This is a genomic window from Arachnia propionica, from assembly GCF_003859805.1.
Lineage (GTDB): Bacteria > Actinomycetota > Actinomycetes > Propionibacteriales > Propionibacteriaceae > Arachnia > Arachnia propionica_C.
The window spans coordinates 57,672-103,658 of sequence record NZ_RQZG01000015.1; the positions used below are offsets into that span (position 1 = coordinate 57,672).

Annotated in this window: 43 protein-coding genes (1 of these 43 cut by a window edge); 10 read left to right on the top strand and 33 right to left on the bottom strand. The window is 67.5% G+C overall.

The annotated features are described in order from the left end of the window. The 6 genes from EII34_RS12115 to EII34_RS12140 all read right to left on the bottom strand — a co-directional run. A protein-coding gene (locus tag EII34_RS12115; protein WP_124845424.1) for a flotillin family protein crosses the window boundary here: on the bottom strand, positions 1-57 show its start. It extends 1,470 nt beyond the left edge of the window; 57 of the gene's 1,527 nt are visible here — the first part of the coding sequence; it begins with the start codon at positions 55-57; its stop codon lies off the left edge, out of view. Positions 58-70: 13 nt separating this feature from the next. Then, the gene (locus EII34_RS12120) at positions 71-580 is read right to left on the bottom strand and encodes an NfeD family protein (RefSeq protein ID WP_124845425.1); all 510 of its coding nucleotides are present in this window, start codon (positions 578-580) and stop codon (positions 71-73) included. Positions 581-679: 99 nt separating this feature from the next. Then, positions 680-1,450, bottom strand: coding sequence for a DeoR/GlpR family DNA-binding transcription regulator (locus EII34_RS12125; protein WP_124845426.1), 771 nt, complete (start codon positions 1,448-1,450; stop codon positions 680-682). Between the two features lie 91 nt (positions 1,451-1,541). Next, a complete protein-coding gene (locus tag EII34_RS12130; protein WP_124845427.1) occupies positions 1,542-2,816 on the bottom strand; it encodes an SLC13 family permease in 1,275 nt (424 codons plus the stop codon). 125 nt (positions 2,817-2,941) lie between these two features. Continuing rightward, positions 2,942-4,105 carry a sialidase family protein gene (locus EII34_RS12135; protein WP_221620292.1) on the bottom strand — a complete coding sequence of 388 codons (1,164 nt, stop codon included), beginning with the start codon at positions 4,103-4,105 and terminating at the stop codon, positions 2,942-2,944. 26 nt (positions 4,106-4,131) lie between these two features. Further along, a complete protein-coding gene (locus tag EII34_RS12140; RefSeq protein ID WP_221620293.1) occupies positions 4,132-5,022 on the bottom strand; it encodes an aldo/keto reductase in 891 nt (296 codons plus the stop codon). A gap of 86 nt (positions 5,023-5,108) precedes the next feature. Here EII34_RS12140 and EII34_RS12145 point away from each other — a divergent pair, with 86 nt between their 5' ends. Genes EII34_RS12145 through EII34_RS12155 form a run of 4 tightly spaced genes read left to right on the top strand, consistent with a single transcriptional unit; the run spans position 5,109 to position 7,511 of the window. Then, entirely contained in the window at positions 5,109-5,453 is a 345-nt protein-coding gene (locus EII34_RS12145) for a hypothetical protein (RefSeq protein WP_124845428.1), read from the top strand. After that, positions 5,450-5,605: a hypothetical protein gene (locus EII34_RS16035; RefSeq protein WP_185711325.1), complete on the top strand. Its 156-nt coding sequence runs from the start codon at positions 5,450-5,452 to the stop codon at positions 5,603-5,605. The genes EII34_RS12145 and EII34_RS16035 overlap by 4 nt, the downstream gene beginning before the upstream one ends. After that, positions 5,602-6,621 (top strand): 4-hydroxythreonine-4-phosphate dehydrogenase PdxA, encoded by a 1,020-nt coding sequence (pdxA, locus tag EII34_RS12150; protein ID WP_124845429.1) that lies wholly within the window; start codon positions 5,602-5,604, stop codon positions 6,619-6,621. Before EII34_RS16035 ends, pdxA begins: the two co-directional genes overlap by 4 nt. Then, on the top strand, positions 6,618-7,511 hold the full coding sequence (locus EII34_RS12155) for a dihydrodipicolinate synthase family protein (RefSeq protein ID WP_124845430.1): 894 nt from the start codon (positions 6,618-6,620) through the stop codon (positions 7,509-7,511). The genes pdxA and EII34_RS12155 overlap by 4 nt, the downstream gene beginning before the upstream one ends. A 47-nt stretch (positions 7,512-7,558) precedes the next feature. Here the strand turns inward: EII34_RS12155 and ilvC are convergent, their stop codons facing one another. Genes ilvC through EII34_RS12170 form a run of 3 tightly spaced genes read right to left on the bottom strand, consistent with a single transcriptional unit; the run spans position 7,559 to position 10,845 of the window. Next, complete coding sequence (gene ilvC, locus EII34_RS12160) at positions 7,559-8,590, bottom strand: ketol-acid reductoisomerase (protein ID WP_124845431.1); 1,032 nt, start codon at positions 8,588-8,590, stop codon at positions 7,559-7,561. 15 nt (positions 8,591-8,605) lie between these two features. After that, positions 8,606-9,112, bottom strand: coding sequence for an acetolactate synthase small subunit (ilvN, locus tag EII34_RS12165; RefSeq protein ID WP_124845432.1), 507 nt, complete (start codon positions 9,110-9,112; stop codon positions 8,606-8,608). Continuing rightward, positions 9,109-10,845: an acetolactate synthase large subunit gene (locus EII34_RS12170; RefSeq protein WP_124845433.1), complete on the bottom strand. Its 1,737-nt coding sequence runs from the start codon at positions 10,843-10,845 to the stop codon at positions 9,109-9,111. Before EII34_RS12170 ends, ilvN begins: the two co-directional genes overlap by 4 nt. 342 nt (positions 10,846-11,187) lie before the next feature. Here EII34_RS12170 and EII34_RS12175 point away from each other — a divergent pair, with 342 nt between their 5' ends. Together EII34_RS12175 and EII34_RS12180 are read left to right on the top strand one after the other, a co-directional pair. Beyond that, on the top strand, positions 11,188-12,246 hold the full coding sequence (locus EII34_RS12175; RefSeq protein WP_124845434.1) for an SH3 domain-containing protein: 1,059 nt from the start codon (positions 11,188-11,190) through the stop codon (positions 12,244-12,246). 59 nt (positions 12,247-12,305) lie between these two features. Beyond that, positions 12,306-15,695, top strand: coding sequence for a hypothetical protein (locus tag EII34_RS12180; RefSeq protein ID WP_124845435.1), 3,390 nt, complete (start codon positions 12,306-12,308; stop codon positions 15,693-15,695). Positions 15,696-16,186: 491 nt separating this feature from the next. Here the strand turns inward: EII34_RS12180 and dprA are convergent, their stop codons facing one another. The 4 genes from dprA to EII34_RS12200 all read right to left on the bottom strand — a co-directional run bounded on the left by dprA (position 16,187) and on the right by EII34_RS12200 (position 20,215). Beyond that, complete coding sequence (gene dprA, locus EII34_RS12185; RefSeq protein WP_124845436.1) at positions 16,187-17,296, bottom strand: DNA-processing protein DprA; 1,110 nt, start codon at positions 17,294-17,296, stop codon at positions 16,187-16,189. Next, a complete protein-coding gene (locus tag EII34_RS12190) occupies positions 17,296-18,828 on the bottom strand; it encodes a YifB family Mg chelatase-like AAA ATPase (RefSeq protein WP_124845437.1) in 1,533 nt (510 codons plus the stop codon). The genes dprA and EII34_RS12190 overlap by 1 nt, the downstream gene beginning before the upstream one ends. Next, the gene (locus tag EII34_RS12195; RefSeq protein ID WP_124845438.1) at positions 18,825-19,199 is read right to left on the bottom strand and encodes a YraN family protein; all 375 of its coding nucleotides are present in this window, start codon (positions 19,197-19,199) and stop codon (positions 18,825-18,827) included. Before EII34_RS12195 ends, EII34_RS12190 begins: the two co-directional genes overlap by 4 nt. A gap of 74 nt (positions 19,200-19,273) precedes the next feature. Beyond that, entirely contained in the window at positions 19,274-20,215 is a 942-nt protein-coding gene (locus EII34_RS12200) for an endonuclease/exonuclease/phosphatase family protein (protein WP_124845439.1), read from the bottom strand. Between the two features lie 69 nt (positions 20,216-20,284). On the opposite strand from EII34_RS12200, the gene EII34_RS12205 reads away from it, so the two are divergent. Continuing rightward, positions 20,285-21,484, top strand: coding sequence for an NAD(P)/FAD-dependent oxidoreductase (locus EII34_RS12205; RefSeq protein WP_124845440.1), 1,200 nt, complete (start codon positions 20,285-20,287; stop codon positions 21,482-21,484). 86 nt (positions 21,485-21,570) lie between these two features. Then, positions 21,571-23,499, top strand: a complete 1,929-nt coding sequence (locus EII34_RS12210) for an alpha/beta hydrolase family protein (protein ID WP_221620294.1) — start codon at positions 21,571-21,573, stop codon at positions 23,497-23,499. 29 nt (positions 23,500-23,528) lie between these two features. Here EII34_RS12210 and EII34_RS12215 read toward each other — a convergent pair whose 3' ends face one another. The 11 genes from EII34_RS12215 to rpsP form a co-directional block, all read right to left on the bottom strand. Continuing rightward, positions 23,529-23,840 carry a DUF2469 domain-containing protein gene (locus tag EII34_RS12215; RefSeq protein WP_124845442.1) on the bottom strand — a complete coding sequence of 104 codons (312 nt, stop codon included), beginning with the start codon at positions 23,838-23,840 and terminating at the stop codon, positions 23,529-23,531. A gap of 36 nt (positions 23,841-23,876) precedes the next feature. Continuing rightward, complete coding sequence (locus EII34_RS12220; protein ID WP_124845465.1) at positions 23,877-24,566, bottom strand: ribonuclease HII; 690 nt, start codon at positions 24,564-24,566, stop codon at positions 23,877-23,879. Next, positions 24,563-25,354, bottom strand: coding sequence for a signal peptidase I (lepB, locus tag EII34_RS12225; protein ID WP_260425146.1), 792 nt, complete (start codon positions 25,352-25,354; stop codon positions 24,563-24,565). Before lepB ends, EII34_RS12220 begins: the two co-directional genes overlap by 4 nt. Positions 25,355-25,430: 76 nt before the next feature. After that, the gene (gene rplS / locus EII34_RS12230; RefSeq protein ID WP_124845443.1) at positions 25,431-25,781 is read right to left on the bottom strand and encodes a 50S ribosomal protein L19; all 351 of its coding nucleotides are present in this window, start codon (positions 25,779-25,781) and stop codon (positions 25,431-25,433) included. A gap of 206 nt (positions 25,782-25,987) precedes the next feature. Then, the gene (locus EII34_RS12235) at positions 25,988-26,737 is read right to left on the bottom strand and encodes a succinate dehydrogenase/fumarate reductase iron-sulfur subunit (RefSeq protein ID WP_124845444.1); all 750 of its coding nucleotides are present in this window, start codon (positions 26,735-26,737) and stop codon (positions 25,988-25,990) included. Then, positions 26,734-28,734, bottom strand: coding sequence for a fumarate reductase/succinate dehydrogenase flavoprotein subunit (locus tag EII34_RS12240; RefSeq protein ID WP_124845445.1), 2,001 nt, complete (start codon positions 28,732-28,734; stop codon positions 26,734-26,736). Before EII34_RS12240 ends, EII34_RS12235 begins: the two co-directional genes overlap by 4 nt. An 8-nt stretch (positions 28,735-28,742) precedes the next feature. Beyond that, the gene (locus EII34_RS12245; RefSeq protein ID WP_260425147.1) at positions 28,743-29,453 is read right to left on the bottom strand and encodes a succinate dehydrogenase cytochrome b subunit; all 711 of its coding nucleotides are present in this window, start codon (positions 29,451-29,453) and stop codon (positions 28,743-28,745) included. A gap of 132 nt (positions 29,454-29,585) precedes the next feature. Next, positions 29,586-30,287 carry a tRNA (guanosine(37)-N1)-methyltransferase TrmD gene (gene trmD, locus EII34_RS12250; protein WP_124845446.1) on the bottom strand — a complete coding sequence of 234 codons (702 nt, stop codon included), beginning with the start codon at positions 30,285-30,287 and terminating at the stop codon, positions 29,586-29,588. Then, positions 30,284-30,799: a ribosome maturation factor RimM gene (gene rimM / locus EII34_RS12255; RefSeq protein WP_124845447.1), complete on the bottom strand. Its 516-nt coding sequence runs from the start codon at positions 30,797-30,799 to the stop codon at positions 30,284-30,286. Before rimM ends, trmD begins: the two co-directional genes overlap by 4 nt. 9 nt (positions 30,800-30,808) lie before the next feature. Next, the gene (locus EII34_RS12260) at positions 30,809-31,057 is read right to left on the bottom strand and encodes an RNA-binding protein (RefSeq protein ID WP_124845468.1); all 249 of its coding nucleotides are present in this window, start codon (positions 31,055-31,057) and stop codon (positions 30,809-30,811) included. 5 nt (positions 31,058-31,062) lie between these two features. After that, positions 31,063-31,515 (bottom strand): 30S ribosomal protein S16, encoded by a 453-nt coding sequence (gene rpsP / locus EII34_RS12265; protein WP_124845448.1) that lies wholly within the window; start codon positions 31,513-31,515, stop codon positions 31,063-31,065. A gap of 194 nt (positions 31,516-31,709) precedes the next feature. Here rpsP and EII34_RS12270 point away from each other — a divergent pair, with 194 nt between their 5' ends. Beyond that, positions 31,710-32,054, top strand: a complete 345-nt coding sequence (locus EII34_RS12270; RefSeq protein WP_221620295.1) for a metallopeptidase family protein — start codon at positions 31,710-31,712, stop codon at positions 32,052-32,054. Between the two features lie 16 nt (positions 32,055-32,070). Here EII34_RS12270 and EII34_RS12275 read toward each other — a convergent pair whose 3' ends face one another. The 8 genes from EII34_RS12275 to EII34_RS12310 form a co-directional block, all read right to left on the bottom strand. Then, entirely contained in the window at positions 32,071-33,237 is a 1,167-nt protein-coding gene (locus EII34_RS12275; protein ID WP_124845450.1) for a S49 family peptidase, read from the bottom strand. Between the two features lie 36 nt (positions 33,238-33,273). Continuing rightward, complete coding sequence (locus tag EII34_RS12280) at positions 33,274-34,854, bottom strand: beta-N-acetylhexosaminidase (RefSeq protein WP_124845451.1); 1,581 nt, start codon at positions 34,852-34,854, stop codon at positions 33,274-33,276. Then, positions 34,851-37,040: an alpha-galactosidase gene (locus EII34_RS12285; RefSeq protein WP_124845452.1), complete on the bottom strand. Its 2,190-nt coding sequence runs from the start codon at positions 37,038-37,040 to the stop codon at positions 34,851-34,853. The genes EII34_RS12280 and EII34_RS12285 overlap by 4 nt, the downstream gene beginning before the upstream one ends. 21 nt (positions 37,041-37,061) lie before the next feature. Further along, positions 37,062-38,102: a LacI family DNA-binding transcriptional regulator gene (locus tag EII34_RS12290; protein ID WP_124845453.1), complete on the bottom strand. Its 1,041-nt coding sequence runs from the start codon at positions 38,100-38,102 to the stop codon at positions 37,062-37,064. Positions 38,103-38,216: 114 nt separating this feature from the next. Continuing rightward, positions 38,217-39,290 (bottom strand): amidohydrolase family protein, encoded by a 1,074-nt coding sequence (locus EII34_RS12295; protein WP_185711326.1) that lies wholly within the window; start codon positions 39,288-39,290, stop codon positions 38,217-38,219. Positions 39,291-39,546: 256 nt separating this feature from the next. Beyond that, positions 39,547-41,067 carry a signal recognition particle protein gene (ffh, locus tag EII34_RS12300; protein WP_124845454.1) on the bottom strand — a complete coding sequence of 507 codons (1,521 nt, stop codon included), beginning with the start codon at positions 41,065-41,067 and terminating at the stop codon, positions 39,547-39,549. 53 nt (positions 41,068-41,120) lie between these two features. Next, on the bottom strand, positions 41,121-43,433 hold the full coding sequence (locus EII34_RS12305) for a sensor histidine kinase (RefSeq protein WP_124845455.1): 2,313 nt from the start codon (positions 43,431-43,433) through the stop codon (positions 41,121-41,123). 39 nt (positions 43,434-43,472) lie between these two features. Beyond that, positions 43,473-43,655, bottom strand: coding sequence for a hypothetical protein (locus EII34_RS12310; protein WP_124845456.1), 183 nt, complete (start codon positions 43,653-43,655; stop codon positions 43,473-43,475). Between the two features lie 116 nt (positions 43,656-43,771). Here EII34_RS12310 and EII34_RS12315 point away from each other — a divergent pair, with 116 nt between their 5' ends. Then, the gene (locus tag EII34_RS12315; RefSeq protein WP_124845457.1) at positions 43,772-44,458 is read left to right on the top strand and encodes a response regulator; all 687 of its coding nucleotides are present in this window, start codon (positions 43,772-43,774) and stop codon (positions 44,456-44,458) included. Positions 44,459-44,539: 81 nt separating this feature from the next. On the opposite strand, the gene ftsY is transcribed toward EII34_RS12315, so the two are convergent. Then, positions 44,540-45,682, bottom strand: coding sequence for a signal recognition particle-docking protein FtsY (gene ftsY / locus EII34_RS12320; protein WP_124845458.1), 1,143 nt, complete (start codon positions 45,680-45,682; stop codon positions 44,540-44,542). Positions 45,683-45,987 lie beyond the last annotated feature (305 nt).

Here is a 45,987-nt window from a genome sequence, read left to right on the forward strand (position 1 = left end):
CACGGCGAGGATGATGACCCCTCCCACACCGGTGAGGAGGGAAGCGAGTTCTGGCATTGATGATCCTTTCTTAGCGGGGAGGCAGTTCGGCGGTCACGGGTCTGACCTCGACGGCCGTCGGGGAGATGATGGCCGAGACCCAGACCTGGGTGCCGGCTGGGATGGAGACCTCGGAGGATGCGGCACGTTTGTCGTGGGAGCCGTGGATGTGGACCTCGCCGAAACCGACCGCGGGGATGTCCGTCACGACCCGGGCCTCGGCCCCGATGAGTGAGTTGTTGCTGACCGCGGCCCCCGTCTCTCCCCGCTTCAGCCAGCGGGTCAGAGCGATGGCTCCCCACGCGGCGACGATGCCGCAGACGATGCCGACCGGCACCATCAGCCACAGTGTCTCGGCGAAGGCCGAGGCGGCCACACCACCGAAGCCGAAGGCTCCGACGAAGGCCGCGAGGGCTGCGAGCGAGAAGATCTCCGAGTCGAAGCCGTCGAAGTGGAATGCCGCCTCGAAGAAGTCACCGAGGATGATGGAGGCCACGAGGAACAAGGAACCAGCAATTCCCAGGATGAGAAAGATGCTCATGGCCAGGATCCTCCCGTTTTTCGTGTCTCACAAGCCTACCAACCGGAGGGGTCACGCCGTCATCCGGTCCTGGCCGTTCCCGGACCACAGGGATCGGGCTCAGTCGTCCCCCACCACGACCACTTCGATGCCCCGTGCCTCGAAGGGGGCGAGCTGGTCCGGCTGCACCGAGGAGTCAGTGACCAGGGTCCACGGACCGGGCAGCTGGACCCACGACTTGAAGGGACGCTGACCGAGCTTCTCCGCGTGCATGAGCAGGAAGACCCTGGCCCCGGCACGGGCCATGAGCTGTTTGAGCCGGGTCTGCACGACCGAGGCCTCGCACACGCCCCGGTCGGCCGTGACCGCATCCGCCCCCAGGAAGACCAGGTCGAAGTACCAGCGCTCCAGCGCCTCCTCGGTGAGCGGACCGACGAAACCTTGACTCAGGTCACGGAACGTGCCTCCCAGCAGCACCCGTTCGATGTCCGGCACACCGGCGAGTTCATGGAAGGGGGTGAGGCCGGTCGTGACGACGGTCAGCGGATGGGTCGTGCGCAGATGACAGGCGACCTGCGCGGTCGTGGTCCCGGCATCCAGCAGGATCGTGTCCCCGGGGCTGACCTGTTCTGCCGCCCAGCGGCCGATCCGTTGTTTCGCGGCTCCCCCTCTCAACGCCCGTTCCTGCAACGTGGCCTCCTGATGGTCACGGGACCGAGGAATCACCCCACCGTAGGTGCGGGCGATGGTCTCGGACTCGACCAGCAGGGCCAGATCACGACGGATCGTCGACGGCGACACCTGGAAGGACGCCGCGAGCTCCTCGACGGTGGCCAGCCCGTTGGCATGCGCCAACATCGCAATCTGTTCACGACGTTCCTCCGCCTTCATCTGACCGCCCCTTCAGGTCCTTCCAGTCCTCCAGAGATGCTACCGCCGTGCGTCACGGACCCGTGACGCACGGCGGTGGGGTTCGAGAGGATCACATCGGGAAGAACAGCACCGCTGCACCGGTCAACGCGATGATGCGGATGAAGTACATCGGGATGGTGAACCTCCAGAAGTCCAGCAACCGGTACTTCCCCATGTCGTGGATCAGCGCGGGCATCCCGTCGATCGGCATGAAACCACCCTGCCATACCGCGATGGCCACCGCTGCCGCAGCCGCGACGGGGCTGAGCCCGAGGCTGGTGCAGGTCGCGATCGCGATCGGCGCGAAGATCATCACCGACCCCATGTTGGACCCCGTCAGGGTGGCCGCGGTGCTGGTCAGCAGTGCGAACACGAGAACCAGCAGGAAGGGCGGCACACTGGCACCCACCCAGCCCGCGACGGCGTCGCCCACCAGTGCGGTGAACCCTGACCTGGCCAACGCGTCGGCCACCCCGATGACGCCGGCCATCATGAGGATGACAGGGGCGAACAGGTTCCCCCGGAACTCCTTGAAATCCACCATCTTGATGAACAGCAGCACGAATGCCGCCAGGCCGGGGGTGACATGGGCGAGATCACCGATCACGTTCATCAGCATCATGGCGATCACACTGACCACGAAGGCGCCGATCGTGACGGCCTCCTTCCACGACGGATACGACTCCCCCTCCGCCAGCGACGAGGTGTCGACCGTCGGCTCGGCGATCGGATGGTCGGGAAGCAACCGGTATGCGAGCAACGCCCAGGCCAGGTAGGCCATCCCCATCACGAAGTTGACCAGGGAGAAGGTGACCATGGAGACGCTGCCCTTGAAGCCCGAGGCCTCCAGCACCGTGACCATGACACCGTAGAGCAACGCAACGTTGATCGGCACCAGCGGGTGGTTGGTGGCGAAGCCGAGCGGCATCATCAGCCTTGATGTGGGCAGTTTCCGGTCATAGGGGATGGTCGAGACCAGCGCGAGGATCAGCACGTAGTACCCGGTTGATCCGGTACCGGCCAGGGAGGCACCGAGCATCACGACGATCAGCAACGCGATGTAGCTCTTGTACCCACCCTTCTCGACGAGGGAGGCCATGGAGTCCTTCACACGGCCGATGAGCTTCGTCTTCTGCAGGGCCGCCAGAGGCACCATGAAGAAGGCGATCATGAGGACGCTGGAGTTCACGAAGCCCGCGAAGGCCTCAGGGACCGTGGACAACCCGAAGACCACCAGCAGCAGACAGGCCACCAACGGCGGCGCCCCGAAGGGCAGCACGTCGAACATGATGAGGCCGATCATGATGACCAGGACCGCGAGGGCCAGGATCATGGACATCGTCATTGAGATTCACACTCCTTTGTGCCTTGCCCCTCACAGGGCGGAGGAGAGCGGCAGCTCAGGTCGTAGCAGCCGCCAGGTCGGGTCCGGCTGAGGTTGGCCGCTCAGCTCGGATCGTGGCCAGCACGTCAGCCCCCAGATGGACGTGCTTGATCGTCCTGCGGTGCCAGGTGTACGCGACGTGCAGGTCGCCGTCGGGCCCCCCCCAGGACCGAGGGATAGGACAGCTCCCGGTTCAGACCGTCACGGCTGTTGTTCGACAGGCAGAAGCCATCACCGTTCTCGATGTCGTGGGCGATCGGCCAGGTGCGACCGTCGTCATCGGAGAGCGCCAGGGTCATCGGTGCACGCGGCGCTCCCCAGAATGCGGTGCGTCTGCTCGGATCCGGTTCGGGTTCCACCTCTGCAGGCCCGTCGGCCTCCTTGAGACCCTGTTCGTCGATCTCGTCGTAGAGCGACGTGCGACGACCGGTTGCGTCGGCCATGCTGGCATGGTTGAGCACCATCGCCATGGTTGCACCGCCGAGGGCACGGGCCTGGATCGAGGAGTTGTTGTTGGGCAGCACGATGGGCCGACACGGCGTCCACGTCATGCCGCCGTCCACCGACTCGCTCTCGTGGACGTGATCGGCCCACCGCGACCGGAAGCAGGCCCACAACGTACCGTCGGTACGCGGGACGATGTTCATGTGGACGCATCCCTGCGAATCAGGCACGGTCACCTCACGCCACGTCATCCCCTGGTCGTCGGAGTACCACACGGATGCGGTGTCATGATCTCCCACCCACTTCTCACCCGGCAGGGCGGTGCAGTTGAAGGCGGGGAGCAGGATTCGCCCGGTCTCGAGCACGACGGGAACCTGACGGACGAAGACCCCGGCGGGTGCATCGTCACCGAGCAGTGCGGTGGGTTCCTCCCAGCTCCGTCCACCGTCCCGGGAGATCCGGCGACGCACGATGGCGGAATCCTGGTTGCCCGCCAGTTGAGCCGTGTAGATCAGCCACACCTCACCGTTCGGAGCCGTGAACAGGATGGGATTCTGCTCGGACCGCGTGGTGTCGAAGCTCAGCTGCACCGGCTCGAGCCACTTCTTGTCTCCCCTCGGCAGTCGCGAGAGGTACACCGAGATGTCGGAGATGCCCTCCTGCGTGCCGCCGAACCAGACGCAGGCCAGGTCCCCGTCGGGCAGGAAGGCCAGGTTGGCGGCATGACACTGGACGGTGGGGGTGGGCAGGAAGGCCTCGTGAGCGCCGTCCGGGCGTGGCCGCAGCAGACCATCGTATGTTGTCATGAGTGAACTCCTTGGGTCGATATCGATCAGCGGTTGTAGGCCGGCATGGCCCCCTTGAGGGGGTCGGTCACCGCGGTGCAGGTGGTGGTGAGATCACTGCTGAGGGGCCCCTTGGCCAAGGTGGCGAGGTTGTCCTGAAGCTGCTCCACCCGGTCGCCCCCCAACAGCAGGGCTCCGGGGCCGGGAACACTGATCATCCACCGCAGGGCGAGCTCGACCAGTGGGATCCCGGCCTCATCGGCGAGATCGGCCAACCTGGTGATGGTCGCGAGGACCTCGGGGCTCCAGTAACGCCTGCGATACATCTCTGCGAGCACCGAGCCAGAGAAACGTGTCGGGGCCTCGTTCGCGGGACGACGCACGAGCAACCCTCCGGCCAGTGGGTTGTAACACATGGTCAACACCTCGTACCGAGCAGCGAACTCGAACCACTCGTCCTCCATGCGCCGAGCGACGAGGTTGTAGACGTTCTGCCCCACCACCGGGGCGGCCAGCCCACGAAGCTCGGCCTCGCGGAGGATCTCGAGGACCTGCCATGCGGAGTGGTTCGAGACCCCGAGGGCCCCGATCTTTCCCTCCTCGTGCAACGTCGCGACGGTGTCCAGGGTCTCCACGACGGGGGTGGCACGATCCGGCTGGTGCAGGTAGAAGAGGTCGATGTGCTCCACACCGAGACGCCGGAGTGATCCCTCGACGCTGGCACGCAGCCCTCGAGCTGACAGTGGCGCGTGGTCCTCGGCGTCAGGATGGGGCATCCCGGCCTTGGTGGCCAGGACGACCTGGTCACGATGACGCCGGACCAGCGGTGCGATCATCCCCTCCGTGGTACCACCTGCGTACCCGTTGGCGGTGTCGATGCCGTTGATCCCTGCGGCGAGAGCGGTCTCCACCATCGCGGCGGCCCGTCGTCGCTGCACTCGGGGACGTCCTCATCCGGAACCTGACCCTTGACATGGTGCGGTCCGGCTGTCCGGGCGAAAGCCTGACACGTGCTCCCGGTGGGGTGGCCAGCTGCGATGCCGAGACCCAGGAGGACCTCACAGCCATCGTCGACGCCGGGTTGCGTGCTGCTCCACGGGTGAGGTTCGCCGGATCCAGTGCACTGGCACGGGCTCTGTCGTCCCGTCTCGCTCTCACCCTGCTGCCTGGAACCGATCGGGTCCACAGCGGATCAGGAGGTGTGCTCCATGTCCTCGGCACGGGTTCCCCGAAGGCCGTGGCCCAGGCTGAACACCTTGCCGGGAGGATCTCCCTCAGCCACCATGTCCTCTCCCCGACGGTGCTGAGCCACTGGGCAGCGCACGGGCCGTCCTGGATCTTCTCGGCCAGCACCACCTGGAAGTGGTGACACAGATCCACCCGGGCGCGGCGCTGCTCGCCACCGATGACGGTGGACGCATCGTCACCCGCCCCGGTTCCCACGGCGACCTGGATTCGCTGTGGTTGATCCAGCAAGCCCTGAGACCATCATCACCCAACGCACCGAAGGAGAAGTCATGACCTCAAGGACACGCCCGACGATCGCCGTCACCATGGGGGACGGGGCCGGTGTCGGCCCCGAGGTGACCGTGGCCGCCGTCGTCGACCCGGACATCACCGCCCTGTGTCGTCCCCTGGTCATCGGTGATGCCCTACGTCTGGAGCAGGCGGCCGATGTCATGGGCCTTGACGTCAACATCGTCACGGTGGGCAGCGTCGACGAGATGACCGAGGCCCCCGGGCGGGTCAATGTCATCGATCTTGCGCTGCTGCCCGAGGACCTCCCCTGGGGACAACTCTCCGCCGTCGCCGGGGATGCCGCCTTCCGCTACGTCGAGAAGGCCGCCCAACTGGCCCTGGACGGGACCGTCCAGGCGATCTGCACCGCACCTCTGAACAAGGAAGCCCTTCACCTCGGTGGCCATCAGTACCCGGGACACACGGAGATGCTCGCCGCACTGACCGGCACCACCGAGGTCTCGATGATGCTCACGGCACCAAAACTGAGGGTGATCCACGTCACCACCCACATCGGATTGATCGACGCCATCGCCAGGATCGACGCGGGCCTGGTGGAGCGCACGGTCCGCAGGGGGTGGGAGGCACTGCGTCGCGCAGGCCTGGAGCATCCCCGCATCGGGGTGTGCGCCATCAATCCTCACGCCGGGGAGGGTGGTCTGTTCGGCCACGGCGAGGAGGAGGAGAAGATCATTCCCGCCATCCAGGCGTTGCGTGCCGATGACATCGACGCGGTGGGTCCACTACCGGCCGACACCGCCTTCTACCTGGCAGGTCGAGGCGACTACGACCTCGTCGTCGCGATGTACCACGACCAGGGCCATGGTCCGATCAAGGTGCTGGGGATCGAGGACGGTGTCAACATCACCGTCGGACTTCCCGTGATCCGGACCTCGGTCGACCACGGCACGGCCTTCGACATCGCGGGCACGGGTGTGGTCAAGGTGGACAGCATGCTGGAGGCCATGCGTCAGGCCGCCTCGCTCACCGCCCGTCCGGCCTCAGGGGCAGCACGATGAGTCCCCGGGTCAGCGGCATCATCCCTGCCCTGATGACCGCCCTCAACGACGACGAAACGATCGACGAGGCCGGTCTGCGCGCCCACTCGTCCCGACTGATCGACGCCGGGGTGGATGGTCTGTTCTGTCTTGGCACCAACGGCGAGTTCTTCGTCATGAGCCGTGCCGAGAAACTCGAGGTGATCCGTGTCGTCGTCGACGAGGTGGCAGGGAGAGTGCCCGTCCATGCGGGAGTCGGGTGCATCGGGACACTCGAGACCATCGAGCTCGCACGTGATGCGGCCGCCGCCGGGGTTGACGCCCTGAGTGTGGTCACCCCCTACTTCGCTGCGGCTTCACAGGATGAGCTGTACACCCACTACGCCGCCGTGGCCGATGCCGTGGACACCCCGGTGGTCGTCTACAACATCCCGATGCGCACCGGGGTCGGCATCTCTCCCGCCCTGATCGAGAAACTGTCCCGGATCCCTGGCATCGTCGGGGTGAAGGACTCCTCCGGGAACTTCGACACCATGCTGCAGTACATCGAGCGCACCCCTGACGACTTCGCCGTGCTCTCGGGGAACGATGGCCTGATCCTGTGGAATCTGCTCGCCGGTGGTCACGGCGCTGTCACCGCGGTTGCGAACGTGCTGCCGGAGACCATCGTGTCGATCCATCGTGAATGGTCGGCGGGCAACCTCGCAGCGGCACGTGCAGCGCAGGACGCGATCCGTCCGCTGCGGCTGGCCCAGCGGCACGGCAACCCGAACACCATCATGAAGCTGGCGGCGAATCTGGCAGGTTTCGGCCTGGGACCCTGCCGTGCCCCCTTCAACCAGGTCTGTGAGGAGGCCGTCCAGGAGGTCGAGCAGGTGCTCGAGGCCTGTCGGACAGCCGGGATCCACTGAATCGAACGAGACGGGCACCCATCTGGCGGGTGCCCGTCTCGGAGTGCTCAGCGAGCAGCCGAGCCCTCGACGTAGTCGTCGGTGCCGTGGTCCTTCACCCAGCTCATCAGGCCGCGCAGTTCCTTGCCCGTGGCCTCGATGGGATGGGCCTCACCGGCGGCGCGGAAGGCCTTGAACTCCGGGGCCCCGGCGTCCTGGTCGTCGATGAATCGCTTGGCGAAGGCACCGGAGCGGATGTCGGCCAGCACCGCCTTCATGTTCTCCTTCACGTGGGCATCGATGACCCGGGGACCGGAGACGTAGTCACCGAACTCGGCGGTGTCGGAGACACTCCAGCGCTGCTTGGCGATGCCACCCTCGTACATGAGGTCGACGATGAGCTTCAGCTCGTGCAGGCACTCGAAGTAGGCCACCTCGGGCTGGTAACCGGCTTCGACGAGGGTCTCGAAACCGGCCTGGACCAGCGCGGAGGCACCACCGCACAGCACGGCCTGCTCGCCGAACAGATCGGTCTCGGTCTCCTCGGTGAAGGTCGTCCTGATGCCGCCGGCACGCAACGCCCCGATCGCCTTCGCGTAGGACAGGGCCAGCGGCCAGGCATTCCCGCTGGCATCGACCTCGACCGCGATGATCGCGGGCACACCACGTCCCTCGGAGTACTCACGACGCACCAGGTGACCGGGTCCCTTGGGGGCGACCATGCAGACGTCGACCCCCTCCGGGGCGGTGATGTAGCCGAACCGGATGTTGAAGCCGTGCGCGAAGAACAGGGCGTCTCCGGCCACCAGGTGGGGGGCGATCTCCTCCGCGTAGAGCTTCCGCTGCACCTGGTCCGGAGCGAGGATCATGATGAGATCCGCCTCCTCCACCGCCTCCGCGACGGGCAGGACCCGCAGCCCCTCGGCCTCGGCCTTCGCGGCCGACTTCGATCCGGGGCGCAGCCCCACCCGCACATCGACGCCGGAGTCACGCAGACTCAGCGCGTGGGCGTGTCCCTGTGAGCCGTAACCGATGACGGCGACGCTCCTGCCCTGGATGATCGAGAGGTCGGCGTCGGAGTCGTAGAACATCTCTGCCATGTGGGTTTTCCTTACTTACTTGGGCTTGTGTTCGGCAAGGGTCCGGGCACCACGCCCGAGTGCGACCTGACCGGACTGGACGAGTTCCTGGATGCCGTGGGGGTTGAGCATCTCCAGCAGCGCGGCGAGTTTCTCCGTGCTCCCGGTGGCCTCGATGGTGATGGACTCGGAACTGACGTCCACCGCCTTCCCGCGGAACAGACTCACCACGTCGATGATCTGGCTGCGGGTGTTCACATCGGCCCGGACCTTGACCAACACCATCTCACGGCACACGGTGTTGGGTCCCAGCTCGAGGACCTTCCGGACCTCGATGAGTTTGTTGAGCTGTTTGACGATCTGTTCCAGCGCGGAGTCGTCCTCGACGGAGGCCACGACCGTCATCCGGGACACATCAGGGCGTTCGGTGGGACCGACGGCCAACGAGTCGATGTTGAACCCACGACGCGAGAACAACGCTGAGATCCTCGTCAGGACGCCTGGTTTGTTGGAGACCAGCACTCCCAGGGTGTGCGTGCTCACAGCTCCTCCTCTTCCCACTCGGGGGCCATGTTACGGGCGACGAGAATCTCGTCGTTGCTGACGCCGGCGGGCACCATCGGCCACACCATCGCGTCCTTGTGGACCACGAACTCCACCACGACCGGGCGGTCGTTGATCTCGAGGGCCCTGGCGATGCACTCCTCCATCTCCTCCTCGTTGGTGGCACGCATCCCGACACAACCCATCGCCTCGGCGAGCATCGGGAAGTTGGGGAGCTGCTCCGTGGCCAGGTCGGTGTTGGAGTACCGGGAGTCGTAGAACAGGGACTGCCACTGCCGGACCATACCGAGGGCGTTGTTGTTGATGATGGCGATCTTGATGGGGATGTTGTTCAGGGCACAGGTGACCAGCTCCTGGTTGGTCATCTGGAAACAGCCGTCGCCGTCGATGCCCCACACCACCTGCTCGGGCCTGGCCACCTTCGCGCCCATCGCGGCCGGGACGCAGAACCCCATGGTGCCCGCACCACCGGAGTTGAGCCAGCTCATCGGGCGCTCGTGCGGCAGGAAATGTGCACTCCACATCTGGTGCTGTCCCACACCGGTGACGTAGACGGTGTCGTCCGGGCTGAGCTGGCCGATGCGTTGGATGACCTCCTGGGGGGAGAGCCTGCCGTCGGGGTCCTCGTCCCATCGAGGCTGGTAGCGCTCCTTGATCCCGGCGAGCTGTGCGCGCCACGCGTCGGCCTCGGGTGCGGTCCCGATCTCTGCCACGAGCAGTTCCAGGGTCTGGCGGCAGTCACCGACGATGGGCACGTCGACCGCCTTGTTCTTGCCGATCTCGGCCGGGTCGATGTCGGCTTGGATCACCTTCGCGTGTGGCGCGAAGGAGTCCAGTCGGCCCGTGACCCGATCGTCGAAACGGGTACCGACGGCGATCAGGAGATCCGCCTTCTGCAGGGCTCCCACGGCCGCGACGGTGCCGTGCATGCCCGGCATCCCCATGTGCAGCTCATGTGAATCAGGGAAGGCTCCGCGGGCCATGAGCGTGGTGACCACGGGGATCCGGGTCTTCTCGACGAGCTGGGCCAGCGCCTCGAAGGCCTGGGCGCGCACCACACCACCACCGATGTAGAGCACCGGACGCCTCGACTGCTCGATCATGCGGGCGGCTGCCTTGACCTGCCTCACGTGCGGTTTGATCGTCGGTTTGTAGCCGGGCAGTTCCAGTTCCCTCGGCCAGTGGAACGGTGCGCTGCCCGCCAGGGCGTCCTTGGCGATGTCGACGAGCACCGGCCCGGGTCGCCCGGTCGAGGCGATGTGGAAGGCCTCCTTGATCGCCAGTGGGATGTCCTCGGTCCGTTTGATGAGGAAGCTGTGCTTGGTGATCGGCATCACGATGCCACGGATGTCGGCCTCCTGGAACGCATCGGTGCCGATGGCCGTCGAGTTGACCTGCCCGGTGATGGCCACCAGCGGGGTCGAGTCCATGTACGCGTTGCCGATGGGTGTCACCAAGTTCGTGGCCCCCGGCCCCGAGGTGGCGATGCACACCCCCACCCGTCCGCTCACCATGGCGTATCCCTCGGCCGCATGCCCGGCTCCCTGCTCGTGACGGACCAGGATGTGCCGGATCGTGGAGTCGTACAACGGGTCGTACGCCGGGAGGATCGCCCCACCGGGGATGCCGAAGGCCACGTCGACCCCGGCCAGCTCCAGCGACGTCACGAGCGCCTGGGCGCCTGTCAGCATCCTGCCCTCTGCCTCCGACATGTCTCTCCCTTCGGTCTCAGCCGACCCGTCGTGCCTGTCCAACAAAAAACCCTCGGCACCTGGGGCGCGCGAGGGAGCGTTTCGGTCAAGGATCCGAAACGCCGTCAAACGATTACGAGCTGGCTGCTGGTCATGGGGCAACAATTGCGCTCCTGTGCCCGGCTGTCAAGCAGTCGACGGACTTCGTCCTGAATACTGAGACGGCTCGGCACGGGCAGACCTCAACCTCGAGGTTCACTCGAGGGTTCTTCCACCCCTTGCCTTGAGCTCTGGCCCATGCGTGTCTAGCGTGACGACGACTCATCCAGGAGGGGGATCCCTGTGCACGTCATCACCCAGATCTTGAGAACCCTGCTTCGTCTGACCTCGGTCGCAGCACTCACCGCGATGCTGGTCGTCGTGGTGCCCGCAGTTCTACCGACCCACTCCGCAGCCGCAGCCGCCGGGGACACCGTCACGGCCCGCGCCAACGTCAACATCAGATCCGGACCGGGCACCCGGCACAGCAGGCTGGGGGTGCTGCGTGCCGGCGCCACGCTGCAGACCCGGGGAGCCGTGACCGATGGCTGGGTGCCGGTGGTCCACCGGGGGCGCTCCGCCTGGGTGTCCGCAGCCCACGTCCAGTTCTCCGGTACGACGGCGGCACCGACGACCGGGGGCACCGCAGGCCAGGCCCACACCACGACCAGACTCAACGTGCGACCCACACCCAGCACCTCGCGGCGTTCCCTCGGGGTCCTGGCCAAGGGTGCCCGCGTGAGCCTGACCGGCACCCGAAGTGGTGCCTGGACCCAGATCGCCTGGTCCGGACGCACCGCCTGGGTGGCGAGCCGCCACCTCAGCACCTCCGAGGGCACGCCAGCACCCGCCCCCTCCCCTGTCACGGCCCCGGCACCGGCCCCTGAACCGACGACCATCGGCACCCGTTGGGCGACGACCGAGTTGAACCTGTGGTTGGCCTCATCCGGTCGTTCGTTCAACGGCACGGTGCCCAAGGGGACTGAACTGAGGATCACCGGAACGGTGCGTCGAGGCCGGGCCGAGATCGTGTGGCGGGGTACGACCCGATGGGTGAGCGCGAAGTATCTCGTCGAGGCCCCACCCGGTTCGGCACAAGGAGGCGCCCAGACCTGCAAGGCCTCCTTCTACGGCGATGACACGGCGACGGCCTCCGGGGAGCCCTTCGACCGGTGGGCGATGAGGACCGCCCACAAGACCCTGCCCTTCGGTACCCGCCTCAAGGTGACCAATCCCGCCAACGGCAGGTCCGTGGTGGTGACGGTCAACGACCGCGGCCCCTACGTCGCCGGACGTTGCCTGGACCTGACCACCGGGGCCTTCAGCGAGATCGCGAATCCCGTGCAGGGTGTGGTCACGGTGACCTACGAGGTGTTGCGGTGAGACTGCTCGGAATGTGACCCCCGGATTCCAGTGGTTCGGTCGTGAAGCATAGTTGGGGCATGACCTCCGCCTCGGACATCGCCGCCATCAACCTACGCCTCCGGCTGCTGGACCTCCCGGTGCCCGCCTCGTCCTGGGACGAGACCGCGGCCGAACTCGTACGCCCCCTGCTCGCCCGCCAGCGCGAGCTCAACCGCCGCCTCTCGCATCGGCTGCCCGCAGTCGACGGTCGGATCCAGACCTTCCTCGACTCCTATCTGGAGGGCACCGGAACCTCACCGCAGCTGCCCCGCCAGACCTTCGTCCTGGACCAGCCGGGCCTGGCCCGGGTCCTGTCACTGCCTCTCGGCGGTGACACCTTCGCCTCGGAGTACCTGACCAGCTACCGCCTGGCCAACGGGGTTCTCCACAACCCGGCCAACGACCGCCGCACCACCAAGGGGGTGTTCCACGTCGCCGAGGGTGGCCTGCCGATCCAGGACGACAAGTTGGCCGTTCCCCGGGAGGTCTACGGACGTCTCCTGGAGCACGCCCTCAACCCGCCGAGCCGCACCATGACCCTGCCCTACACGGCGGGGCAGGACGAACCAGCCAACGCCTGGGTGTCGCTGCTGCTCCGTCCCGTCGTGGTTCCCGAGGTCCCCGGACAGTTCCGGGAACGCAGCCTGGAGATCCGGTTCTTCGCGCCCGGTACCCTCGTGTCGAACCTCGACTTCGTGGAGGGGATCTTCGGCAACGGCGGTGACCCCTACCTGCCGGACAATGACGCCTCACTGATGCCCCGGGCCTGGACCGGTCACACCGGTGCCGTGATACTCGCGCCGCACCTGACCCGGCTCACCAAGAAGGAGCTCGGGCTGCCCCACCACGACGACGCGACCCCGCGGCAGCGTCGAGACGGGATGTGCTGGAGCACACCGGACGAGCTGTACAACGACGGCCAGGCCTTCAAGGTGTGCGCCAGGGATGAGCGCGGCGTGATCGTCACCGTCATCGCGGACAACTACTTCGGCTACTGCAAGAAGGAGGTCAAGGCCCAGATCAGCTACGCCGCGAACCTGCTGGGTCTCGTGGAGGAGGAACACGCGGGAGGAGCCATCTGCTTCCCCTGCTACAACCTGGGCCAGCAGTTCACCGACAACTACGCCGACCCCAGCTACACCCTGGCCGACGTGGTGGCCCGTGATCCGCAGCGTTTCATCCCCCAGCCGGAGGGCCACGCCCTGGACCGCGAGAACCCGAACTTCGTCCTGGTTCCCGAGCGTTCCACGTACAGCCTGCGCACCCAGTCGGTGACCTGGGACCAGGATGGCCGCACGGGCTCCATCCCCTTGCGTGCGGACCGTACCTACGTCGGGCCGGACGGCTACCTGGTGCAGCTGCGTCACCTGGCCAGCGACGGTGCCCAGTGGACCCTCATCGGCACCGCCCCGACCGCCACCCACTGCCACAAGCCCGCGACGGTCTCCGGGGGTGGCAAGTCCGAGATCTCCAAGGCCATCACCGACGCCTTCATCACCGGCAACGCCTACGTGCGTGACTTCGACCAGGACATGGCCACGGTCACCGAGATCCTCGACCACGACTTCTCCATCCGGTTCAAGGACCCCTCACTGCACGGCCAGGACCAGCGCCCGGTGCTGTCGGACCAGCGTTCGGTCGGTTCCGTCATCAAGCTGCTGACCCCGTCGTCGGACTACAGCGACGACTACAACGCCTGGCTGGAGTCCATCCCGAACCACGTCAAGGAACTCGTGTTCGTGGTGAAACGGTTCTACCGACCCGAGTGGGGCGAGGACTGGGCCAGCCACTTCACCGTCGGCATCATCAACGGTCGGCAGGGCAGTTCCCTGCGTCTCGACGGTGAGAAGATCCACGTCAACATGCTGCGGGTCGGCTTCGCCCCCGATGGTTCCTGGCGACTGTTCGGGCTCCGACACGACTTCCACCCCGCATCGAAGATCCAGACGGAGGACGACATCACCGCGAGCATCGTGGTCCCACCCCAGGCCGCCGGTGCAGCGACCTCACGCAAGTTCGTGAAGAACTGCGAGAACCTGCTCTTCCAGCGCCCCGACGACGCGAAGCACCGCGGCTACGACAAGCAGGCCGAGTACGACATCGCCCAGCCCGGCACCTTCCTGTCGAACTTCGAACCCTTGGACCACAAGGCGGTTCGCGGCCTGGTGGACAATGCCATCGAGTTCAGCCAGTTCTCCCGTCCCATGCAGGACCTGCTGCGCGACTTCGCGGAGCAGGACACGCCCTCCCCGGCCTGGGTGGTCAGCTCGGCCCACACCCGGGTGGTGGGTGGCAAACGCTCGAAGAACCCTCGCTACCTGCAGACCCGTCCCGATGTGGCCGGTCCGGAACGCCTGGCCGCGGCAGAACTCGCGGCACGGCTGCACCGGAAGTTGCCGATGTCGCGGCCGCTGAAGCTCGCTGTCGACGTCGTCGCGGCGGGGCGCCGCAACAATGCCGCCGATGGTTCCGTGCCACCGCTGTGCGCCTACTCGCCGCTGCACTACATGGAGTTGCCTGAGCTGTTCATGGAGTTCATCAGTTCCATGACCGGCAAGTCCCCCTCCACCACGGGTGCCGGCTCCGAGGGGGCGATGACGAAGGGCCCGTTCAATGCGCTGCCATCCGTCTTCGACCTCAACGCGGCCTTCCTGTCGTTCGCCCTGACGGGGTATGACGGCTGGCTCTCCAGCGCGGGCGTCGTCGGCCCCCACGTGCGTGTGGACCATGACATCTCCCTGCTGGTGCCCGAGGTCTTCGCCCGGATGAGCCCCGAGGAACGGGACGCGGCCAACCTGATCGCCGAGGGGTGTCTGGAGCGCATCCAGGACTACGAGGCGGACGGTGACCTGATCCTCGCCTCCCGTCTGGGTTACCGGATGACCGAGAAGTTCGCCTCGAAGTACTTCGGCCGGATCTTCCTGCACCCCCACGCGGTGTTCACCCCTGAGATGTTGCGCCCCGAGCTGCAGGACCCCGCCGTGTTCGCCGACTCGGTGCGCACGATCTCCACCACCCATCGTCGGGTTGCCCAGACCTATCTCGATGATGGAACCGTGGAGCTGGCGGTGCCTCCGGTCAGGGCACTCCTCCAGATCATGGCGACCGGCACCACGGCTGACGGTCTCACCCTGGACGACGCCCCCTTCCGTGCCGGTTTCTCACGTGACTCGGTGCTGGCAGCGGACTGGTACGCCGACCGGGTCGCGGCCCTGCGGGACGTGGAGGTGGCACGGCTGGAACGCTCCCTGGCCGGGATCGACGACTTCACCTCCAGTGAGCTGCACCGTCCCACCGCGAACCGGTTGGGTCTCGCCGCACGTCGCGCCTCGGTGGTCTCCCGGATCAAGGAGCTGCAGGAGAACCAGGAGTTGTTGTGGGGCACCATCGGGCGTCAGGTGCAGTGGAGGGTCTCGGATCTCGACTAGCCTTCCGACATGGACAACCGGGGCTCACGCCTCTCGGTCTCCTCGGCTGGTTGCCACTCATCCACCGGGTGGGACCGGGTGCTCCTGACGGGCATCGGTGTCGGACTCACCCGTCGCCGGGCAGCTGGCAGGTGGGCAGCCCGGCAGCGGCGTTCCTCCCGATCTGCACCCGGGGGTCCTGCCCCATCCGACGGGAGTGTGGCTGCACCTGTTGCTGATCGGGGTCAGCGCCTCGGTGCTGGCCGACGGACGGTGGCGTCCGAGAGCCGCTGCCCTGCTGCCCGGCGTGGCCGTGCTGCCGAGGAGTCCCGGGTGCTCCCACGGGACTCCCGGGTGGTGCTCCACCCGGCGGGTGCCGACTTCGCGGCGCCCTTCATCGTCGTCGGTGCAGTGGACAAACGAGCCGCGGGTTCATCGACCTGCAGACCTCGGAGGATCACAGGGATTTGATCGACGCCCCACCCTGTTGATCACCGTGCTCCTCGTCGCCGTCACCCGGGCCTTCGCGGCAGACACCATCCTTCCTGCGTCTCCTCCAGCCATCCAAGCTCCACCAGTTCCGCAGCCGCCGCCATCACCGTCGGCACCGCCATCCCCGTGGCGGCCGACAGCTCCCCTGCCCCGGCCACCCCGCCACTGGGCACTGCCTCCCTGACGGCCCTCAGCTCGGAGCGGAGCAGTTCCAACGGTTCGGGTCTGCCGCGCAGGGGCTTCTCATCCACCGTCCCCAGGGGCGCCAGGAGCGTGACGACGTCATCAACCGTGGCCACCAGAGAGGCCGAGCCGTCACGGATCATGTGATGGGTGGCCACCGACAGGGAGGAGGTGATGGGCCCCGGCACCGCCATCAGGGTGCGTCCCAGCTCACCCGTCCAGGCAGCGGTGTTCCTGGCCCCGGAACGCGGCCCTGCCTCCACCACGACGGTACCGATGCCCAGGGCCGCGATGATGCGATTCCGGGCCAGGAAGCTGCCCCGGAGCGGATGCTGCCCCGGAGGCATTTCCGTCCAGACGGCGCCTCTGGCCTCGATCTGGGTCCGCAGCACCTGATGACTGGCGGGATACGTCCGATCGATCCCGGTCGCCATGACCGCCATGGTGTCGCCGCCCACGGCGAGTGCGGCACGGTGGGCGGCCGCATCGATCCCGAAGGCCATGCCCGAGACGATGCACCACCCGGCCTCGGCCAGGCCCGCTGCCAGTTCCTGCGTCGCGTGCATCCCGTACCCACTGGCGGCCCGTGCACCGACGACCGCAATGGTGCGGTTGACCGCAGGGGGGCTCAGGGGACCACTCACCCACACACCGAGAGGTCTCCCTCCCATGTCACCGACCCTGGCCTGGTCGAGAAGGTCGAGCCCGGGAGGCCACTCGTCGTCCCCCGGGATGATGAACCTGGCCCCGCTCAGCTCCGTCGCCTCCGCGAGTGCCTCCGGGATGACCGCGAGGGCCCGACGTCCCAGCGAGGTCGTCTCCCCCTGGCCCCGAAGCGTCTGCCAGACCTCCTCGGGGCCGTACTGGGCCACCAGTGCCGTGAATCGGGGATCCGCCACCTGGTTGAGGGCGCACAGCGCCATGCGGGCGAGCCGTTCCTGGTCCATCAGGCCGCCTTTCCCAGGGTCCCCAGCCGCATCGACATGGCGATGCGGAGGGAGTTCGTGGAGATGCGATCCTCACGCGCGAGGTCTGACACCGTCCAGGCAAGCCGGAGCACCTTGTCCACCCCTCGGGCGCTCAGCTGTCCACGTGCCAGGGCTTTTTCCAACGGGGAGATGTCATCGGGCAGGGGCAGCTCTCGGCGCAGGTGCGGTCCGGGCACCTCACCATTGGTGCGCCACGGGGTCGCGGCCAGTCGACGATGTTGTCGCTCCCGGGCCTCTGCCACCCGCTCCGCGATGGCGGCGCTGGACTCCGGGCTGCTCTCCGGGGTCACCACGATGCTCTGTCTGATGGGAAGCATGTGGTGACGGATGTCGATCCGGTCCATCACCGGGCCGGTGATCCGCTCCTGGTAGCGCCGCACCGTCACCGGGGCACAGGTGCACTCCTTCCCGACGACGCCTGAGAAACCGCACGGGCAGGGATTGGCGGCCAGCACCAGTTGGAAACTCGCCGGATAGCGCACCTGCCCGGTGGCCCGTCCGATCGTGACCCACCCGGATTCCAACGGGGTACGGAGGCTGTCGAGCACCCGGGTCCCGAACTCAGGGGCCTCGTCCAGGAACAGCACACCGCGATGGGCCAGTGAGATGGCCCCCGGCCTGACCATTCGGGCCCCACCACCGATGATCGCCGCCGCCGTCGAGGAGTGGTGCGGATCGGCGTACGGTGGTCGGAGCAACAGGCCTGAGCTGAGGTCCTCCCCGGCCAATGAGTGGAGGGCCGAGACCTCGACGGCCTCGTCCCCGTCCAGTGCCGGGAGGATTCCGGGAAGCCGGGAGGCCAGCATGGTCTTCCCCACACCCGGGGCACCGTGAAGGAACACGTGGTGCCGGCCGGCAGCGGCCACCTCCATGGCCCACCTGCCGGCGGCATGGCCATGGACGTCCCGGAAGTCCTTGTCCGGGGGCTCGGGCTCCTCGGGTGGCGGTGCCGTGCGTGACCACTCGGTCTCCTCGATCTCGCCACGCAACACGGCACACAGCTCCTGCAGACTGACCAGCGGGACCGCCTTGATGCCGGGCACGAGTGCGGCCTCGGCGGCCTGGCTGGCAGGAACGTAGGCCACCTCGAAACCCGCACGGAAGGCGGCCAGGAGCGCCGGCAGGATGCCCGGCACCCGTCGGACCCGGCCGTCGAGTCCCAGCTCTCCCCAGAACACGTGCTGCCGAGTGACGGTGGCCGGGACCTGACCGGTGACGGCCAGCTGCGCGACCGCGATCGCCAGGTCGTAGTGGGTTCCCGCCTTGGGCAGGTTCGCCGGGGTCAGGTTGATGGTGATCAATCCCGAGTGCCAGTCCAGCCCGGCACCGAGCACCGCGGCTCGCACCCGCTCCTTCGCCTGGGTGAGCGCGGCATCGGGCAGACCGACCAGGGCGATTCGGGGCAGCCCACCGCCCTTGGCGACCTCGACCTCGACCGGTTCGCCGTCGATCCCGATCAGGGCGACGGACCATGCTGAAGCGGTGATCATCCCTCGATCCCCTTCACGTGACGGAACCTGGGTTGCTGCCCCGGCTCCAGCAGCACCCCGATGGCATCGAGCCTGATGGCTGGGGCGCGCAGGCCGTGTTCGGTCAACCACAGCATGCAGAGCCGCCTCAGTTGGCGTTGCTTGCGCCAGGCCACCGCGTCCAGCGGGTCACCGAATCCCAACCCGGCCCGGGTCTTGACCTCCACGAAGACGAGCTGATCGGTCACCGGGTCGTGGGCGACGATGTCGAGCTCGCCCTCCCGGCAACGCCAGTTCCGGTCGATGACGGTCCACCCCAGCGCGGTGAGCCATTGCACCGCGAGGTCCTCGCCCCGGCGGCCCAGCGCATGAGGTCTGGTGAGTTGTCTCATGTTTGCCTCCTGTACCCATTACAGGCAGCAGGAGGCCCGAAGAACGTTTGTCCACAGGACCGCTCCGAACTCGTTCAGCCGATGACGTCGACGGTCACCAGGATCCCCTTGTGATCACTTCCCGTGACCGCCATGTGGGACGTCTCCCGTCCCTGGAGGCTCGGGCTCAGCAGACAGTGGTCGATCTGCGCAAAGGATGGGATCCGTCGCCCCACCGGCCAGGTGGGAACCCATTTCTCCCCGCTCGGGTGCATGCCCACACTCCCCAGCAACCGCATCGGGAAGTGGTCGGTGATGGCGTTGAAGTCGCCGATCAGGAGCAGGTTCTCATGACTGAACCGGCCAGCCAGTCGTGCCACCTCGGTGCCGCCCTGGGCCCAGGGTGTGGCACCGAACTGTGGCGGGGTGGAGTGGATGGCGCCGATGTGCCATGCGACGCCGTCGATCGTGGTGGTGGCGACGAAGTTGTGGAAGATGGTGTCGGCCTCGCCCACGATCTCGAGTGGGGTTCGGCTGAGCAGCATCGTCCCTCCGGCATCGGTGCGGGCCGACCCCACCCGATACGGATAACGGTCCAGCAACCCGGCGTCGCGGAGCCTGGTCTCGAAGTCAGGGGTGTACTCCTGGAAGGCCACCACATCCGCGTCGCCGTTGTCGATGTGCTGCGCCACCTGGGCCACGTCGGCACGGCCGAACTGCAGGTTGAGGGAGAACACGACGATCCCGGGAGCCGTCCGGCCCGCGTCCTCCGGGGCCGCCAGCCGCACGAACGGCAGCACCCACACGACGAGGACCGTGACCAGCACCACGACCCCGACGAGTTTCCAGCGACGCACCAGCAACAGGATGAGCCCGATGCCCACCGTGAGGCACGGCAACCAGAGGAACGGGATGAACGTGGCCACGTAGACGGCCAGCTCATGCCAGGTCTGGGAAGCAGGGACCAGCTTGAGGTAGAGCAGCACACAGACCGCCATCGCCGATGGGCCGGTGAGGATCCATCCAAGAGCACGCATGCAGAACAGGGTAGAGTGCGACGAGATCCGTCAGGCATCGCACCGCAGCGCACCACCCCGGGAGCACCCATGGACACCACTGGTACCACCACGGACGTCATCGTCGCCGGGCTCGCCGCAGCACAGGCCCTGCGGCAACATCACCGTGTGGTCGTCCTGGAGGCCTCCGATCACATCGGCGGCCGGATCACCACGACCGAGGTGGATGGTTTTCTCGTCGACCGCGGTTTCCAGGTGCTCAATCCCGCCTACCGACATCTCAGGACGGCTGTCGACCTCGGACGGCTGGGACTGCGGCCCTTTCCCCGCGCGGTACGGGTGCGCACCGATACCGGTCTGGTCGAGCTGGCAGATCCCACCCGTCGCCCCGGGGCGCTGCCCACCCTGCTGAGGTCCGGGTTGGTCAGCAGGGCTGACCTGGCGGCCGTGCGTCTGCTGACGAGGCTCGTGGGCAGGGACCTGACCCGCAAGGAGGCCTTCGACGAGGCCGGTTTCACCGGCCCACTGCGCCGCAGCGTCGTCGACCCCTTCCTCTCCGGCGTGGTCTGTGAACGGGACGGGAGCACGTCATGGCACCACACCGCCTGGTTGATCGGCAGGTTCATGGCCGGGACCCCGGGACTGCCCAGTGGTGGGATGCGCACCCTGCCACGCGTGATGGCGGAAGGACTCGAGGTGCTCCTGGACCATCGGGTCACCGGTGTGGATGCCACAACCGGGTCAGTACGACTCGGCACACGGGAGTTGCAGGCCCGTTGCGTGATCATCGCCGCTGGCCTCACCGGTTCAGCAGAGCTGACGAGAGATCCCGTTCCCCGGATGCACGGCACCCGCACCTTCTGGTTCGCAACACCTGATCCGCCCAGCGGGACCGCGGCCGTGCACGTCGACGGACGGGATCACCCCGGTGGGCAGGGCCCGGTGACGACGGCCTGCGTGGTCAGCAACGCGGCTCCCGAGTACGCACCCGCGGGTCAGCACCTGGTGGCAGCCCTCACCCTGACCGATGACGACGATCCCTCCGAGGAGGACACCAGACATCACCTGGGCGAGATCTTCGGTGTCAGCACCACCGGGTGGCGGTTGCTCGCCCGCCATGACGTTCCCGACACCCTCCCTGCCGTGCCGCCCGGACGCGTGGGTGGCGAGCTGGCCGCGCGCAGCGGGTGTGTCATCTCCTGCGGCGACCAGTTCGGCAATGCCTCCACCGACGGCGCCATCGCCTCGGGGCAGTACGCGGCACGTCTGGCCGACGAGTTCCTCCGGTGACCTCCGCTGCGGCCTGACTCGGGGCCACCGTCCGTGCGCCGGTCCGCCCCGGGGCGGGCGAGGTCCGGATGAGTAGCATGTCCGTCATGCGTCCGGAACACCTTGATCTCCTGCATTCCCTCTCCCGCCCCACCCTGCATCCCAGTGGCGAGTTCGCCGTCGTCGCGGTGAGCCACCCCAGCTTCGTCGTGGACGACTACGTGGGGCAGCTGTGGCGGGTGTCCCTGACCGGTGGACCCGCACGGCGGATCACCCGGGGACACCACGACTCCGCACCACGGTTCTCCCCCGACGGACGCCTCCTGGCCTTCCTGCGACGCGAGGCCGGCGCTCCCCCGCAGGTGTTCGTCGCCCCGGCCGAGGGCGGTGAGGCCGTGCAGGTCACCGACCAGAAACTCGGGGTGTCGGCCTTCGACTTCTCCGACGACTCCAGCCAGCTGGTCCTCATCTCCCGGGTCCCCGCCGAGGGGCGCTACGGCACGGTCGAGGACATCGATCCGGGGCATGAGGGTCCTCGCGCCTTCAGCGACTTCCAGACCCGTCACAACGGGCTCGGCTGGTTCCGTGACCGCCCTGCCCAGGTGTTCACCGTCCAGGTCCCGGACCCGCACGCGGAACCGGTCCTCGAGGCGCGCGGCCAGGGCAAGGCCCACGGCGTCGAGGTGCCCGCCCGGTTCCCGGAGCCGGTGCAGCTCACCGACGGGGACGTGGACTGGTCATCGCCCATCTTCGACGCCGACGGGTCAGTGCTGGCCTCGGCCAATCTCAAGGGGGACGACACCCTCGAGACCGAGCTGTGGCGGCTGCGCCCAGGGTCTGCCCCTGAGTCCCTGACCGCCGGGCTCGGGCTGGCCACCTCCGCCGCGACGCGCTCGGGTGAACACCTCTACCTCGCCGCTGCCCGGGTCGGGGCGGGGTTGGACTTCGTCGGCCATCACGACACCGTCTGGCTGTCCGGGAACCCGACACGTGAGCTCCTCGACGTCACCGTCGCGGGCGCCCCCGCTCCCTTGCCCGGTGGCCGGGTGATCGTTCCTGTGGCGCATCGTGGCTCCCAGCACGCCGTGGTCGTCGGGCCCGAACAGAGCACCACCGTCACGGATCCCACCTGGGACGTCGAGGCCGTCGCCACCGCTGGCGACACCGTGATCGCGACCGTCACCAGCGCAACGAGCACCGGAGAGCTCGCCGTGCTGCGCGAGGGCGCCTGGGATGTCCTCACCGACTTCTCGGCGGCGATGCCCGAGGTGGTGCTGCCGAAGGAGCTGGAGGCTCTCGCACCTGACGGCCACGCCGTCCACGGCTGGCTGCTGAAACCCTCGGGCAACGGTCCACACCCGGTGCTGCTCATGATCCACGGCGGCCCCTACCACGCCTACCGGCGCACCTTCTTCGACGAGGCACAGGTCGCCGTCGCTGCAGGGTACGCCGTGGTGATGTGCAATCCACGAGGCTCCTGGGGCTACGGCACGGAACACGGTCGTGCCATCAAGGGTGACATGGGCAACCTGGACATGGCCGATGTCCTGGCCTTCCTCGACCACTGCCTGGATCACGACCCCACCCTGGACCGAGCCCGACTGGGGATCATGGGCGGCTCCTACGGCGGCTACCTGACCGCCTGGATCATCGCCCACGACCACCGCTTCTCCGGGGCCATCGTGGAGCGTGGCTTCCTCGACACCTGGAGCTTCATCGGCTCCTCCGACATCGGCTGGTTCTTCCCCCAGGAGTACACCAGCTACGACCGAGCCGAAGCGGACCGGCAGTCCCCGATGAGCCACGCCCACCGGGTTCGGACCCCGACGCTGGTGATCCACTCCGAACAGGACCTGCGTTGCCCGCTGCACCAGGGGTTGCAGTACCACGCCCTGCTGAAGCAGGCCGGCGTCGAGGCCGAGATGCTGGTCTTCCCCGGCGAGAACCACGAACTGACCCGGACCGGCACACCGTGGCACCGGCGCCAGCGTTTCGAGGCGGTGATGGCGTTCTGGGCACGCCACCTCCCGGTCTGAGCCGCCATGCCGACCTCCAGGTGCCCGCCTCAGCTCTGGTCCGGCACCTGGAAGTCGGAGTGGGCGATCTCCTCGATGGAGACGTCGCGGAAGGTCAGGACCTTGGCGGACTTCACGAATCGGGCCGGACGGTACATGTCCCACACCCAGGCATCCCCCATCGACACCTCGTAGTACACGTCACCACCCTCGGTGCGGACCTTCAGGTCGACCGCATTGCAGAGGTAGAAACGTCGCTCCGTCTCCACCGCGTAGTTGAAGATGCTGACGACGTCCTTGTACTCGTGGTAGAGGTCAAGCTCCAGCTTGCTCTCGTACTGCTCAAGGTCTTCGGCGCTCATGGTGCCTCCACTCTGGACGTTCGTGTCGGTGCGCGGTCAGCGCGAGGGCGTCTCGTGCACGGTGCCGACGGTTCGGATCACCTGATCCGCCGCACCGCTGCCCGGATCGACATTAACAGACCCCTTGGCCGCATCCGCGGCACACGAGTAGCTCATCCGGTGGATGTCACTCGGGCCGAGCTCTGCCAGTGCCTGCAGATGGGCCTGGGTGCAGTACCCCTTGTGCCCGGCCAACCCGTAGCCGGGGTGGTCGGCGTCATGGGCCACCATGATGGCGTCCCTGGTCACCTTCGCGACGATGGATGCCGCGCTGACGCAGGCCGCCACCTTGTCCCCCTTCCACATCCCGAGCCCAGGCACCCCGAGCCCGTCGACGGGGAACCCGTCGGTGAGGACGAAGGCAGGACGAACCGCAAGTCTTGCGACGGCACGCCGCATCCCCTGGATGTCGGCCTCGTGCATCCCCAGGGCGTCACACTCGGCCGGTTCCACCCGCACCCAGGACACCGCCAGGGCGCGTTCGAGGATCAATGCGTGGAGCTGCTCCCGCCGCTTGGTGGACAGTCTCTTGGAGTCATCCAGACCGGGGATCGGGTTCGCCGGATCGAGGATCACCGCTGCCGCGACGAGGGGGCCAGCACATGCCCCTCGTCCGGCCTCGTCGACTCCCGCCACGGGGACCAGACCGACCTGTCCCAGCAGCGCCTCGTAGTCGTCCGGATTCAGCACCCGGGTGGCGCCTCGATGATGATGGCCTTGTCCGGTGGTGAGTCCTCGGGGGCCGGAACTGTGCTGTAGGTCTGTGGCACTCGGAACGTCGCCAGCCGGTCGAGTGGCGCGACGACGGACACGGCCGCCCCCACCACCTTGTTCGTGGGAACGAAGGCCGCCGATCCTTGGTTTCCGTCCGGCCCTGCCTGTTCCAGGCGACACCTGGAGTCCGCGGAGGAGTTCCGATGATCGCCCATGACGAACACGTGGTCCTTCGGTACCACGACGTCGAAGGTCACGCTGGAGGGGGCCACCTGCACCCCGGACTCGGTGTAGAGGTAGCTGGACTCGTCGAGCGCCACCCCGTTGACCGAGACCGCCCCTTCGGCGGTGCAACACTTGACCCGGTCCCCGGGCATCCCGATCACACGCTTGATGAGGTACTCCTCACCGGAGTTGGGAAGCACGCCGACGAACTCCAACGCCTGCTCCACCGGGGTGGACTCCTTCTCGGTCGCCGGCAGCCAGGTTCCCGGATCGGCGAAGACCACCACGTCACCGCGCTGGAAACCACCGAACTTGGACACCAGGACACGATCCCCGATCTGGAGGGTGTTCTCCATGGAGCCACTGGGAATCACGAACATCTGGGCGACGAAGCTCCGCAGCAACGTCGAGATGATCAGGGCACCGACGACGATGACCGCGATCTCTCCCAGACCGCCGAGCACTCTGCGCCCCAGCGACCTCGGGCGCCGGGTCTTCTCGACATTCTCCTGTGCGTTCTCCGTCGCCTCGGTCACGCTTTCTCCTCACACACCATGAAAACGGCCCGCGCCGTCGGGGAACACCCTACCGGCGCGGGCCAAGAACGAGCACTCAGGCCCGCTTCTCCTTGATCTTCGCAGCCTTGCCGCGAAGCCCACGCAGGTAGTAGAGCTTCGCGCGACGGACATCACCGCGACGCTCCACCTCGATCTTCTCGATGATGGGGCTGTGCAGCGGGAAGGTGCGCTCGACCCCCACGCCGAAGCTGATCTTGCGCACGGTGAAGGCCTCCTGCACTCCCCCGGCGTTGCGCGCGATGACGACACCGGCGAACACCTGGATACGGGAACGGTTGCCCTCGATGACCCGCACGTGGACCCGCACGGAGTCGCCTGCGCGGAACTCGGGCACGTCGGTGCGCAGCGAGGCCTCGTCGATGGCCTTGATGATCGGATTGGTCATGATCGTCCTCGTCGGTGCCACAGGACACCGCGGTAGTCGTGGGCCGCCACGCACCGAACGATCCCCCTGTGGCAGGAGTCGACGCGTGATGGGTCGTCCTCACGGACAACGGCATCCAAGTATGCCATCCCGGCCCGGTCAAAGGCCAACGCGGGGCGCCGGTGACCCGACGCCCCGCGAGGGTGGCTGAACTGACCCGAACGGGCCTACTTGCCGTCTCCCTTGAACAACGACTTGATGAGGTCGCGGTTCAGCTGGGAGATGGACTCCAGCGGGATGCCCTTCGGGCACACCGCGGCGCACTCACCGATGTTGGTGCAGTTGCCGAACCCCTCCTCGTCGTGCTGGGCGACCATGGCCTTGACACGACGGTAGCGCTCCGGCTGGCCCTGGGGCAGCATCGCGAGGTGCGTGATCTTGGCGGAGGTGAACAGCATGCCGGAGGAGTTCGGGCAGGCCGCCACGCAGGCCCCGCAGCCGATGCAGGTGGCATTGTCGAACGCCTTGTCGGCCTCCCGCTTCGGGGCGGGGGTGGCGTGGGCATCGGGTGCGGAACCCGTGTTCGACGAGATGTAGCCACCGGAGGCGATGATCCGGTCAAGGGCCGTGCGGTCGACCGCGAGGTCCTTGATGATCGGGAATGCCCCGGCCCGCCAGGGCTCGATCTCGATGGTTGCACCGTCGGCGAAGGAACGCATGTGGAGCTGGCAGGTGGTGGTGGCGGAGCCGCCATGGGCGACCCCGTTGATCACCACGCCACACATGCCGCAGATGCCCTCACGGCAGTCGTGGTCGAAGGCCACGGGTTCCTTGTTCTCCGCGGTGAGCTGCTCGTTGAGCATGTCCAGCATCTCGAGGAAGGACATGTCCTCGGAGACGTTGTCGAGGTGGTAGTCGACCATCTGGCCGGTCGCGTTGGGACCGGCCTGGCGCCAGATGCGCAGCTTGAGCTTCACTTGTAACTCCGTTGCTTCAGTTCGATTGCCTTGTAGACGAGGGGCTCGCGGTGCAGCACCGGTTTGGCCCCCTCACCGGTCCACTCCCACGCGGCCACGTAGAGGAACTCGTCGTCGTGCCGCAGGGCCTCGCCCTCCTCCGTCTGGGACTCGGCGCGGAAGTGACCACCGCAGGACTCACGGCGGTGCAGGGCGTCGATGCACATCAGCTCGCCCAGCTCCATGAAGTCGGCGACACGGCCGGCACGTTCGAGGGCCTGGTTGAAGTCCTCGTTGACGCCGGTGACACGCACGTTGTTCCAGTAGTCCTCACGCAGCCTGCGGATCAGCTCGATGGCCTTCTTCAGCCCGGCCTCCGTACGCTCCATGCCGCAGTACTCCCACATGATCTGGCCCAGCTCCTTGTGGAAGGAGTCGACCGACCGGGTGCCCTGGATGCTGAGGAGACGGTTGATCCGCTCCTTCGCCGAAGCCACTGCTGCGACGACCTCGGGGTGGTCGTTCGAGAGCTTCTCGAACGGCGCCCCGGCCAGGTAGTCGTTGATGGTGTTCGGCAGCACGAAGTAGCCGTCGGCCAGGCCCTGCATCAGGGCGGAGGCGCCGAGCCGGTTCGCACCGTGATCGGAGAAGTTGGCCTCGCCGCAGACGTACAGACCGGTGATCGAGGACTGGAGGTCGTAGTCCACCCACAGCCCACCCATGGTGTAGTGCACCGCAGGGTAGATGCGCATCGGCACCTCGTAGGGGTTCTCACCGGTGATCTGCTGGTACATGTCGAACAGGTTGCCGTACTTCTTCTCGACGGCGTCCTTGCCCATCCTGTTGATGGCGTCGGAGAAGTCCAGGTAGACACCGCGACGCACCTGCTTGGTGGTGCCGTCAGGCTGCTTCTCCGCGACGGCGGGACCGACACCACGGCCCTCGTCACACATGTTCTTCGCCTGACGGGAGGCGATGTCACGGGGCACCAGGTTGCCGAATGCCGGGTAGATGCGCTCCAGGTAGTAGTCGCGCGCCTCCTCGGGGATCTGGCGGGGGTCCTTGGAGCAGTCCTCGGCCTTCTTCGGCACCCAGATGCGACCGTCGTTGCGCAACGACTCGGACATCAGGGTCAGCTTGGACTGGGTGTCGCCGTGCACCGGGATGCAGGTCGGGTGGATCTGCGTGTAGCAGGGGTTGCCGAAGTAGGCACCCTTGCGGTGGGCACGCCACACGGCCGTCGCGTTGCAACCCATCGCGTTGGTGGACAGGAAGAACACGTTCCCGTAGCCGCCGGTGGCCAGCACGACCGCGTCGGCCGTCCACGCCTCGACCTTCCCGTTGACCATGTTGCGGGTCACGATGCCGCGGGCGCGGCCGTCGACGACGATCAGTTCGATCATCTCGTGACGCGGGTACATCTTGACCGTCCCGGCCTCGACCTGGCGCTCCAGCTGCTGGTAGCAGCCGATGAGGAGCTGCTGGCCGGTCTGGCCACGGGCGTAGAAGGTGCGCTGCACCTGCACGCCACCGAAGGAACGGGTGTCCAGCAGGCCGCCGTACTCACGGGCGAAGGGAACTCCCTGGGCCACGCACTGGTCGATGATGTTCGCGGACACCTCGGCCAGCCGGTACACGTTGGTCTCACGGGCGCGGTAGTCACCGCCCTTGACCGTGTCGTAGAACAGCCGGTGGGTGGAGTCGTTGTCGTTGCGGTAGTTCTTCGCAGCGTTGATGCCACCCTGGGCGGCGATCGAGTGGGCCCGGCGTGGGCTGTCCTGGTAGCAGAAGTTGAGGACGTTGTAGCCCGCCTCGCCGAGGGTCGCAGCAGCTGCACCACCGGCCAGACCGGTACCGACGATGATGACGCTCAGCTTGCGACGGTTGGCCGGGTTGACCAGCTTCGCCTGGAACTGGCGGGTCTTCCAGACCTTGTCGATCTCGACCTGGGGGGCCTTGGTGTCGGCGATGTCTCCGCCGTCGGCCCAGTACATGTTCTCAATGGTGGGGGTCGTCATGGTGGTACTCACTTCAGGATTCCGAAGGCAACGGCCAGGGGCATGATCATGAAGCCGATGTACAGGACGACGGCGACGAAGATCGCGATGTAGTTGAGCCACGTGCGGCCCTTGGCGGAGACGTTGGCCCCGAGGGTCGCGAATGCGCTCCACAGACCGTGCCGGATGTGCATGCAGATCAGCACCATGCACACGGCGTAGAAGGCGAGGATCCACCACTGCTGGAACCCGGCGAGCACCATCGTGTGCGGGTGGTGACCGTCACCACCGAGGATGCCGGGGACGATGGTGAACTGGATCAGGTGGAAGATCACGAAGAGCAGGATGATGACGCCGCCCCAGCGCATGGTGCGCGCGGAGTAGGTCTGGGCCTGGCGCTTGGTCACCTGGTACTTGTCGCCCCGGTTCTTGATGGTCATGGCCGACAATGTCGCGGCCGACCAGATGTGCAGGCCGATCGCGGCGAGCAGCCCGAAGCGGAAGATCCAGATGAAGGTGCCGGCCGGCAGGATCGGGGCCAGGAGGCCTCCGTCCGGGGTGGCACCCTTCAGCCAGTGCGCATAGTGATCGAAGGCCTCATAGCCCAGGAACATCTTGAGGTTGCCGTACATGTGGACGAGCAGGAACGCGATCATGATCAGGCCCGTGACAGCCATGATGGCCTTCCGGGTGACCGTGGAGCGAACCGCCCGCTGATGGGTCGTAAGTGTTGTTGCCACGAGGTCACTCTAGCTGCCCGATCCGGCTCACGTCGCGGGGGGCTGGCAATTTGCTACACAGTGTCGTGAAACAGCCTGAAATCGCGTCTTTCTAGGGCATTTACGCAAATCAAGGGGTGCGAAATTGGGGATTCAACGCTCATCGTCGAGCAGGTCGGGACGCCTGCTCCGGGTGCGCTCCATGGCCTGCTCGTGACGCCACCGGGCGATGGCCCCGTGGTTGCCGCTGAGCAGGATCTCGGGCACCTGTCGCCCCCTCCAGACCGGAGGTTTGGTGTAGTTCGGGTACTCCAGCAACCGATGTCCCGGGGCGTGGGACTCCTCCACCAGGGAGTCGGGATTGCCGAGCACCCCCGGCAGCAGTCTGACGACGGCCTCGGTGATGGCCAGCACCGCCACCTCACCCCCGTTGAGCACGTAGTCGCCCAGGCTCACCTCGATGAGTTCGTACCGCTCGGCACAGTGGTCCAGCACCCGTTGGTCGATGCCCTCGTAGCGTCCGCAGGCGAAGACCAGCCGGGGGCGTGTCGCCAGGTCGTGGGCGAGGGCCTGCGTGAAGGGGGTCCCGGTCGGGGTGGGGACGACGACGCACATCTGCTGGGGGGGTGCCGCCTCCAGCGCGTCGAGGGCCTCCCCCCAGGGCTCGGGTTTCATCACCATGCCCGCTCCCCCACCGTAGGGGGTGTCGTCGGTGGTGTGGTGCCGGTCATGGGTCCAGGCCCTCAGGTCGTGGACCACGAGGTCGACCAGACCGGATCTGATGGCCTTGCCCACCAGCGACAGGCGCAGCGGCTCCAGGTACTCGGGGAAGATCGTGACGACGTCGATCCTCATCCCTGCTCCAACAAGCCCTCGATGTCGGCCACCTGGACGAACCCCTCGGTGAGGTCCACCACCGGGACGAGTTCCTTGACGAAGGGCACCAGCGCGTCGCCGTGTGAGGTCCGCACCGACAGGCAGTCCTGCGCGGGCAGGTGCAGCACCTCGGTGATGGTCCCGACCCCGTGACCGGCGGCGTCACGCACCTGCAGCCCCACCAGCTGGCGGTCGAAGTACTCCTCGGGTTCACTCGGCAGCTCGTCGACGGGAACATCCACCAGCAGCCGTTCCCCACGCAGCTTCTCGACGGCGGTGCGGTCCGGATGCCCCCGGAAGGCCACGATGAGCCGCCCTCGGTCCCACCGCACCCGCTCGACCTGGAGCACCTGGCCGCAGGACAGACGAAGCCCGGACCCCGGTGTGAACCGGCGTCCGGGCTCATCGGTGCGCACATCGACGTGGACGTCACCGCGGATGCCGTGAGCCCTGCCCACGACACCGACGATGACCTCGGTCAGATCACTCAAGGCCGTGGCTCAGCGACGACGCGGCCGGTCGACGTCCACGAAGTCGACCCGAACCTGCTCGTTCCCGGCCAGGGCGGTGACGACGGTGCGCAGTGCAGTGGCGGTACGTCCCTGCCGACCGATGACCTTGCCGATGTCCTCCGGGCTCACCCGGACCTCCAGGAGGCGACCGCGACGCAGGTCCTTGTCACGCACGGTCACGTCGTCAGGGTTGGCGACGATCCCGGCGACGAGGTGCTCAAGGGCATCGGCCAGCATGCTGCTCACGCCTCGGCGGCCTCGTCGTCGGCGGCCTCCTCGGCCGGGGCGTCAGCCTTCTTGGCGGCCTCCTCCTCGGCCTTCTTCCTGGCCTTGGAGATGGCGGGGGCGACGGCGTCGCTGTCCTCGGCCAGGGCCTTGGCGAACTCTGCCTCCCGGTCACGCGGCTCGGGCTGCGGGTCGATCCCTGCCGGGGTGGTGTCCCCGGTGAACTTCTGCCAGTCACCGGAACGCTTCAGGATCGCGATCACGGCCTCAGTCGGCTGGGCGCCCACGGACAGCCAGTACTGGGCGCGCTCGGAGTTGACCCTGATGACCGAGGGATCGTTCTTCGGATGGTAGATGCCGATCTCCTCGATCGCCTGGCCGTCCCGCTTGACGCGGGAGTCCATCACGACGATGCGGTAGTGGGGTGAGCGGATCTTGCCGAGCCGCTTCAGACGAATCTTGGTAGCCACTGGTGTGGGTTCTCCTGTGTGTGAGGTCTGGGTCCAGACGAGTTGGGTGGTTGGCCGCAGATGTGTGGGGCACACCGACGGTTCACCGGGTTCAACCATGCTCGCCGGGGTGAGAGGGCGCCAGCGACAGGTGCTGGGACATTCTGCCAGAAGATGCCTGCTCCGCCCAAGCCGGGATGCGTATCATCGAGCACGTGGAGATCAGTGAGGACGATTTCGAGGCCCTGGTCGGGGAGGCCCTGGAGAGTCTCCCGGCCGAGCTGCTGGACGGGCTCGACAACGTCGTGATCGTGACGGAGGACGAGCCGGAGGACGGTTCCGACACCCTGGGGGTCTACGAGGGCACCGCCCTGACCGAGCGTGACTCGTCCTGGTTCGGCTCCCTGCCGGACCGGGTGGTGCTGTTCCGCGGGCCGCTGTCGCGCATGTGCCGGGACGAGGATGAGCTCCACGAGGAGATCGTGATCACACTGGTGCACGAGATCGGACACTTCCACGGGATCGACGAGCAACGGCTGCACGACCTGGGGTGGGGATGACCGAGGGGGCGATCGTTCAGCCACACACCGCCCGGACGTCCCCGGCGTAGACCAGCGGCTGGGTGGCGGCACACAGGCTCGGGGAGACGACGGCCCCCTGCCCGAGCTCCGACAAGGGCTGTGAGGCACCCCAGGCCCGTTTGGCCCCGAGCAGCTCCTGGAAGGCCGTGGGTTTGCCCACCGCCTCCACCACGGTGTCCGCCGGGTCGAGCCCTGCCGTGGTGGCCGCGTGCCGGAAGAACTCGTCGCGTCCCATCACCTTGTCCGCCAGACCATTGGCGACTGCCTCCTGAGCATTGAAGATGTAGGCCCCCAGCTCGTCGCGGATGACCTGCTCGGGGATCCCCCGATGGGTGGAGACGTGGGAGACGAAGTTCTGGTACTCACCATCGATGAGGATCTGCATCCGGGCGATCTCCTCCTCGGTGGCGGCCCGGTACGGGTTCCCGTAGTCCTTGCCGGTTCCGGCGGTGATGTACCGCTGGGTGATCCCTCCCGTGGTCGTGACCCCGGGGACGAGGAGTGTGCCACTGGTGGCCACCACGTCACGGTACTCGGTGAGAGGCCCCATGATGACCCCGATGCTGCCCATCATGGCCCCGTGGTCGGCGATGATCTCGGTGGCCGTCGCGGTGGAGTACACCCCACCCGAGGCGGCCATCCCCTCCACGTGGACCAGCACCGGGCCTCCGGTGCGCTCCTTGTAGCGCACGATGGCATCACTGATGGCCTTCGAGCCCGGGATGGTCCCTCCGGGCGTGTTGACCAGCAGCACCACCCCGGAGGCGTCGGCCGTGGTCAGTTCGTCCAGCTGTGCTGCGACCTCGTAACCGTAGGTCCCGGCGGCCAGCAGACCACCCTCACTGGAGTCGGTGAGGATGGTCCCGCTGACCGTGATCGCGCGGAGCCTTCCCGAGGCCGTGGGGGAACCCCAGACGGTGTTGAGTGAGGTGCTGGCCCCACTCGGGGTGATGCTGTTCGCCACGAGCCCGACGGCGGCCAGCATGAACAGCCCGGAGACGATGGTGAGCACGAGACCACCGGCCATGAGTCCCAGTCCGATCCCGGTACCGAGCCCGAGGCCGTTGCGGAACCCGGGGCGTCTGTTCTCCGTGACGGGAACGGGCATGGCCGGTGGCGGGTAGTACGGGGAGGTGGGCTGGGCGTCATCTGGCTGGGTCATGGCACCAGTCAACCATGCCCGGGTGATGACGTGTACTCACTGGGTCGGCGGGTTCTCCCCGTCGCCTGGGGGACGCCTGCGCCAGCCCTCACCACCGAGTTGCCAGGGATGGGACCCCTCCAGTGGACGGTAGTTCACCCCACCGGCCGCGAGCCGTTCCAGGTGTCCCTCGAGCCTTCCCCTGAACTCGGCCACGTCGCGTCCCGTGGGATCACTCCAGGCCACCTCCGCCAAGGAACACCCCCTGGGCCATGCCGAGTACTGCACGTGGCGGTAGTTCTGCAGGAACTCCGACCACAGCTGGAACTGGGTTCCGAGCACCCGCCCGGCCGCCTCCGGGGACAGACCCGCCGTCGGATCGAAGGAGTAGGCCTTCTCCCAGGTGGTGATGGCCCACTGGGCATAGGGTTCCTGCGGATCGGCGGACTGGTAGAAGTCGTAGTAGGTGTGGCTGGACGGGCTCATGATGACCTGCATCCCGCCCTCGGCCGCCCTGCCACCGACCTCGGCGTCACGCCAGCACTGGCAGATCATGCCCTCGACCACACCGTCCTCGACCACCTCGTCCCAACCGATGGGAGTGACGCCCCGTGAGGTGAGCCAGTCCCTCATGTGCAGGGTGAACCACCGCTGGATGTTCGCGACGTCCTCCACCCCGAGGCCCTTGGCCCGTTCGGCGACCTCCTCGGAGGCCACCCAGTGCGTGGTCGGCACCTCGTCACCCCCGATGTGGACGTGGCGAGCGCCGGTGGCCTCGATCACCTGCTCCCAGATCCCGTGGACGAAGTCCATGGCCTCGTCGGAGAAGTTGAGGACGTTGTGGTGGATCTCCGGGTAGTGCGCCACCCCGTCGAGTGCCGTTGGATCCGTGGCGAACTCCGGGTAGGCGGCGAGCAGTGCCGTCACGTGTCCGGGGAAGTCCAGCTCCGGCACGGTCTCGATGCCGAGTGAGCGTGCATAGTCGGCCACCGCACGGATCTGGTCCAAGGTGTAGTGGCCCCCGTGCGGGGTGCCGTCGTCACCCCAGAACCGGTTGGAGGTCTTGGTGCGCCACGACGCCACCTCGGCCAGGCGCGGGTACTTGTCCCAGGCCACGCGCCACCCCTGGTCATCACTCAGGTGCCAGTGGAAGACGTTCAGCTTGTGCCTGGCCATCCAGTTGATGAAGTCGATCACGTCGTGCAGCGGCAGGAAGTGGCGCGACGGGTCCAGCATGGCGCCCCGCCAGGCGAACCGTGGGGCGTCCTCGATCCTGGCACCGACGAGCGGCACGGGCAGCCCGACGGGCGCGGTGAAGATCTCGGGCGGGGCGAGTTGGAGAAGGGTCTGGGCGGCCCACCCGGCACCGCGCGGGGAGCCGGCGACGACCTGGACTCGATCCTTCGTGACATGGAGCCGGTAGCCCTCCTCGGGGAGCTCGGGGTCGAGCCCCACCTCGATGGCCCCCGACTCCTCGATCGGCAGCGGCAGCCCCGTCGTGAGGCTGAGCGCGCGTTGGACGGCCCGGGCTGCGGGCCCGGCCTCCTCGGTCGCGGCCACGATCCGGGTCGTGTGGTCGAGGGTGAGCCCCTCGCCACCGACATCGGCGGAACGTGGGGCGGGCAACAGTGCGGTCATGACGTGACTCCTTCAGCGTTGAGGGCAGATGTGGTGACTTCGATGATCAGGACCTGATCGGGGTGCAGCGACGGGGCGGTCAGTCCCACGGCCTCCAGCACACCGCCTGAGGCCTCGATCCCTTTCGCCAACCAGGGTGGGGCGATGAGACCTGCTGGGGGACGCCCGGGGCTGATCGCCCGGACGCGGTAGCGCATCCCTGCGTCGAGACCGGGCAGCCTCACCCGCCCCGGCACCTCGTCAGGTCCGGTCCCGATGCTGGCCAGTGCGAAGAGGGCGCGTCGACGATCCGGCGCCACCACCCCGTGCAGCCAGAGTGGCCCCTGGGCGACGACGTCGCGCACCATGTCGCCCCCGAGCAGCAGGGGGCGCTCAGCCTTGAACCAGGTGATCCAGGCCCTGAGGTCGGCCAACTCCTCCGTGGTGGCCTCCGTCAGGTCCCATTCCACCCCGAGGTGTCCCCACACCGCCGTACCGGCCCGGAAGCCGAGGTCGTGCTGTCGGGAGGTGGTCTGGTTGCGTCCCGAGGCGATGTGGCTGCCCAGCACCTCAGGAGGCATCAGTTGCAGGCTCCAGCGGAGCATGTGCTGTCGCTCCAACGGGTCGATGCAGTCGGAGACCCAGAACCGTTGGACGTGTCGGGCCATCTCCAGGTCGATCCGCCCACCCCCGGAGGAGCAGCTCTCGATCTCCAGCCCGGGATGATCCGCCCGCAACCGGTCGATGATCGCGAGGGCCGCCGCGACCTGTGCCCCGCCCACGGCGCGGCCACCGGCGGCCTGGTGCCCGGCGTCGAAGGTGTCCCGGTTGTGGTCCCACTTGATGTAGTCCAGCCGGTACTCACGCACCAGCGCATCCATCCGGGACCACACCAGTTCCCTCGCCTCGGGGATCGTCAGGTCCAGCACCTGCTGGTTCCGCCAGGACACGGGCCACTCACGGTGGGCGGCGAGGATCCACTCAGGGTGCTCACGAGCCAGGCGCGAGTCCGGGTTGACCATCTCCGGCTCGAACCACAGCCCGAACTGCATCCCCAGTCCACGTACGTGGTCGACCAGGGGGTGCAACCCGTCCGGCCAGACCTCCGGGTCCACCTCCCAGTCGCCCAGTCCCGCGGTGTCATCACGGCGTCCGAGGAACCACCCGTCGTCGAGGACGTAGCGCTCCACACCGATGCCGTGGGCGACATCCGCCAGTTCCTTGAGCTTGAGCAGGCTGTGGTCGAACCCGACGGCCTCCCAGACGTTCAGGGTCACGGGGCGCTCCACCCCGGGCACACCGGGTTGTGCCCGGACCCAGCGGTGGAAGCGACGCGCCGCCGCGTCGAGTCCCTCCCCGTGGGTGTAGTACAGCGTGGGGCCGGTGTGGGTGTCGCCGGGGTGAAGACGGATCTCTCCCGGGCTGAGCGCCTCTCCCCCGCCGAGCACCTGGTTGCCGCTCGGCAGACGTTCGAGGTAGGTCCGGGAGTTGCCACCGGTCGCGACGTGGAGGCCCCAGACCCTGCCCTCACGGAACCCGAAGCCAGCACTCCCGCACAGCATCACCGTCGGGGAGTCGAAGCCGGGACGACCCCGTCGCTGCTCCCTGAGGTGGACGCCGTTGACGACGCGACGCCGCTGCGGGGCACGTTCGTGTGCCCACCGGCCCGTGAAGTCCAGGATCTCGTCGGCCTCCAGCGGCACCGGGAGGGCCAGGTTCAGGCCGTCCAGCCAGTAGGGCGTGTTCCCCGTGTTGCGGAGCATCGCGGTGACCTCCAGCACGCCCCCCGCCGCGATCCGCAGGGTGAGCGTGGCCTCGAGTCCCACGTGTGGGTCCGACAGCTCGAAGACCGCCTGTCGCGCATTCGTCACGCGTCCCCCCGGGGCCAACGGGGCGCCGTCCACCTGCACGCTCCGGGTGCTCAGGTGCGGTGACCAGCCGGTGCCGTCCTCACGGTGCCCGATGACTCCCGGTTGCCCGGTCCATCCGGTCCAGGGCGCTGGCAGCACCCCGGCCTCGAGGGGGATGTCGGGCACGTTGTCGACATAGGCGCGCGCCAGGAGCTGCCCGGCCGAGGCCAGGTCGTGCTGTTCCATCTCTCCCCAGTCCGCACCCCAGTGCAGCACCGCTGGGAGCCCTGAGTCCCCGACGTCGATGAGGGCAGCGGTGCCGCCATCACGCAGGTGGACGGTCCAGGCGTGGGCCATCGGGGCTCCTTCATGGTGGGATCAGGCCGGGCGGGTGGAGCCACGGACGATGAGTTCGGGTTGCAGGATGAGTGGTCCTGCCGGCGGGGCCCCGTCGATCTCGGCGAGGATCCGCTCCGTGGCTGCGGTCGCCAGGTCACGCCACGGGTTGGTCACGGTGGTCAGTGCAGGACTGGTCACCCTGGAGATCTCCGCGTCGTCGAAGCCGACGAGTTTGACATCCCGTGGCACCTGGACGTCATGCTCGTTCAACACCGACAGCGCCGCAGCGGCCATGTGGTCGGAGGCGACGAAGAGCCCGTCGAATTCGACGCCGGACCGCAGAAGTTCCAGGGCGTTGGTACGGCCGGATTCCGGCTCGTAGTTGCCGTGGCGCACGGCGACCGGTTCCAGGCCTGCATCCGCCAGGGCCTCGTGGAAGCCTCGGTGTCGTTCACGTGCCGAGGCGATGTCCATGTGTCCCGAGATGGTCGCGATCCGACGGCAGCCCTGGGCCACCAGGTGCTCTCCTGCGGCCCTGCCTCCTGCGACATTGTCCACGTCGACGAAACGTTCCGCCACGGAGAACCCCCCGTCGGTGCGCGGCTCGGCTGCGGGACGCCCGAGGAACATGCAGGGACGTCCCACTCGCTCCAGGAGTGTGGGCAGCCGGTCCTCGTCGTGGTGGGAGACCACCAGCACCGCGTCGACGTGCCCGCCCACGAGGTACTCCTCCAGCTTGCGGCGGAAGCTGCCGTAGGACAGGTAGAGCGCCATGTGCTGGTCGGTGTCCTCCAACCGCTCGGCGACCGCCGCCACGGAGATGGAGAAGAAGGGATCGTGGAAGACCCGTCGGTGTGGCTCGGAGACGATGACCGCGATGGTGTTCGAACGCCTCAGCGCCAAGGACCTCGCGGCCTGGTTCGGCACGTAGTCGAGTTGCTGGATGGCCGCCTCGATGGCCTGCTGCGCCTGGGGGCTGACCCGGTGGCCGCCCCTGACCGCACGGGAGACGGTGGCACGGGAGACCCCTGCCACGCGGGCCACATCATCCAGCGTGGGGGCCGGATTCCTCGCAGCCATTGCATCCTCCGTCCAACGTGTGAGAGCGCTCCCAAGAGCCAAGAATCCCGTGATCCCCGGTGTTTGTCAACAACTTCACTCCTTGTGTTGGGCACGTCGTGCCGACGCCTCGTCTCACAGCACCCTGCCACGCAGGATGCGGGCCACGGGATGACGCAGCGCAGCCACGTCACGTCGTGGGTCCTCCGCCATCACGATGAGGTCGGCGCTGGCCCCGACCTCAAGTCCCGACGCTCCCAGCCACTGACGAGCGCCCCAGCTGGAGGCCTTCACGGCGAACTCCGCACCACCGAGACCGGCCAGCTCCGCCACCTCGGAGAGGATCTCGCCGTGAGGCACCACGGTTCCGGCATCCGTCCCGGACCAGACCTGGAGTCCGGCCTCGATGGCCTTCCCGATGGTCTCGTGTCGTCTGTGGTGGAGGTCCATGAGATGGGAGGCGAAGCGGGGGTACTTGTCCCTGCCCGGCTCGGCGTACTGGGGGAAGCGGTTGAGGTTGATGAACGTGGGCACCAGTGCGGTGCCTCGCCGTGCCATCTCATCGATCACCTCGTCACTCATCCCGGTGCCGTGCTCGATGCAGTCGATCCCGGCTGCGACCAACTCCGCCACGGCCTGTTCGCCGAAGCAGTGGGCAGTCACCCGGGCTCCCTCCTCATGGGCGACCGCGATGGCCCGCGCCGCCACGTCGGCGGGGAAGGAGGGTTCGAGGTCACCGGTGCTCCGGTCGATCCAGTCACCGACGAGCTTGACCCAGCCGTCACCGTCGCGCGCCTCGTGCCGCACCTGGTCGACGAGCTGCTCCGGCTCCACCTCGACGGCGAGGTGCCGGATGTAGCGCCTGGTACGTGCGATGTGACGCCCGGAGCGGATCAGTCTGGGCAGGGTTTCGTCCTGCTGCACCCAACGGGTGTCAGACGGGGATCCGGCATCCCGTATCAGCATGGTGCCCGCCGCCAGGTCGGCCCGGGCCTGGGCCAGGGTCACCTCGCGGCTCACCTGACCCTGCTCCCCCAGTCCGATGTGGCAGTGGGCGTCCACCAGCCCGGGGACGATGAAGGCGTCTCGTGCCACCGTCTCGGCCCCGGGGACGGGGCCGTCGGTGAGCACGCCGCCGTGGATCCAGAGATCACGCGGTTCTGTCTCGGGGATGAAGGTGCCGTGAATGTGCAGGGACTGCGATGCCATGCAGGACAGCCTAGATGGTCGATCCCGGCGCCATGCTGCCGCATCGGCCCAGCCGACGCCGTTGGTACGGTTCCGTCGACGGCGATGGGCCGGTGAGGTGAGCATCAGCAACGACGACGCGGTCGCACGGAACGCCCGGCCACACCACCGCGCCATCCACCGGAGGAGAACGGGCACTTTGCTGAGTGAGCCGATGCGGGGTTCGCAGCGGCTGCCCTGCCTGGCGGACCCTCCCCGGGTTTCCCCGAGGTCGGACTCACTGCTGATCGAACATCTTCTGCAGCTCGGGTGGCAGCTCGAAGTCCTCCATGTTCTGCGGGGCCGGTGCAGCCTTGCCCCGGGCTCGTTCCGCCGCCTGTTGCTTGCGTTTGGCAGGATTCCCGGAGACCTTCGACCCCCGCTTGTGCTGCTTCTGCTGCTTGCGGCCGCTGCGACCACCGCCGCCCGGCATCCCGGGCATTCCCGGCATCATGCCACCCGCCATCCGCTCCATCATCTTGCGTGCCTCGACGAACCGGTTGACCAGGTTGTTGACGTCGGAGACCTGGACCCCGGCTCCCTTGGCGATGCGGGCCCGCCTCGAACCGTTGAGGATCCCGACGTCGTCACGCTCCGCCGGAGTCATCGAGAAGATGATCGCCTCGATGCGGTCGACCTCCTTCTCGTCGATGGCGTTGATGGCGTCCTTGAACTGTCCCGCCCCGGGGAGCATCCCGATGATCTTCGACAGTGGTCCCATCTTGCGCAGCTGCTGCATCTGCGCCAGGAAGTCCTGGAGTCCGAACTGTCCCTTCCCGCTGCTCAGCTTCTCGGCCGCCTTGCGCGACTGCTCGGCGTCGAAGGTCCGCTCTGCCTGCTCGATGAGGGTGAGCACGTCACCCATGCCGAGGATGCGGCTGGCCATCCGGTCCGGGTGGAAGGTGTCGAAGTCGCCCAGTCCCTCGCCGTTGGAGGCGAACATGATGGGCTTGCCGATGACTCTGGCGATGGACAGTGCCGCGCCGCCCCTGGCGTCGCCGTCGAGCTTGGTGAGCACCACGCCGTCGAACCCGATGCCCTCGTCGAAGGCCTTGGCGGTGTTGACCGCGTCCTGACCGATCATGGCGTCGACGACGAACAGCACCTCGTCCGGCGTGACCGCTGCCTTGATGTCGGCGGCCTGCTGCATCAGCACCTCATCGATGCCCAGCCGACCTGCGGTGTCGACGACCACGACGTCGTAGAGATTGCGTTCGGCGTGTTCGATGGCGGCCCGGGCCACCTGGACCGGGTCCCCCACCCCGTTGCCGGGTTCTGGCGCGAAGACGTGCACCCCGGCCCGCTCCCCCACGATCTGGAGCTGGTTCACGGCGTTGGGGCGCTGCAGGTCACAGGCGACGAGCAGGGGGCTGTGCTTGCTCTGCTTGAGCCACCGGGCCAGCTTTCCGGCCAGCGTGGTCTTTCCCGCTCCCTGCAGGCCCGCCAGCATGAGGACCGTCGGCGGTTTCTTGGCGAACCGGATGGGGCGTGCCTGACCGCCGAGGATGGCGATGAGCTCCTCGTTGACGATCTTGATGATCTGCTGGGAGGGGTTCAGGGCCTTGCTGACCTCGGCCCCGAGGCACCGTTGCTTGACGGCGGCGATGAACTCCTTGACCACGCCGAGGTTCACGTCTGCCTCGAGCAGCGCGATCCGGATCTCACGGGTGGTGGCGTCGATGTCGGCCGAGGTGAGGCGCCCCTTGGCACGGAGCCCCTTGAACACATCGGCCAGGCGGTCCTGCAGCGTGTCGAACAAGTCAGTTGCCCCTCTGGTCGGTCAGTTGCCCGCCAAGAATACAGTGCCCGTCGTCACAGGGTGTAGGCGCTGGGGCCGCCGACGACCTCGGCCTCCCTGGCCCCGGGTGGCAGTTGCACCCTGACCACCCACTCGCCGTTCTCCGGCCCGGCGTGGAACACGCCACCGGAGAGATCCACCCGTTCGCGGATCCCGGTCAGGCCGTAGCCCAGTGACAGCTGCGATCTGCGCTGTTGGTTCGGCATCAGACTGCTGACCTCGAGGGTGACCATGGCGGGGGTCACCTGCAGGTCGAAGGAGCAGGTGCTGCCCCGCCGGGCGTAGCGCATGATGTTGGTGGCCCCCTCCTGCATCACGCGGGTGAGGGTGCGCTGGGTGATGGGTGGCAGGTCGTCGCAGGCAGCGGCGATGTGCATCTGCGGCCGGAACCCGGCGTCCAGCAGGTTGCGTTCCAGCTGACAGCTGACGGAGGTGGGCCGCACCAGGGCCGGGGCGTCCGCCACCTCGTCCTCCGACATCACGTTGGTCAGCAGCACCAGTTCCTGTTCGGCACTGGTGATGGACTTCTCGATGCGGCTCAGGGCCTCCATCAGCTCTGCGGGTTCCTCGCTCTCGCCGTAGGCCATGCACTGCAGCAGGATCACCGAGAGGTGGTGGGCCAGCACGTCGTGCAGTTCCCGGGCCAGCAGGTTGCGTTCCTCGACGCGGGCCTGTTGGGCGGCCTGCAGCAGCTCGTCCGCCTTGGCCTGCTGCGCATCACGCAGCGCCAGGAAGTGTCCGAGGGCCGCGAAGCCGAGCATCCCGAAGCTCAGAATTCCAATCGCGACCATCGCCTCCAAACTCCGCAGTGCCATGCCCACGCTCAGCAGCACGACGGCGGCGCAGCCCACGACACTCATGCCGACCCGCTTCCACCGCCTCGGCGCACGCACCGCCTGCCAGGTGCCCATGAGCACCACCAGCACCAGGGGCAGCAGGTGCGGGTCGGCGGCGAAGAACAGGCCACCGAAGGCCAGCAGGGCCGGAACCACCCCGACCGGCGGGTACCAGTAGAGCACCAGCACCGCCAGGTAGGCGATGGGCTCCCAGATCTGTTCCCACGAGGTCGGGCGGAGCCAGATGCTGTGGAAGAAGACCGCCATGGTGACCAGGGAGACCACCCCGGGCTCCACGTATCGCCTCCAGCGCCGCCTGGGGCTGCCCTTGCCGTCCACCGCCAGTGGCGCCGGGGTGGGCTGGTCCGGCAGCTCCAGCATCAGCGACCAGACCGTCTCCCCGCGGTCCACACTCAGGCAGCCTCCGAGGGCCTCCACCCGCTGGACGATGCGCACCAGGCTCTTCTCCTCGTCGATCCGGGGCTCCAGCGGGTCGGTGACCGTGACGTGGAGCCGGGTCCTCCCCGGCGGGCAGGTGAGGCGGATGGCCACCTCGTGCGGGTGGAGCCCGGCCGCGGCGGCGGAGATCTGCTCGGCCGCCCGGGCGATGGTGAGCTGGGTCACGAGGTTTCGGGAGTCCACCTCCACGGACACGTCGAGGCTCACCCTGATGCCCTGGGTGCGCAGCTTCTTCGCCAGGCTCCCCAGCACCTGGGAGGCGACGGGGGCCGCCATGGCCTCGTCGCTGCCCTCGGCCACCTGGTCCTCGCGCAGCATCCCCACCAGCGCCCGCACCCGGGTGACCGCATCCAGGCAGTTCACCCGGATGCCCTCCAGGCGCGAGCGAAGCTGAGGAGCCCCCTCCTGTTCCACGGCCCCCTCCAGCATCCGTCCGGACTGGGCCAGCCGGTCGCTCACCAGCACCCGGAGCTCCCCGGCCAGCCGGATCCGCTCGGCCCCACGAATGGCCGCGGCATCCTGGCTCAGCACGGAAACCTGCACTTCACCACGCCTCAGGCTATTAGTTAATAGCCTTACGACATAGCCCAGAATGGCACCTGCCGCACCGAAAATGAGGTAGGCCGAAAAGAAGTCCCACCCCTCTTCAGTTACTAGACCACGCGCCACTGCGTAAACGATTATCAAGGCCTCAACAACGATGACCTGCCTCACGCTCCCGACGGCGGCGAAAACTGCCGGCAGCAGCCAGGAGAGCAGACCGTCGGCATCCATGAAGCCCAGGACCAGGGTCATCATGGCCGGGATGACGGCCAGCAGGGCACCGCGCAGGGGGCGCCACAGCAGCACCACGCAGGCCGCAAGCTCCGTCAGCTGCGCCAGTAGGTAGATCACGGGACGATCGGCGTACCCCCACCAGTCGATGAAGCCCAGCACGTAGAGCGCTGTGAGCAGCACCACCAGCAGGGGCCGCCCGATCGCCACCCAGCGGTCAACGGAACGGCGTGGCCCGAACGCGACCTTCTCCTTCACGAGAGTTCCCCCAACCCCTCAGTTGTCCCCCCGACTCGGTCACCGGTAGTAGTAGCACAGCCTCGGGATGCGGAACAGGCAGAAGAAGCCCTGCGGCGTCGCCTGAGACGCCGTGGTGACCGTCGGAGTGGCCTCGACCTCGGCGGCGGCAGCCGAGGGAACAGCGGCGACGGAAAGGCCCGCTGCCATGGCCAGTGCGGCAGCCGCGATTCGGATCTTCATGAGACTTCTCCTAAGGAGAAACTAGGGATGGATTCGAGACGATCGTCATACTACACGTGCAGACACGTAGTTCATCAGTGACATTCAGGACGACAACCTCGTTTAAAATACTCGCCATGAGTGAAGCTTGCCGCGTCCTGGTCGTGGACGACGACCCGATGGTCCGTGAGGCCTACCGCATGTTCCTGTCCCGTCACGAGGACCACGTCGTGGTTGCGGAGGCCCGCAACGGCCGGGAAGCCGTGGACGCCTACGACCAGACCCTGCCCGACGTGGTGCTGATGGATCTCCAGATGCCGGAGATGTCCGGCGTGGATGCCATCCGCGAGATCAGTGGCAAGCACAAGGACGCCTGCATCGTCGCGTTGACCACCTTCGGCACCCAGGAGTACATCGTCTCGGCACTGCGGGCCGGGGCTGCCGGCTACCTCATGAAGGACTGCGGGGGGCCTGCGCTCCTGACCGGCATCCAGCAGGCCCTGGCCGGGGAGATGCCGTTGGCCCCCGGAGTACGTCGTGAGTTGGTCAGTGACCTCATCGCGGGGCACCGTCGTGGCCCGGCGGATCAGGACCTGACGGATTCCCTGGCGCCACGCGAGAAGGAGTTGCTGCTGTGGCTGGGGCAGGGGATGACCAACGCCCAGATTGCAACGAAGATGTTCATCTCCGAGGGGTCGGTGAAGCAGTACCTGTCCCACATCGGCGACAAGCTCGGCCTGAAGTCACGCACCCAGATCCTGGTGCGGGCCATCCAGCTCGGGCTCGTCGACCCGGCGCTGATGACCCCCAGGTCCCGGGGCTGACCCAGACCGAACACAGGGGTGGCCACGAACCCTCAGGTTCGTGGCCACCCCTGTTGCACGCTCAGTCCTGAGGCCTCGGCCTCACTCCCCCAGGATCCCGGCCACGAAGCCCTCGGGGTCGAAGGGCGCCAGGTCGTCGACGCCCTCGCCGAGACCGATGAGCTTGACCGGGACCCCCAGCTCACGCTGCACCTGGATCACGATGCCTCCCTTGGCCGAGCCGTCGAGCTTGGTCAGCACGATGCCGGTGACATCCACCACCTCGGCGAAGATCCGGGCCTGGGTCATGCCGTTCTGCCCGGTGGTGGCATCCAGCACCAGGAGAACCTCCCCCACGGGTGCCTTCTTCTCGATGACACGCTTGACCTTGCCCAGCTCGTCCATGAGCCCCACCTTGGTGTGGAGTCGACCGGCGGTGTCCACCAGCACCACGTCGACACCGTCCTCCTTGCCACGGGCGACGGCATCGAAGGCCACGGAGGCCGGGTCGGCCCCCTCCTCACCTCGCACCGTCGCCACACCGACACGCTCCCCCCAGGTGGCCAGTTGCTCTGCGGCTGCGGCACGGAACGTGTCCGCCGCCCCCAGCAGCACGGTCTTGTCCTCGGCGACCAGCACCCGGGCCAGCTTGCCCACCGTCGTGGTCTTGCCCGTGCCGTTGACGCCGACGACCATGACCACGGCCGGGTCGCCCTCGGCCGCCGTCAGGTTGAGAGAGCGGTCCATGCTCGGATCGACGAGCCGAAGCAGCTCGGTCCTCAGCACCTCCCGGGCCTTGCCGGAATCAGTGACCCCGTCGATGCTGAGCTCCTTGCGCAGGGCCTCGGTCAGCTCCGTGGTGGGTCCGACCCCCAGGTCGGAGGAGATGAGGGTGGCCTCGAAGTCGTCCCAGGTCTCCTGGTCGATGCGATCGCGGCTCAGCAGGTCACCGAGCGCCCGGGCCAGGGCGTTGTTGCTGGTGGCGAGGCGTCGCCTGAGCCGGGCGAACCGGGAACGCGGGGCCTCGGGCTGATCGAGCCGGGGCTCCGGCGCCACCTCGGGCTCAGGTTCAACCACCTCCTCCGGTGGTCCCGGCTCCAGCATCTCCTCCACCGCTTCCGGCGCCTTGAGGGCCTCCGGCTCCTCGGGCGGGGGCAACTGCCTGTTGCCCTTGGCGATGATGACGGAGGCGACGATGAGGGAGGCGCCGACGAGGGCGACGATCAACCAGAAGAACCAATCCACACGACCATCCTACGGGCGCTGACCCCTGCGTCACCGATCGGCGCTTCGCATGTCCCTGATCCACCGGGCAGACAGCTCCCCACCCATCTGCCCGGACCCACCCCTCCGTCGTCATCCTTTTTGTCATCGCTGGATTGAGATGCTGTGCCCGGCTGAGGGACCGGGTTAGGGTGCGGAGATCTTGTTCCTGCTCCAGGAGGGTCCGCAGATGTCTGAGCAGCCGCTGTCGGGGGATGGGTTGGTGTTGCCGGAGGCGTTTCCGGTGAAGTCGTCGAAGATGAATGTGGAGACGGTGCGGACTGCGG

Bases quoted from the DNA above. Each gene is read 5' to 3' on its own strand.
- EII34_RS12120 (WP_124845425.1), bottom strand. From the start codon at position 580: ATGAGCATCTTTCTCATCCTGGGAATTGCTGGTTCCTTGTTCCTCGTG.
- EII34_RS12125 (WP_124845426.1), bottom strand. From the start codon at position 1,450: ATGAAGGCGGAGGAACGTCGTGAACAGATTGCGATGTTGGCGCATGCC.
- EII34_RS12130 (WP_124845427.1), bottom strand. From the start codon at position 2,816: ATGACGATGTCCATGATCCTGGCCCTCGCGGTCCTGGTCATCATGATC.
- EII34_RS12135 (WP_221620292.1), bottom strand. From the start codon at position 4,105: ATGACAACATACGATGGTCTGCTGCGGCCACGCCCGGACGGCGCTCAC.
- pdxA (WP_124845429.1), top strand. From the start codon at position 5,602: ATGACCTCAAGGACACGCCCGACGATCGCCGTCACCATGGGGGACGGG.
- EII34_RS12155 (WP_124845430.1), top strand. From the start codon at position 6,618: ATGAGTCCCCGGGTCAGCGGCATCATCCCTGCCCTGATGACCGCCCTC.
- ilvC (WP_124845431.1), bottom strand. From the start codon at position 8,590: ATGGCAGAGATGTTCTACGACTCCGACGCCGACCTCTCGATCATCCAG.
- EII34_RS12170 (WP_124845433.1), bottom strand. From the start codon at position 10,845: ATGTCGGAGGCAGAGGGCAGGATGCTGACAGGCGCCCAGGCGCTCGTG.
- EII34_RS12180 (WP_124845435.1), top strand. From the start codon at position 12,306: ATGACCTCCGCCTCGGACATCGCCGCCATCAACCTACGCCTCCGGCTG.
- dprA (WP_124845436.1), bottom strand. From the start codon at position 17,296: ATGGACCAGGAACGGCTCGCCCGCATGGCGCTGTGCGCCCTCAACCAG.
- EII34_RS12190 (WP_124845437.1), bottom strand. From the start codon at position 18,828: ATGATCACCGCTTCAGCATGGTCCGTCGCCCTGATCGGGATCGACGGC.
- EII34_RS12195 (WP_124845438.1), bottom strand. From the start codon at position 19,199: ATGAGACAACTCACCAGACCTCATGCGCTGGGCCGCCGGGGCGAGGAC.
- EII34_RS12200 (WP_124845439.1), bottom strand. From the start codon at position 20,215: ATGCGTGCTCTTGGATGGATCCTCACCGGCCCATCGGCGATGGCGGTC.
- EII34_RS12205 (WP_124845440.1), top strand. From the start codon at position 20,285: ATGGACACCACTGGTACCACCACGGACGTCATCGTCGCCGGGCTCGCC.
- EII34_RS12210 (WP_221620294.1), top strand. From the start codon at position 21,571: ATGCGTCCGGAACACCTTGATCTCCTGCATTCCCTCTCCCGCCCCACC.
- EII34_RS12215 (WP_124845442.1), bottom strand. From the start codon at position 23,840: ATGAGCGCCGAAGACCTTGAGCAGTACGAGAGCAAGCTGGAGCTTGAC.
- rplS (WP_124845443.1), bottom strand. From the start codon at position 25,781: ATGACCAATCCGATCATCAAGGCCATCGACGAGGCCTCGCTGCGCACC.
- EII34_RS12240 (WP_124845445.1), bottom strand. From the start codon at position 28,734: ATGACGACCCCCACCATTGAGAACATGTACTGGGCCGACGGCGGAGAC.
- trmD (WP_124845446.1), bottom strand. From the start codon at position 30,287: ATGAGGATCGACGTCGTCACGATCTTCCCCGAGTACCTGGAGCCGCTG.
- EII34_RS12260 (WP_124845468.1), bottom strand. From the start codon at position 31,057: ATGCTGGCCGATGCCCTTGAGCACCTCGTCGCCGGGATCGTCGCCAAC.
- EII34_RS12275 (WP_124845450.1), bottom strand. From the start codon at position 33,237: ATGACCCAGCCAGATGACGCCCAGCCCACCTCCCCGTACTACCCGCCA.
- EII34_RS12280 (WP_124845451.1), bottom strand. From the start codon at position 34,854: ATGACCGCACTGTTGCCCGCCCCACGTTCCGCCGATGTCGGTGGCGAG.
- EII34_RS12285 (WP_124845452.1), bottom strand. From the start codon at position 37,040: ATGGCCCACGCCTGGACCGTCCACCTGCGTGATGGCGGCACCGCTGCC.
- EII34_RS12290 (WP_124845453.1), bottom strand. From the start codon at position 38,102: ATGGCTGCGAGGAATCCGGCCCCCACGCTGGATGATGTGGCCCGCGTG.
- EII34_RS12295 (WP_185711326.1), bottom strand. From the start codon at position 39,290: ATGGCATCGCAGTCCCTGCACATTCACGGCACCTTCATCCCCGAGACA.
- EII34_RS12310 (WP_124845456.1), bottom strand. From the start codon at position 43,655: ATGAAGATCCGAATCGCGGCTGCCGCACTGGCCATGGCAGCGGGCCTT.
- EII34_RS12315 (WP_124845457.1), top strand. From the start codon at position 43,772: ATGAGTGAAGCTTGCCGCGTCCTGGTCGTGGACGACGACCCGATGGTC.